This is a genomic window from Amycolatopsis sp. NPDC051372, assembly GCF_040682095.1.
Lineage (GTDB): Bacteria > Actinomycetota > Actinomycetes > Mycobacteriales > Pseudonocardiaceae > Amycolatopsis.
Window position 1 is genome coordinate 338,930 of the sequence record NZ_JBFBAF010000002.1, and the last position, 53,596, is coordinate 392,525.

The 53,596-nt window shown below is 71.2% G+C and carries 49 protein-coding genes, 4 tRNA genes and 2 pseudogenes (1 of these 55 only partly in view); 21 read left to right on the forward strand and 34 right to left on the reverse strand.

Annotated elements, in window-relative coordinates:
- Positions 1–332, forward strand: the 3' end of a protein-coding gene (locus AB0M56_RS05330) for an ABC transporter ATP-binding protein (protein WP_364171287.1). The gene continues 1,402 nt to the left of window position 1, outside the view; 332 of the gene's 1,734 nt are visible here — the last part of the coding sequence; its start codon lies off the left edge, out of view; it ends in the stop codon at positions 330–332.
- A 214-nt stretch (positions 333–546) separates the two neighbouring features.
- On the forward strand, positions 547–2,436 hold the full coding sequence (locus tag AB0M56_RS05335) for an ABC transporter ATP-binding protein (protein WP_364171388.1): 1,890 nt from the start codon (positions 547–549) through the stop codon (positions 2,434–2,436).
- An 82-nt stretch (positions 2,437–2,518) separates the two neighbouring features.
- On the opposite strand, the gene AB0M56_RS05340 is transcribed toward AB0M56_RS05335, so the two are convergent.
- Positions 2,519–4,267: a pyruvate dehydrogenase gene (locus tag AB0M56_RS05340; RefSeq protein ID WP_364171288.1), complete on the reverse strand. Its 1,749-nt coding sequence runs from the start codon at positions 4,265–4,267 to the stop codon at positions 2,519–2,521.
- A gap of 121 nt (positions 4,268–4,388) precedes the next feature.
- Here AB0M56_RS05340 and AB0M56_RS05345 point away from each other — a divergent pair, with 121 nt between their 5' ends.
- Genes AB0M56_RS05345 through AB0M56_RS05355 form a run of 3 tightly spaced genes read left to right on the forward strand, consistent with a single transcriptional unit; the run spans position 4,389 to position 6,621 of the window.
- Entirely contained in the window at positions 4,389–5,138 is a 750-nt protein-coding gene (locus tag AB0M56_RS05345) for an SRPBCC domain-containing protein (RefSeq protein ID WP_364171290.1), read from the forward strand.
- A gap of 50 nt (positions 5,139–5,188) precedes the next feature.
- Positions 5,189–5,845: a DNA polymerase ligase N-terminal domain-containing protein gene (locus AB0M56_RS05350; RefSeq protein ID WP_364171292.1), complete on the forward strand. Its 657-nt coding sequence runs from the start codon at positions 5,189–5,191 to the stop codon at positions 5,843–5,845.
- Positions 5,755–6,621: a hypothetical protein gene (locus AB0M56_RS05355; RefSeq protein WP_364171294.1), complete on the forward strand. Its 867-nt coding sequence runs from the start codon at positions 5,755–5,757 to the stop codon at positions 6,619–6,621. The genes AB0M56_RS05350 and AB0M56_RS05355 overlap by 91 nt, the downstream gene beginning before the upstream one ends.
- Here AB0M56_RS05355 and AB0M56_RS05360 read toward each other — a convergent pair.
- The 4 genes from AB0M56_RS05360 to AB0M56_RS05375 all read right to left on the reverse strand — a co-directional run bounded on the left by AB0M56_RS05360 (position 6,605) and on the right by AB0M56_RS05375 (position 10,605).
- The gene (locus AB0M56_RS05360; RefSeq protein ID WP_354875618.1) at positions 6,605–7,003 is read right to left on the reverse strand and encodes an SPW repeat protein; all 399 of its coding nucleotides are present in this window, start codon (positions 7,001–7,003) and stop codon (positions 6,605–6,607) included. The genes AB0M56_RS05355 and AB0M56_RS05360 overlap by 17 nt on opposite strands.
- A 112-nt stretch (positions 7,004–7,115) precedes the next feature.
- On the reverse strand, positions 7,116–7,469 hold the full coding sequence (locus tag AB0M56_RS05365) for an STAS domain-containing protein (protein WP_220241337.1): 354 nt from the start codon (positions 7,467–7,469) through the stop codon (positions 7,116–7,118).
- A gap of 102 nt (positions 7,470–7,571) precedes the next feature.
- On the reverse strand, positions 7,572–9,236 hold the full coding sequence (locus AB0M56_RS05370; protein WP_364171297.1) for a BTAD domain-containing putative transcriptional regulator: 1,665 nt from the start codon (positions 9,234–9,236) through the stop codon (positions 7,572–7,574).
- A gap of 667 nt (positions 9,237–9,903) precedes the next feature.
- Positions 9,904–10,605 carry a DJ-1/PfpI family protein gene (locus AB0M56_RS05375; RefSeq protein WP_364171299.1) on the reverse strand — a complete coding sequence of 234 codons (702 nt, stop codon included), beginning with the start codon at positions 10,603–10,605 and terminating at the stop codon, positions 9,904–9,906.
- Positions 10,606–10,703: 98 nt separating this feature from the next.
- Here AB0M56_RS05375 and AB0M56_RS05380 point away from each other — a divergent pair, with 98 nt between their 5' ends.
- The 3 genes from AB0M56_RS05380 (at position 10,704) to AB0M56_RS05390 (ending at position 14,195) form a co-directional block, all read left to right on the forward strand.
- Positions 10,704–11,681 carry a GlxA family transcriptional regulator gene (locus AB0M56_RS05380; protein ID WP_364171301.1) on the forward strand — a complete coding sequence of 326 codons (978 nt, stop codon included), beginning with the start codon at positions 10,704–10,706 and terminating at the stop codon, positions 11,679–11,681.
- 799 nt (positions 11,682–12,480) lie between these two features.
- Positions 12,481–13,806: a YibE/F family protein gene (locus AB0M56_RS05385; protein ID WP_364171303.1), complete on the forward strand. Its 1,326-nt coding sequence runs from the start codon at positions 12,481–12,483 to the stop codon at positions 13,804–13,806.
- 101 nt (positions 13,807–13,907) lie between these two features.
- Positions 13,908–14,195 (forward strand): hypothetical protein, encoded by a 288-nt coding sequence (locus AB0M56_RS05390; protein ID WP_364171305.1) that lies wholly within the window; start codon positions 13,908–13,910, stop codon positions 14,193–14,195.
- On the opposite strand, the gene AB0M56_RS05395 is transcribed toward AB0M56_RS05390, so the two are convergent.
- Together AB0M56_RS05395 and AB0M56_RS05400 are read right to left on the reverse strand one after the other, a co-directional pair.
- On the reverse strand, positions 14,167–14,823 hold the full coding sequence (locus tag AB0M56_RS05395) for a hypothetical protein (protein WP_364171306.1): 657 nt from the start codon (positions 14,821–14,823) through the stop codon (positions 14,167–14,169). The genes AB0M56_RS05390 and AB0M56_RS05395 overlap by 29 nt on opposite strands.
- Positions 14,824–14,828: 5 nt before the next feature.
- Entirely contained in the window at positions 14,829–15,404 is a 576-nt protein-coding gene (locus AB0M56_RS05400; RefSeq protein WP_364171308.1) for an MBL fold metallo-hydrolase, read from the reverse strand.
- 146 nt (positions 15,405–15,550) lie between these two features.
- Here AB0M56_RS05400 and AB0M56_RS05405 point away from each other — a divergent pair, with 146 nt between their 5' ends.
- Positions 15,551–16,438, forward strand: a complete 888-nt coding sequence (locus AB0M56_RS05405) for a peptidylprolyl isomerase (protein ID WP_364171310.1) — start codon at positions 15,551–15,553, stop codon at positions 16,436–16,438.
- Entirely contained in the window at positions 16,439–17,227 is a 789-nt protein-coding gene (locus AB0M56_RS05410) for an aminotransferase class IV (protein ID WP_364171312.1), read from the forward strand.
- 7 nt (positions 17,228–17,234) lie between these two features.
- On the opposite strand, the gene AB0M56_RS05415 is transcribed toward AB0M56_RS05410, so the two are convergent.
- Positions 17,235–18,014: an enoyl-CoA hydratase-related protein gene (locus AB0M56_RS05415; RefSeq protein ID WP_364171314.1), complete on the reverse strand. Its 780-nt coding sequence runs from the start codon at positions 18,012–18,014 to the stop codon at positions 17,235–17,237.
- Positions 18,015–18,087: 73 nt separating this feature from the next.
- Between AB0M56_RS05415 and AB0M56_RS05420 the strand changes: the two genes are divergently transcribed.
- Positions 18,088–18,951, forward strand: a complete 864-nt coding sequence (locus AB0M56_RS05420) for an alpha/beta fold hydrolase (protein WP_364171316.1) — start codon at positions 18,088–18,090, stop codon at positions 18,949–18,951.
- Here the strand turns inward: AB0M56_RS05420 and AB0M56_RS05425 are convergent.
- The 8 genes from AB0M56_RS05425 to ruvC all read right to left on the reverse strand — a co-directional run bounded on the left by AB0M56_RS05425 (position 18,927) and on the right by ruvC (position 28,107).
- Positions 18,927–21,290 carry a bifunctional (p)ppGpp synthetase/guanosine-3',5'-bis(diphosphate) 3'-pyrophosphohydrolase gene (locus AB0M56_RS05425; protein ID WP_364171317.1) on the reverse strand — a complete coding sequence of 788 codons (2,364 nt, stop codon included), beginning with the start codon at positions 21,288–21,290 and terminating at the stop codon, positions 18,927–18,929. The genes AB0M56_RS05420 and AB0M56_RS05425 overlap by 25 nt on opposite strands.
- A gap of 178 nt (positions 21,291–21,468) precedes the next feature.
- Complete coding sequence (locus tag AB0M56_RS05430; protein ID WP_364171319.1) at positions 21,469–21,987, reverse strand: adenine phosphoribosyltransferase; 519 nt, start codon at positions 21,985–21,987, stop codon at positions 21,469–21,471.
- Positions 21,988–21,992: 5 nt separating this feature from the next.
- On the reverse strand, positions 21,993–23,246 hold the full coding sequence (gene secF / locus AB0M56_RS05435; RefSeq protein WP_364171321.1) for a protein translocase subunit SecF: 1,254 nt from the start codon (positions 23,244–23,246) through the stop codon (positions 21,993–21,995).
- 1 nt (position 23,247) lies between these two features.
- Positions 23,248–25,014 (reverse strand): protein translocase subunit SecD, encoded by a 1,767-nt coding sequence (gene secD, locus AB0M56_RS05440; RefSeq protein WP_364171323.1) that lies wholly within the window; start codon positions 25,012–25,014, stop codon positions 23,248–23,250.
- A 205-nt stretch (positions 25,015–25,219) separates the two neighbouring features.
- Positions 25,220–25,651, reverse strand: a complete 432-nt coding sequence (gene yajC, locus AB0M56_RS05445) for a preprotein translocase subunit YajC (protein WP_364171325.1) — start codon at positions 25,649–25,651, stop codon at positions 25,220–25,222.
- A gap of 144 nt (positions 25,652–25,795) precedes the next feature.
- Positions 25,796–26,869, reverse strand: a complete 1,074-nt coding sequence (gene ruvB, locus AB0M56_RS05450; protein WP_364171327.1) for a Holliday junction branch migration DNA helicase RuvB — start codon at positions 26,867–26,869, stop codon at positions 25,796–25,798.
- A gap of 3 nt (positions 26,870–26,872) precedes the next feature.
- On the reverse strand, positions 26,873–27,469 hold the full coding sequence (ruvA, locus tag AB0M56_RS05455) for a Holliday junction branch migration protein RuvA (protein ID WP_364171329.1): 597 nt from the start codon (positions 27,467–27,469) through the stop codon (positions 26,873–26,875).
- Positions 27,466–28,107: a crossover junction endodeoxyribonuclease RuvC gene (ruvC, locus tag AB0M56_RS05460; protein ID WP_364171331.1), complete on the reverse strand. Its 642-nt coding sequence runs from the start codon at positions 28,105–28,107 to the stop codon at positions 27,466–27,468. Before ruvC ends, ruvA begins: the two co-directional genes overlap by 4 nt.
- Positions 28,108–28,181: 74 nt before the next feature.
- On the opposite strand from ruvC, the gene AB0M56_RS05465 reads away from it, so the two are divergent.
- Positions 28,182–28,628 carry a cupin domain-containing protein gene (locus AB0M56_RS05465; protein WP_364171333.1) on the forward strand — a complete coding sequence of 149 codons (447 nt, stop codon included), beginning with the start codon at positions 28,182–28,184 and terminating at the stop codon, positions 28,626–28,628.
- Positions 28,629–28,688: 60 nt separating this feature from the next.
- Here the strand turns inward: AB0M56_RS05465 and AB0M56_RS05470 are convergent, their stop codons facing one another.
- The 3 genes from AB0M56_RS05470 to pdxT all read right to left on the reverse strand — a co-directional run bounded on the left by AB0M56_RS05470 (position 28,689) and on the right by pdxT (position 30,898).
- Positions 28,689–29,210, reverse strand: a complete 522-nt coding sequence (locus tag AB0M56_RS05470) for a DUF4262 domain-containing protein (RefSeq protein ID WP_364171335.1) — start codon at positions 29,208–29,210, stop codon at positions 28,689–28,691.
- Positions 29,211–29,426: 216 nt separating this feature from the next.
- Entirely contained in the window at positions 29,427–30,182 is a 756-nt protein-coding gene (locus tag AB0M56_RS05475; protein WP_364171337.1) for a YebC/PmpR family DNA-binding transcriptional regulator, read from the reverse strand.
- A gap of 56 nt (positions 30,183–30,238) precedes the next feature.
- Positions 30,239–30,898: a pyridoxal 5'-phosphate synthase glutaminase subunit PdxT gene (gene pdxT / locus AB0M56_RS05480; protein ID WP_364171339.1), complete on the reverse strand. Its 660-nt coding sequence runs from the start codon at positions 30,896–30,898 to the stop codon at positions 30,239–30,241.
- Positions 30,899–31,351: 453 nt separating this feature from the next.
- On the opposite strand from pdxT, the gene pdxS reads away from it, so the two are divergent.
- Entirely contained in the window at positions 31,352–32,266 is a 915-nt protein-coding gene (gene pdxS, locus AB0M56_RS05485) for a pyridoxal 5'-phosphate synthase lyase subunit PdxS (RefSeq protein ID WP_364171341.1), read from the forward strand.
- Positions 32,267–32,292: 26 nt separating this feature from the next.
- Here pdxS and AB0M56_RS05490 read toward each other — a convergent pair whose 3' ends face one another.
- Complete coding sequence (locus AB0M56_RS05490; RefSeq protein ID WP_364171390.1) at positions 32,293–32,856, reverse strand: XRE family transcriptional regulator; 564 nt, start codon at positions 32,854–32,856, stop codon at positions 32,293–32,295.
- 70 nt (positions 32,857–32,926) lie between these two features.
- On the opposite strand from AB0M56_RS05490, the gene AB0M56_RS05495 reads away from it, so the two are divergent.
- Entirely contained in the window at positions 32,927–33,622 is a 696-nt protein-coding gene (locus AB0M56_RS05495) for an AzlC family ABC transporter permease (protein ID WP_364171343.1), read from the forward strand.
- Positions 33,622–33,942 (forward strand): AzlD domain-containing protein, encoded by a 321-nt coding sequence (locus AB0M56_RS05500; RefSeq protein ID WP_364171345.1) that lies wholly within the window; start codon positions 33,622–33,624, stop codon positions 33,940–33,942. The genes AB0M56_RS05495 and AB0M56_RS05500 overlap by 1 nt, the downstream gene beginning before the upstream one ends.
- 3 nt (positions 33,943–33,945) lie before the next feature.
- Here the strand turns inward: AB0M56_RS05500 and AB0M56_RS05505 are convergent, their stop codons facing one another.
- On the reverse strand, positions 33,946–34,911 hold the full coding sequence (locus AB0M56_RS05505; protein WP_364171347.1) for a DUF5937 family protein: 966 nt from the start codon (positions 34,909–34,911) through the stop codon (positions 33,946–33,948).
- Between the two features lie 57 nt (positions 34,912–34,968).
- Positions 34,969–36,420 (reverse strand): FAD-binding oxidoreductase, encoded by a 1,452-nt coding sequence (locus tag AB0M56_RS05510; protein ID WP_364171349.1) that lies wholly within the window; start codon positions 36,418–36,420, stop codon positions 34,969–34,971.
- 144 nt (positions 36,421–36,564) lie between these two features.
- On the opposite strand from AB0M56_RS05510, the gene AB0M56_RS05515 reads away from it, so the two are divergent.
- Positions 36,565–38,673, forward strand: a complete 2,109-nt coding sequence (locus tag AB0M56_RS05515; RefSeq protein ID WP_364171351.1) for an elongation factor G-like protein EF-G2 — start codon at positions 36,565–36,567, stop codon at positions 38,671–38,673.
- 18 nt (positions 38,674–38,691) lie between these two features.
- On the opposite strand, the gene AB0M56_RS05520 is transcribed toward AB0M56_RS05515, so the two are convergent.
- From AB0M56_RS05520 to AB0M56_RS05565, 10 genes and pseudogenes are all read right to left on the reverse strand, one after another.
- Positions 38,692–39,204, reverse strand: coding sequence for an XdhC family protein (locus tag AB0M56_RS05520; RefSeq protein WP_364171353.1), 513 nt, complete (start codon positions 39,202–39,204; stop codon positions 38,692–38,694).
- 35 nt (positions 39,205–39,239) lie between these two features.
- On the reverse strand, positions 39,240–39,728 hold the full coding sequence (locus AB0M56_RS05525) for an NUDIX hydrolase (RefSeq protein ID WP_364171354.1): 489 nt from the start codon (positions 39,726–39,728) through the stop codon (positions 39,240–39,242).
- Positions 39,725–40,870 carry a glycosyltransferase family 4 protein gene (locus AB0M56_RS05530; protein WP_364171392.1) on the reverse strand — a complete coding sequence of 382 codons (1,146 nt, stop codon included), beginning with the start codon at positions 40,868–40,870 and terminating at the stop codon, positions 39,725–39,727. The genes AB0M56_RS05525 and AB0M56_RS05530 overlap by 4 nt, the downstream gene beginning before the upstream one ends.
- A 16-nt stretch (positions 40,871–40,886) precedes the next feature.
- Positions 40,887–41,804 carry a phosphatidylinositol mannoside acyltransferase gene (locus tag AB0M56_RS05535; RefSeq protein ID WP_364171356.1) on the reverse strand — a complete coding sequence of 306 codons (918 nt, stop codon included), beginning with the start codon at positions 41,802–41,804 and terminating at the stop codon, positions 40,887–40,889.
- Between the two features lie 170 nt (positions 41,805–41,974).
- A pseudogene (gene pgsA / locus AB0M56_RS05540) lies at positions 41,975–42,574 on the reverse strand (phosphatidylinositol phosphate synthase); the annotation flags it as partial.
- Positions 42,575–42,674: 100 nt separating this feature from the next.
- Positions 42,675–43,205: a MarR family transcriptional regulator gene (locus AB0M56_RS05545; RefSeq protein ID WP_364171358.1), complete on the reverse strand. Its 531-nt coding sequence runs from the start codon at positions 43,203–43,205 to the stop codon at positions 42,675–42,677.
- Between the two features lie 167 nt (positions 43,206–43,372).
- A complete protein-coding gene (locus tag AB0M56_RS05550) occupies positions 43,373–43,921 on the reverse strand; it encodes an HIT domain-containing protein (protein ID WP_364171360.1) in 549 nt (182 codons plus the stop codon).
- Positions 43,918–45,945 carry a threonine--tRNA ligase gene (gene thrS, locus AB0M56_RS05555; protein WP_364171362.1) on the reverse strand — a complete coding sequence of 676 codons (2,028 nt, stop codon included), beginning with the start codon at positions 45,943–45,945 and terminating at the stop codon, positions 43,918–43,920. Before thrS ends, AB0M56_RS05550 begins: the two co-directional genes overlap by 4 nt.
- 181 nt (positions 45,946–46,126) lie before the next feature.
- Positions 46,127–47,695 carry a sugar transferase gene (locus AB0M56_RS05560; protein ID WP_364171394.1) on the reverse strand — a complete coding sequence of 523 codons (1,569 nt, stop codon included), beginning with the start codon at positions 47,693–47,695 and terminating at the stop codon, positions 46,127–46,129.
- 992 nt (positions 47,696–48,687) lie between these two features.
- Positions 48,688–48,762: transfer RNA gene (locus AB0M56_RS05565), tRNA-Val, on the reverse strand.
- Positions 48,763–49,147: 385 nt separating this feature from the next.
- Here AB0M56_RS05565 and AB0M56_RS05570 point away from each other — a divergent pair.
- The 4 genes from AB0M56_RS05570 (at position 49,148) to AB0M56_RS05585 (ending at position 49,945) form a co-directional block, all read left to right on the forward strand.
- Positions 49,148–49,573 (forward strand): SsgA family sporulation/cell division regulator, encoded by a 426-nt coding sequence (locus AB0M56_RS05570; RefSeq protein WP_005159130.1) that lies wholly within the window; start codon positions 49,148–49,150, stop codon positions 49,571–49,573.
- Between the two features lie 127 nt (positions 49,574–49,700).
- Positions 49,701–49,773: transfer RNA gene (locus tag AB0M56_RS05575), tRNA-Gly, on the forward strand.
- A gap of 25 nt (positions 49,774–49,798) precedes the next feature.
- Positions 49,799–49,869, forward strand: a tRNA-Cys gene (locus AB0M56_RS05580).
- Between the two features lies 1 nt (position 49,870).
- Positions 49,871–49,945: transfer RNA gene (locus AB0M56_RS05585), tRNA-Val, on the forward strand.
- Positions 49,946–50,047: 102 nt separating this feature from the next.
- Here the strand turns inward: AB0M56_RS05585 and AB0M56_RS05590 are convergent.
- Positions 50,048–50,765 (reverse strand): annotated as a pseudogene (locus AB0M56_RS05590) (integrase); the annotation flags it as partial.
- 243 nt (positions 50,766–51,008) lie between these two features.
- Positions 51,009–51,278: a hypothetical protein gene (locus AB0M56_RS05595; protein ID WP_364171396.1), complete on the reverse strand. Its 270-nt coding sequence runs from the start codon at positions 51,276–51,278 to the stop codon at positions 51,009–51,011.
- An 84-nt stretch (positions 51,279–51,362) separates the two neighbouring features.
- Between AB0M56_RS05595 and AB0M56_RS05600 the strand changes: the two genes are divergently transcribed.
- Positions 51,363–51,989, forward strand: coding sequence for a hypothetical protein (locus AB0M56_RS05600; protein ID WP_364171364.1), 627 nt, complete (start codon positions 51,363–51,365; stop codon positions 51,987–51,989).
- The last annotated feature ends 1,607 nt before the right edge of the window (positions 51,990–53,596 follow it).

Sequence of the window (53,596 nt, forward strand, 5' to 3'; positions counted from 1 at the left end):
GCGGCACGAACGTCTCGGGCGGGCAGCGCCAGCGGCTCGCCATCGCGCGGATGCTCGTGCACAAACCGGAGATCTACTTGTTCGACGACTCGTTCAGCGCACTGGACTACGCCACCGACGCGGCGCTTCGCCGCGCACTGACCGACGAGACGCGCGAGGCGACGGTGGTCATCGTCGCGCAGCGCGTGAGCACCATCCGGGGCGCCGACCGCATCATCGTCCTCGACGACGGGCGCGTCGTCGGCACCGGAACCCACCACGAACTGATGGACGGCAACGAAACGTATCGCGAGATCGTGCTTTCGCAGCTGACCGAGCAGGAGGCGGCATGAGGACTGCTTGCAGGTCCGAATCATCGAACACCACGCTCGCCGACGTTGTGATGCTGCCGCGCCTTGGCGCGTCCGAAGAGGAGGCGGCGTGAGCGAGGAAGCGGAAGTCGAGAGCAGCGGCAACGTCGCGACGGAGGTCGGCGAAAGGCCGACCGCGGCGCGCAACAAGAACGTCGCGCCGGCCGCCGGGCCGGGGCGGTTCATGGCCGGCGGCATGCCGCCGGAAAAGGCGATGGACTTCAAGGGCTCGCTGGCCCGGCTGCTGCGCCTGCTGCGGCCACAGCGCGCGGCGCTGATCGGCGTGCTGATCCTTGGCACGGTGAGCGTCGCGCTGACCGTGATCGGGCCGAAGATCCTCGCGCGCGCCACCGACCTGATCTTCGCGGGCGTGATCGGCAAGAACCTGCCCTCCGGCGTCACGAAGGACGCGGTGGTCGCGGGCCTGCGGGCGCAGGGCAACACCACGCTCGCGGACATCTTCGCCCGCGCCGACATCGTGCCGGGCCAGGGCATCGACTTCACCGCCGTGGGCCAGGTGCTGCTGATCGTGCTGGCGCTGTACGTGGTCGCGTCGTTCTTCGGCCTGATCCAGGCACGCCTCACCACGAGCCTCGTGCAGGGCGCGGTCTACTCGCTGCGCCGCGAAGTCGAGGAGAAGCTGGCGCGGCTGCCGCTGCGCTACTTCGACCGCCAGCCGCGCGGTGAGGTGCTCAGCCGCGTCACCAACGACATCGACAACCTCGCGCAGTCGCTGCAGCAGACGCTCTCGCAGATCGTCACGTCGGTGCTGACGGTGATCGGCGTGCTGGTGATGATGTTCCTGATCTCGCCGCTGCTCGCGGTCATCGCGCTGCTGACTGTGCCCGCGTCGGTGTTCGTCGCGGCCAAGATCGGCAAGCGCGCGCAGCCGCAGTTCATCAAGCAGTGGGCCACGACCGGGAAGCTCAACGCGCACATCGAGGAGATGTACACCGGCCACTCGCTGGTGAAGGTCTTCGGCCGGCGCGAAGAGGCCGAAGAGGTGTTCCGCGAGCAGAACGACACGCTGTACAACGCGAGCTTCCGGGCGCAGTTCATCTCCGGCACGATCCAGCCGGCGATGATGTTCATCGGCAACCTGAACTACGTGCTGGTGGCCGTGATCGGCGCGCTGCGTGTGGCGTCGGGCAGCCTGACGCTGGGCGACGTGCAGGCGTTCATCCAGTACTCGCGCCAGTTCAGCCAGCCGGTGACGCAGATCGCGAGCATGGCGAACCTGCTGCAGTCGGGTGTCGCCTCGGCCGAGCGGGTGTTCGCGCTGCTCGACGCGAAGGAGCAGGAGCCGGAGCCGGCGGACCCGCAGCGCCCGTCCGTGGTGCACGGCAAGGTCGAGTTCCACGACGTGTCCTTCCGCTACCTCGAGGACACGCCGCTGATCGAAAACCTCTCGCTCACGGTGGAACCGGGCCAGACGGTCGCGATCGTCGGTCCCACCGGCGCCGGCAAGACCACGCTGGTGAACCTGCTGATGCGGTTCTACGAGATCGACAGCGGCCGCATCACGCTCGACGGCGTGGACATCGCGAAGATGGACCGCGAGGAGCTGCGCGACAAGACCGGCATGGTCCTGCAGGACGCGTGGCTGTTCGGCGGCACGATCGAGGAGAACATCGCCTACGGCGCCGACGAGGTGACCCACGAGCAGGTCGTGGAAGCGGCCACCGCGACGTACGTCGACCGCTTCGTGCGCACGCTGCCCGACGGCTACGCCACGGTGATCGACGACGAGGGCGGCACGGTCAGCGCCGGTGAGAAGCAGCTGATCACGGTGGCACGGGCGTTCCTCGCGAAGCCGGCCATCCTCATCCTCGACGAGGCGACCAGCTCCGTGGACACGCGCACGGAGGTGCTCATCCAGCACGCGATGAACTCGCTGCGCGAGGGCCGCACGAGCTTCGTGATCGCCCACCGCCTGTCCACGATCCGCGACGCCGACGTGATCCTCGTGATGGAGTCGGGCCGCATCGTGGAGCAGGGCGACCACGAAACCCTGCTGCACGCGGGCGGCGCGTACTCCCGCCTGTACGCGGCGCAGTTCGCCGAGGCGATGGCCGAGACGGACTGATTCGCCGGGGTGTTCGATCCGGGGGCGGTGCCTTCACGGCGCCGCCCCGGATGCGTTCCCGGGCTCTGGTACTCCAGGCGTTCTACGGGCGAGGCACGTTGCGCAGGTTGGACTTCGCCAGCTGCAGCATCTTGCCCACGCCGCCGCCGAGGACGGTGCGGCTCGCGGCGAGCGCGAAGCCGCGCACCTGAGCGGCGGTGATGTTCGGCGGGATCGACAGCGCGTTGGGATCGGTCACCACGTCGAGGACCGCGGGGCCGTCTTGGTCGAGGATCTCGCGGATGCCCTCGCGCACGTCGGCCGGCTTCTCGACCCGCCGGGAGTGCAGGCCGGACGCGCGGGCGATGGCGGCGAAGTCGACGGAGTCGTGGTCGGTGCCGAACTCGGGCAGGCCGTCCACGAGCATCTCGAGCTTCACCATGCCGAGCGAGGAGTTGTTGAACACCACGGCTTTCACGGGCAGCGCGTGGGTCTTCAGCGTGAGCAGCTCCCCCATCAGCATCGCCAGCCCGCCGTCGCCGCACATCGCCACGACCTGGCGGCCCGGCGCGGCCGACTGCACGCCGATGGCGTGGGGCAGGGCGTTGGCCATGCTGCCGTGGACGAACGAGCCGATCAGCCGGCGCCGGCCATTGGGCGTGACGTAGCGGGCCGCCCAGACGTTGCCCATGCCGGTGTCCACGGTGAACACCGCGTCGTCGGCGGCCTCCTCGTCGAGGATGTCGGCGACGTACTCCGGGTGCAGCGGCACGCGCTGCGCGACGTCGCTGGTGTACGCGTCGACCACGCGCTGCAGGCTGCGTTCGTGCTTGTGCAGCATGCCGTGCAGGAACGAGCGGTCCTCGCGGCGGCGCAGCCGCGGCAGGGCGGCGCGGATGGTGGCGCCGACGTCGCCCAGCACCCCGAACTCGAGCACCGAGCGGCGGCCGATGCGGGCGGGATCGATGTCCACCTGCACGGTGTTGCGCTGCGGCAGGAACGTGTCGTACGGGAAGTCGGTGCCGAGCAGCAGCACGAGGTCGGCCTCGTGCATCGCGTCGTAGCAGGAGCCGTAGCCGAGCAGGCCGCTCATGCCGACGTCGAACGGGTTCTCGTACTGCACGAACTCCTTGCCCCGCAAGGAATGTCCTACGGGCGCGCCGATCGTGTCGGCCAGCGCGAGGAGGTCTTCGTGGGCGTCACGGCAACCCGCGCCGGCCATGATCATCACCTTCTCGGCGCGGTTGATCCGCTCCACGAGCCGGTCGACGTCGGCCGCGGCGGGCACGATGGCCGGTGGAGTGCCGAGCGGCGCCGACACCCCCGTCGGGTTCACGGCGGACTCGTGCGAGACGTCGCCGGGCAGCACCAGCACGGCCGCGCCGCGCCGGCCCACCGCGTTCTGCACCGCGATCCGCGCGAGCCGCGGCATCTGCTCGGGGCCGCTCACCAGCTCGCAGTAGTGCGAGCACTCCGCGAACAGCTGCTGCGGGTGCGTCTCCTGGAAGAACCCGGTGCCGATCTGCGTCGACGGGATGTGCGAGGCGATCGCGAGCACCGGAGCGCCCGAGCGGTGCGCGTCGTAGACCCCTTGCAGCAGGTGCAGGTTGCCAGGACCGCAGCTGCCCGCGCACACGGCCAGCTCACCGGTGAGCTGCGCCTCGGCGGCCGCGGCGAACGCGCCGGCCTCCTCGTTGCGCACGTGCACCCAGTCGATCCCGCCGCGCGCCGAGCCACCGGTGCGGCGCACGGCGTCGACCACGGGGTTGAGGCTGTCGCCGACCACACCGTAGATGCGGCGCACGCCGGACTGCACGAGAACGTCGATCAGCTGGTCGGCCACGGTCGCCATGAGCGGTCCTTTCCCTCGGTTCCCCGGCAGTCTCGCACCTCCCGGTGAACGTCGCTCGCCCTTGACAACTATTCTTGTCAATGACACCGTGGAATTCCCGTCAGGTGAGGAGGAACCGGTCATGACCCACGAGTTCGACGTAACCAAGCAGGTCCGTCTGCCCGCGCCCCCGGAGGCCGTGTGGGACGCCGTGGCCACGGGACCGGGCATCGACTCGTGGTTCATGGGCAAGCACGAGGTCGACGCCCAGGCGCGGCGCGTCCGCTTCGCCATGGGCGAGTTCACCAGCGAAGCCGAGATCACCACGTGGGAGCCGCCGCGGCGCTTCGCCTACCACGCCACGCCGGCGCCCGACGGCAGTTTCGACGCCTTCGAGTTCCTCGTGGAGGCGGCCGAGGGCGGCACGTCGGTGCTGCGCTTCATCCACCACGGCTTCACCGCGCAGGACTGGGGCGAGGAGTACCACGAGGGCTTCAGCCGCGGCTGGGACATGTACCTGCACACGCTCGGCCAGCTCCTGCAGCACTTCCCCGGCCGCCGCGCGCGGTTCGTGATCGCCGGCGGCCCGGAGTCGTCGGCGTCGCCGGAAGCCTGGCCGAAGCTGGTGCGAGCACTGGGGCTGCCGGACGCGGCCGAGGTCGGACAGCCGGTGCGGTTCGCGGTCGACGGCGCAGGGCCTGTCGACGGGATCCTCGACTACACGACCCCGCACTACGCGGGCATCCGGACTCCGGACGCGCTCTACCGTTTCCACGAGCGCTCCGGGATGGGGATGCCGATCGCGATCGGGCACCACCTGTTCGCCGGCGACGCCGACGTCGAGCAGGAAGGCAAGGCCTGGCAGGCGTGGCTGGAGCGCGTGCTGGGCTGAGCGGGCGCTAAGGTGGGCGCACCCGAAGGGACGGGGGTGCCACGCCTGCGATGGCGGACGAACTCGCCGAACGCCGGCGCCGACGCGCACTCGGCCAGGCTCCCGAACCGGCACCCGAGCATCCCGTCGAGAACCACCCTGTCGACCAGCACGCCTTTGACCAGCACCTCATCGAAAACGGTGGTGCGTTCGTCGTCCAGGAGCACCGCGCTTCGCAGCTGCACTGGGATTTCCGCCTCGAACGCGGTGGGGTGCTCACGTCGTGGACTGTCCCGCGCGGCCTGCCCCGCTCCCCCGGCCGCGGCCGGCTCGCCATCCGCATCGACGACCAGCCCGTGGCCTACGCGGACTTCGAAGGCGAGATCCCGGCCGGCGAGTACGGCGCCGGGACGGTCGAGGTGTGGGACCGGGGCCGCTACGAAACCGTGCACTGGCACGAGCACCGCATCGAGTTCGTACTCCACGGCGAACGCCTGCGGGGCCGCTACGAGCTGGACCGCGGCAGTACCGGGGCGGATGGGGCAGACGGCTGGCGGCTGCGCCGCCTCGACCCGCCGAGCCCGGCCACGAGGACACCCCGCGGTTCCTCGCGCCGATGCCCGCCCGGCCAGGACGCATGCCCTCCACCGCCGAGGACCGCGAATGGGCCTACGAGTTCGCGTGGCCGGGCCGTCGCACGCTCGTGCGCGCGGGCGGCGCGCGCGTGACGGCCGTCGACGAGACCGGCGCCGACGTGACCGCGCGCTACCCGGAGCTGCGTGGTCTCGCCGCGCAGCTCGGTTCTACGGAAGCGTTGCTGGACGGGCAGGTCGTGGTGTTCGCGGCGGGTAGGCCGGATCCGGAAGGGCTGCGCCGCCGCGCGGAAGCGGACCGCGAAACGGCGCGCCGGCTGGTAGACCGGCACCCCGCGTTCTTCTTCGTGTCCGACGTACTGCACCTCGACGGCCACTCGCGGCTCGACCTGCCGTATGTCGAACGCCGCGCGCTGCTCGACGAGCTGGGCCTCGCCGGCGACCACTGGCAGGTGCCGCCGACCCACCTCGGCGACGGCGGCGCCGTCGCGCGGGCGAGCCGCGACCACGGCCTGCCCGGCCTTCTCGCGAAGCGCCGGAGCAGCCCGTACCGGCCGGGCCGGGCGAACACGGACTGGCTGTTCGTGGAGGCCCCGGACGTGCGCCGGGTACTCATCGCCGGCTGGCGCCCCGGTGGCGGCCGGCGAGCCGGGACGTTCGGCTCGCTGCTGCTGGCCGTGCCCGATGGCGCGAGCCTGCGCTACGCGGGCAGCGTCGGAGTCGGATTCTCCCAGGAGGAACTCGGCTCGCTCGCCGCAACGCTCGCGGAGCTGGAACAACCGCGGCCGCCGTTGGCCGACGTGCCGGACCACCCCGATGCGCGCTGGGTGCGGCCCGTGCTCGCCGCGGAGGTCGTGCACGGGCCGAAGTCCGCGCCGCGCTGGCGCGGGCTGCTCAGCGAGCCCGGGTAGCCGGGCGGCGCAGGCACAGCGCGATACCGGCCAGCAGCACGACGGCACCGGCGACGATGTTGCCCGTCAACGCGCCCGCCGACGGCGCGGTTTCGTCGCCGTAGCGCAGGACCAGCGGCGACACCGCGGCCCAGACGCCGAGCACCGGCAGGACCCACGTGAGGGCCTGCGGGCGCGTGGTGCGCGCTCGCACGGCGGCGAGCACGATGATCGCCAGACCGGCCACCGTGTTGCTGATCGCGAGCTCGGCCGCGCCGCCGAACCGCGCCAGCCACGGGCCGATGATCAAGTACAGACCGGCCAGCACGGCCAGCCCCGCGGCGCCGCCGACCAGTGCGCCGACGGCACCGTTCGCGCCGGTGCGTTCGGTCGTGGTGGACATCCCGGATCACCTCGCCGTAGTCGGGTTCCCTTGATCGAGTTTACGGGTGGAGTACCCACGATCAGCGCGGCTCGCACGGGGCCCGGGTGATCTCCACCCGTTCGGCGGCCGGTCAGGCGCGGGCGGCCGCGCAGGCGTCCACGAGCCGCGGCCGCACGTCGAGGGCCTGGGCGGCGCCCGTGACGTCGAAGACCCGCAGCACGAGGCGTCCGGTCGCGACCACGGACAACGCGGGGCGCGTGCGGCTCGTCTCCTCCAGCACGCGCAGGCCGGCGCAGCTGAGAAACCCGACGCGCGAGAGGTCGACCACGAGCTTGTCCCCCACTACGCACGCCGCGGCCAGCACCGTCCGGAAGTCGCCGACCGAGGCGGCGTCGATCTCGCCCGCGGCGGTGACGAGCACGAGGTCGTCGTCGCGGACGGTGGTCAGGAGGGTGAGACCGGAATCCCCTCGGCGCTGGGGCATTGGGCTGACGGTACGCGCTCCTCCGGCCCGGTCAACCCCCGCGCGGCGCGCAGGTGGGGGACCTCACCCGTCGCCCAGAGTGACCGAAACCGCGCGGAACGGTCATCGGTGCAGCTGGGCCGGGCCGGAGACTGTGGTCGTCGGCGGCCAGGAGGTGGATGTCGGCGAGGGCTTCGAGGCGGTCGCGGGCTTCGGCGGGGCGGACGGCGAGCAGCACGGCGGCGCACCAGTCGGGCACGGGACGGCGGAACAACCCAGCAGGCGCAGGAAATCGCGGTCTTCCGCGGGGCCGTCGCGCAGTGCCGGGAGGATCGCCGCGCGGACGCTGACGTCGCCGGCGGCGAGCTCGTCGAGGGCGCGGCGGTCGTCGCCGAGGCGGGCGGCCAGGTCCGTGATCCGGAGGTGGGGCCGGGTGGCGAGCCGCAGCCCGGCGATGCGCAGGGCGAGGGGAAGCCCGGCGCAGCGGGCGACCACTTCGTCGGCGGCGGCGGGATCGGCCGCGATCCGGGCTTCGCCGGCAATGGCGGCGAGGAGCACCTTCGCGTCCACAGTGGACAGATTACCGACGGGAACCGGCCTGGCTGCCGCCAATCCTGGCAACGGCTGCCGCGCCGTCACGAGGACGCCGCAGCCGGAGCCGCTTGGCAGCAGGGGGCGGATCTGGGCTTCGGCGCGCGCGTTTTCGAGCAGGACCAGCAGCCGCCGGTCGACGGTGTGGCTGCGCCAAGCGGCGACCAGCGCCGTGAGCTCGTCGGTGAGCTCGGCCGTGGCGGCGCCGAGGGCGCGCAGGAAGGCGATGAGGACGTCGCGGGGTTCGGTGGTGGCGAGGTCGGCCACGAGCTGCCCGTCGGGGAAGCGGCGCCGCACCCGCCACGCGGCCTGCACCGCGAGCGCGCTCTTGCCCGCCCCGGCGGCGCCGTGGACCACGACCGGCGCGGGCGCGCGCAGGTGCCGCGCGACGGCGGCCAGTTCCGTTGCGCGGCCCGTGAAGTCGGGCACGGGCGCGGGCAGCTGCGCGGGCGGGCCTCCGGCCGTCCACTCGGCGCCGGCGATGCGGCGGTACAGCGCGTCGAGCTCCGGGCCGGGCGCCACGCCGGCCTCGTCCCACAGCGCGCGGCGCGTGCGGCGCAACACGTCGAGCGCGGCATCGCGACGGCCCAGCCCCTCCAGCGCCCCGGCGAGGCGGCCGGCGAGCCGTTCGTCGGCGGGCCTCGCGGCCACGACGGGGGCGAGCCGGTGCACCACGGCTTGGCCGTCGCCCTCGGCGAGCTGCAGCTCCACCAGCTGCAGCAGGACCGTCCGCCGACGGTCCTCCAGCCACACCTCGTGCGCCTCGACGAGCGGTCCCGTCGCGACGTCGCAGAACGCCCCGCCCCGCCAGCACGCAAGGGCGCGGGTCAGCAGCTCTTGCTTCGCCCGGGTGTCCTCCGCCGCCAACCCTGCCGACGCGAGCGCGACGAACTCCGCCGCGTCGAGCTCGCCTTCGGCCACGCTGAGGGCGTACCCCCGCGGCCCCGACTTGAGCCGCTGGTCCGGGTCGTCCGCGGCCAACCCGGGCGACACCGCCTTGCGCAGCTTCGACACCGTCACCTGCACGATCGCCGCCGCACTCGGCGGCGCCCCGTCGGGCCACAGCTCGTCGACGATCGTCGCCCGCCCGACGACCTCGTTGGGCCGCGCGAGCAACAACGCGAGCAACCGCCGCGGCTGCGCCGCCGACGGCAACGCGACGGTCGCCGCCAGCGGACCGAGGACCTGGAACCGCACCGCAAGCTCCCCACGGCCGCACGTCACCTGATCGAGCGACCCGAAAGTACCTGTGACACCCTCCGCTCCCGGCCGTTCGGGCGGCCCTCACCCGGATGGCTCACCCCGTTGGAAGGGTGCACGGTCCCTTCACCCCGGCCCCCGTCTGCACCCCGCCGGGCAGGCGGCCCGTGCGGCGCGCTCGGCCTGAACAACTGGACGCGAACAGTCCCGCCGCACTCGACCCTCGCTCGGCGAGCGGTCCCGTTCACCGAACGTCACGCAGCCGCCCACCCGCCATGCGCGGCTCGGCGCGAACAGTCCCGCCGCGTCCACTCCTCGCGCGCCCGGCACCGCCGGAGCGAGCCGACGCCGTCAGAGCGAGCACCCACCCGCCAACACAGTGCGACGCAGCGGTCCGTTCGCGCCGGCCTCCCGGCTCTAGCCTGAGCGAGCAGGTTCGCCCTCGAATCCGGCCGGTCGGCCAGGACGTCGCCGCCCAAGGCGTGCTCCAGCAAGAGCTGCAGGGCGCTCGACCATCGCTCAGCACCGCACCGGTCGCCGAGCGCAACGCAGCGCCCACCAGACCATGCGCCGCCCGGCGCGAACAATCCCGCCGTGCACCGGAACGCCACCCACACGAGCGGTGGACCCAGCGTGACCGGTCCGTTCGCACCAGTGTCCCGGCTCAGGCGCGTGCGAGCAGCTTCGCCTTCAAATCCGGACGGTCGGCCAGGACATGGTCGCCCAGGGCGTGTTCCAGCAACGGCTTCAGAGCACCATGCGGGGCGCTCGCCCAATCGAGCGGGCCCAGCGGCGGCTCCGGGTCGTATTCGATGCCGAACTGGACGGTGCGGGCGACGTCGGGGCCGGCGAGCCGGTCGACGAGGTGCAGGGCCAGGTCGATGCCCGCCGAAACGCCCGCGGCAGTGATCACGGGACCGGCGTCGACCCAGCGCCGGGCGACCGGGGTGGCGCCGAAGGCGCGCAGCAGGTCGCGGAACATCCAGTGGGTGGTGGCCTCGCGGCCGTCGAGGAGGCCGGCCTCGCCGAGGAGCAGGGCGCCGGTGCAGACGGACGTCATCAGCTCTGCCGTGCGCGCGGTCGTGGCCAGGTAGTCGATCAGCGGCCGGTTCGCGAGCGCCTCCAGGGTCGGCTCGGAGCCGCCCGGGACGAGGACGCCGTAGGGCTCGCGGACGTCGGCGAAGGTGTGGCTGGGCGCGATCCGCAGGGGCGTGTCGGTGCCGATCGGGTCGAGGGTCTCGCCCACGACCACCACGCGGAAGTCCTGATCCGCCATGGCGAACGCGCTCAGCACCTGGAGCGGGCCCACGAGGTCGAGCACCGTGAGGCCGGGGTAGAGGACAAAGGCGAACGTCTTCTCGGTCATGCGTCCCACCGTGCCCCCGCGGGCGCGCGGACGGGAGGGCGATGTCCGTAATCCTGCGAACCATGTCGATCGGCCTGCTGACCTGCTAACGTTCGATCATGCCGGGGCCAGAACGGCAGGTCGTGATCGTCGGGTATCCCGACGCCGAACTGCTGGACATCGCGTGCGTCTCCGACGCGCTCGACGCCGCCAACCGGCTCGGCGCGCGCCCGGGCTACGCCCTGCGTCTGGCCACTGTGGACGGATACCCGTTCCGCTGCCAGTCCGGCATCACGCTGACGCCCCACGTGCGGCTCGACCAGGTTTCGGGGCCGCTGCACACGATCGTCGTCTCCGGCGGCCTCGGCCACCGCACGGCGGCGGGCGATGAGCGCCTCCTCGAACACGTCCGCCGACTCTCCCACGACAGCACGCGCACGGCGTCGGTCTGCACGGGCTCCACCGTGCTCGCGGCGGCCGGCCTGCTGAGTGGCCGCCGCGCGACCACGCACTGGGCGTACGCGGCGCAGCTCGCCGCGAAGTACCCGTCGGTGACCGTGGATCCGGTGCCCCTGTTCATCCGTCACGGCGACGTCTACACCTCCGCCGGCGTCACCAGCGGGCTGGACCTCGCCTTGGCGTTCGTCGAGGAGGACCACGGCCCAACGCTCGCCCGCGAAGCCGCCCGCGCCCTCGTGACCTACCTGCAGCGGCCCGGCAACCAGGCGCAGGTGAGCATGTTCCTGTCCGGCTCGCCGCCCGAGCACCGCCAGGTGCGCGACCTCACCGCGTTCGTCGCCGAACACCTGGGCGAAGACCTCGGCACGCCGGTGCTGGCCCGGCAGGCGGGCATCAGCACCCGTCAGCTCACCCGCCTGTTCGACGCACACCTCGGCACCACACCCGGCAAGTACGTGCGCACCGTCCGCGCCGAGCACGCCGCCCGCCTGCTCGCGGGCACCGACCTGCCCCTGGCCGCCATCGCCCGCCGCTGCGGCTTCGGCTCCACCGAGACGTTGCGCCAGGCCTTCCTCGACCACTTCGACACCCCGCCGTCCGCCTACCGCCGCGTGCACCTGCGCCAGGCGCTGGGCTGAGCGAAACGCCGGATACGACCGGGTCGTCCCCACCCGGTACGGGTGACGGCCACGGCCGGAGTGCAGGATGTGCGCCGTGGCACCGCCCGACTACCCCGACGACGCCGACGACACCGGTCCCATCCGCCGCGTCGCCGGCGACTCCTCCGCGCCCCCGGCCCGGCCCCGCCGATCCCACGCGGGCGACGAGCCGGCCTGGCCCGGAGCCGAAGAGCCCGTGCGCCGAGCCGCGCCCCGTTCCGGTGACAACCCCGCCGGCCGCCGCGCAGGCGAAACCGCGCTGCCACCACGCCGCTCCGGCGACACTCCCCCGCCGGCCGGCCGCCGCAACGGAGACACACCACCCCCGGCGAGTGGCCGCACCGCCGAAACCCCGCGGGCCGGCCGAACCGGGCAGGCTCCGCTGCCGTCGCGCCACGCCGACGGAACCCCGGCACCCGCCGGCCGCCACACGGGCGAAACCCCGCTCCCCCCACGCCGCCGCGGCGAAACTCCGCCGCCGACCGGCCGCCGTGCCGGCCAAACAGCGCGGCGCACGGGCGAAACTCCGCTGCCGCCCTCACACCGGACCGAGGGACAAGGTCGCCAGACCGGCGAATCCCCGCTCCCGACCTCCCGCCGCGCCCAGGGGCCGGCACGCCGCGACGGCGAAACCTCGCGCACCACAAGCGAACCCTCGGCACCGGACGTAGACGGCGCCTGGCCGACCGCCGGCCGTCGCACCGGCGAAACGTCTCCCCCAGCGTCTTCCCGCTCCGGCGACACTCCTCCCCCCTCCGGCCGCCGCCCCCGCACCGCCGTGAGCCCGGACGAAGCGCCGGAACCCACCGACGCTCCCGAACCCACCCCCCGCAAGGGCCTCCGCGCCGCCCTCACCGCGCAAGCACACGGCCACGGTCATGGGCACGGCCACGGCCACGGCCACGGCCCCGCCGCCCCCGCCTCCACCCGCGTCCGCAAGCTCCTCATCTGGTTGCTCGTCCCGCTCGCCCTCGCGACGGTCGTCGGCATGGTCGTGCTGTACCCGTGGGGCAAAGCGTCGCCGACGAGTGTGGTGCCGCAGGGCACGCCGGTGCAGGCGTCGATCACGGCAACCGCCACGGGGCCGTGTCTCGCGAACGGCCAGGTGCAGGTCGGCGCCGATACCGACCCCGACCAGAAGCCGTGCCTGACCGTCGACCTGACGATGACCGACGGCCCGGGCAACGGGAAACCGCTGCGCCTCATCGTTCCGATCGAGCCGAGCACGCCGCGTTTCTCCACCGGCGACAAGGTGGTCCTCGCCTACAACGGCGGCAACGCAACCGACCCGGCGTCGTTCCAGCTCGTCGACTTCCAGCGGGGCACGCCGCTCGTGCTGCTGGCCGCGCTGTTCGCCCTCGCCGTGCTCGTGCTCGGCCGCTGGCAGGGGCTCGCGGCGCTCGTCGCGCTGGTGCTGAGCTTCGTGGTGATCGTGCTGTTCGTGCTCCCCTCGATCCTCGCCGGCGAGAACCCGCTGGTGGTCGCGATCGCGGGCGCCGGCGCGATCATGTTCGTGGCGCTGTATCTGACCCACGGGCTGTCGGCGAGAACGTCGGTCGCGGTGCTCGGCACGCTGGCCAGCCTCGCACTGATCGGTGTCCTCTCGGCGATCTTCTCCGTCGGCGCCTCGCTCACCGGCCTCGACGACAGCACGTCCACGCTCATCGGCTCTCTCGGCCACGGCATCGACGCGCGCGGCCTGCTGCTCGCCGGCATCGTGATCGGCGCGCTCGGTGTGCTCGACGACGTGACGGTGACGCAGACCAGCGCCGTCTGGGAGCTGCGGCGCGCGAACCCGTCGCTGGGCTGGCGGGAGCTCTACCGCTCGGGCCTGCGCATCGGACGGGACCACGTCGGCTCGGCCGTGAACACCCTCGTGATGGCCTACGCCGGCGCCGCGCTGCCGGTGCTGCTGTACTCGTCGATCTCCGGCGTCGGGCTCGGCGCGCTGCTCGGCAGCGAGGACATCGCGTCGGAGATCATCCGCACGCTCGCGGGGTCCGTGGGCATCGTCGCGGCGGTCCCGGTGACGACGATCCTGGCGGCGCTGATCGCGGCGCGCGAGCCCGTCGTCCACCTCGTGAGCACCACGAATACGCCGTAGTCACACCAGTAACACGAGCGAACCCCGGCCGGAAGCGGACCCGGTGGCTGCGGTACGAAGTCCGCGACCGAGGCGAGTACATCCGTACCCGAGGAGGGGTCGTGTTCTCAGCCGTACTGGCGGGACCGCGGGTCACCGTGCACCTGGTCCGGCGGTTGTTCGCGGCGCTGCTGGAGGCGGCCGAGGCCGTCCCGCGGATCGCGAGCGCGCTCGACGACGTGCGGGCGACACTGCGCCACCTCGAGCGCCTGCTCGCCTACGTCGCCGAGGAGCTGCCCGACCTGGCCGACCAGGTGGAGCAGATCCGCGCCCGCGTCGACGGCATGGAGGAAGCGTTGAAGGGCAGCGTCCCTCCAGCAGTCACTCCAGCGTCGCGACGAAGCGGCTGACGGCCTCCATCGGGAACCGCTGGATGTAGCGCCCGGCCGGGGCCGCCGACGCGAGCCGGTACAACGGCCGCTCGGCCACGGCGTCGCCGCGTGCCTCTGACCGCAGCTCGGCGACCAGCAGCTCGGAGAACACCAGCCCGTTGGCCTCGGTGTTGTTCAGCAGTGCGTCGGCGACGCGGCGCAACTGCAACGCACCCAGCTCACGCCCTCCGGTGCCGGCGAACACGGCGAGGTCGACCTTCACGGTCTTGCGCCGCTTGCCCGCGTTCACGAGCAGGCTCACGGTGCGGGTGCCGCGCACGTCGCCGATCACGATGTCGAGCCGCTCCGCCTCGACGAGCCCGATGCGCCGGATGCCCCAAGTGCGCACGACCAGCGTCGTGCCTTCGAGCCAGATCCGGCGGCGCAGCGTGTAGAGCACGATGTACAGCAAGGGAAGCGCCACGACCACCGCGACGATCAGCCCTGCCGGCTGCCCGCCGATCAGCCCGGCGATGCCACCGAACGCCGCGGCCACGATCACCGCGCCGACGAAGCCGGACCACGCGCGCCGGCGGGTGAGCTTCGCGTCCTCGGCGAACAGCGGCAGCCGTTCCGGTGCGCCCTTGACGCCGTCCTGCTCGGTCATGCCCGTCACGCCTCCGCCGCCGTGAGCGCGGGATTGGTCGCGCGCTCGCGCCCGATGGTCGTGGCGGGCCCGTGGCCCGGCAGCACCACGGTGTCGTCGGGCAGGGTCAGCAGCTTCGTGCGCAACGATCTCTCCAGTTCGGCGCCGGAGCCGTCGGAGCGCCCGATCGACCCGGCGAACAGCGTGTCCCCCGTGAGCACCAGCCTGCCACCTTCGCTCGCCCTCACGGCGAAAGCCACCGACCCCGGCGTGTGGCCGGGCACGGCCACGACCTCGAGCGCCAGACCCGCCACTTTGTGCGGGCCTTCGGCCAGCGGCACCGACGGTCGGTCGAACCACTCGCGGTCGGCGGGGTGCAGGTGCAGCGGGAGGTCGTGGCCGGCGGCGCCGGCGACGTGGTCGGGGTGACCGTGGGTGGCGAGCAGCGCGACCGGCGTGAGCCCGTGCTCGGCCAGCGCGGCCGCGAGCGGTTCCGCGGCGTCCTGCCCGGGGTCCACCACCACGCACTCGCCGCCGGGCGCAGGGGCGAGCAGGTAGCAGTTCGCGCGCAGCGGCCCCGCGGCGAACCCGACGACGAGCACCAAACCCCTCCTGTCCCGGCGTTGGCGAAGCGGCGCCGATCACGATCGGATCGAGACTAGCGGCCCCTGTACAGAGTCCTCACAGGCTGTGCCCATACACTGCCGCTACCTCAGACGTGTGACATCGAGCCTGAACTGGAGGGCGGGTGGCGACCAACCAGCAGCGCCGTGAAGCCGCTAAGCGGAAACTCGAGCGGCAGATCGAGCGCCGGCGGGACCGGGCCAAGCGACGCAAGATCGTGGGCGCTGGAGTGGTCGGCGGTGTCGTCCTCATCGTGGCCGGCGTAGTCGTGTGGGTGGTGAACAGCGGCGGTGGCGACGACGCCACCGCGGCCGCCACCCCGCCGCCGTCGAGCTCCGCCCCGCCGGTGCCGACCGTCGGCCAGATCCCGACGCAGCGCACCGCGCTGCCGACGCGGCCGAAGGCCCTGCCGAACCCGACCACGTGCGCGTACCCGGCCGACACGAAGAGCGCGCCGCCGCCGAAGAAGACCACGGCGCCGGACGGCAAGAACGTGTCCTCGCAGGGCAAGGTCGACATCACGATGAAGACCACCGTCGGCGATATCCCGATCACGCTCGACCGCGCGCTGGCGCCGTGCACCGTCGAAGCCTTCGTGAGCCTGGCGAAGCAAGGCTTCTACACCGACACGATCTGCCACCGCCTCGGCGTCACCGACCTGCAGATGCTGCAGTGCGGTGACCCGAACGCGAAGGGCGACGTGGACGCCGACGGCACCGGCGGCCCCGGCTTCACCATCCCGGACGAGTTCATCGACGGCGAGAAGTACGGCCGCGGCATCCTCGCCATGGCCAACACGGGCCAGCCCAACTCGGGCGGCAGCCAGTTCTTCATGGTCTACGGCACCGCCGAGCTGCCGCCGAACTACACCATCTTCGGCAGCATCTCCGACGACGGCCTCAAGGTCCTCGACGCGATCGCCAAGACGGGCATCGGCACCGTCGGCCAGGACGGCGCGACCGGTGAACCGAAGCAGCAGGTCAAGTTCACGGCCGTCAACGTCGCGGCCTGAGTGTCTTTCCCGTTCGAGCTGAACGGCGCTGAACCCGGCGCCGTTCAGCTCGCTCGCGTTCTGGGCGGCTACGGCCACTTCACCGCGATGCAGGTTCGCGACGGCCGGGTCCGCGGCCTCGAGCTGCACCTCACGCGGCTGGTCACGAGCACCCGGCTGCTGTTCGGCAGCGAACTCGACGTCTCCCTGGTCCGCGGCTACGTCCGCAAGCTCGTTGCCGGGCAAGGCGCGCTGTCCGTGCGCGTGCTCATCTCTTCTCAATCCAGCACCGACGACGCCGTGATGACGCCCGAAATCCTCGTCCGCACCGGTCCCCCGCACGAGCACGTCGCCGACCCGATCCGGCTGAAGTCGGTACGGTACCAGCGCGATCTGCCCGAGGTGAAGCACACCGGCACGTTCGGCCTGATCCACCACTCGCGCCAGGCCGTGCTCGCGGGCTACGACGACGCGGTGTTCGTCGACCACAGTGGACATCTCAGCGAAGCGTCCATTTGGAACCTCGGGTTCCTCGAGGGCGACACCGTGGTGTGGCCGGAAGCCGCGGTGCTGCCGGGCATCACCTCCTTGCTGCTGAAGGAACGGCTGCAGCAGCAGGGAGCGGTCGCGCAGGTGACCCGCCCGGTCCACCCCCGCGAGCTGCCCGGCTTCGACGCCGTGTTCCTCACCAACTCCGAGACCGTCGGCCGGCCCGTCGCGTCCGTCGACGGGGTGGCGCTGCGCAACGATCCCGCGGCCGCGCAGCTGCTCGCCGAGGCGTACGAAAGCGTGCCCTGGGACGAGATCTGAGCGCGCTTCAGCGGTGCGTGAACTTCGGCGGCCTGCGGTTCAGGAACGCGTCGACGCCCTCCGCGTAGTCCTCGCCGTGCAGTGCGGCGAGGCGGATGGCGTCCACCTCGTCATCGGGCGTCTGCCGGCCCGCGACGATCTTCTCGATAATGCGGTTCATGCCACGGATCGAGGCCTGCGAGCGGGAGCAGAGGGTGTCCACGAAGGCCGCGGTGGCCGCGGCGAGGCCTTCGGCGGCGTGGAGATCGTTGACGAGGCCGATCTCGCGGGCGCGCACGGCGTCGATGAGCTCGCCGGACAGCAGGAGGTACCTGGCGTTCGCGGGGCCGACGAGGGAAACCAGCAGGCGCGTCGAGTCGAAGTGGAAGACGATGCCCAACTTGGCGGGTGTGATGCCGAAGCGCGCGTCTTCCGAGGCGAAGCGGAAGTCGCACGCCACGGACAGCTGGCAGCCGCCGCCGATGCAGTTGCCCTGGATCATGGCGACGGACGGTTTGCGCATCGAAGTCAGGGCGGCCACGGCGCCGTCGACGGCCTTGTCGTAGGTGGCTGCGCCGTCGGCGGTGGAACGCAGGTCGCGGAACTCGCTGATGTCGGCACCGGCCGAGAAGTGCTTGCCCGCGCCCGTGAGCACGAGGACCTTGAGCGCCGGGTCGGCCTCGACCTCAGCCACGACGTCCGGGATCGCCGACCACATGCCGTAGGTGATGGCGTTCATCTTCTCCGGCCGGGCGAACGTCAGCCGCGCGACTTCGCCGTCGCGCGTGAACTCGAATCCGTCGGTCATGCCAGCACCCTAGCGGGATCGCCCTGCGCGAAACCCGCGCCTGTGACCAGCTCCCCGCGCTAGCGTGGCGCCCATGGGGATGATCGAGGTCGACGGCGTGCGGTTCGGCTACGACGAGGCCGGAGAGGGCCCGCCCGTAGTGCTCCTGCACGCCGGGCTCGCCGACCGGCGCATGTGGGACCACCAGTTCGCGGCCTTGGCCGACCACCACCGCGTGATCCGCTACGACCGCCGCGGCCACGGCGACTCGCAGGCGGCCGAAGGCACCGTCTCCCACCACCGCGACCTGCTCGCGCTCATGTCCGCGCTCGGCATCGACCAGGCCGCGCTCGCCGGCTCGTCGATGGGCGGCGCGTACGCGCTCGACGCCGCGCTGGCTGCGCCCGAACGCGTCACTCGTGTCGCGCTCATCGGCGCCGGGTTGTCCGGGCACGAGTGGCCCGAGCCGATGGCGTCGGACAGCCGCGAAGCCATGCTCGCCGCGGTGCCGCTGGAGAAGCTCAAGCGCTACCTGGACCACACCGCCGAACGCATCGACGAGGCGGACGTCCGTGCCATCGCCGAGGCCAACGTCCGCTACCTCGTCGTCGGTCCACATCGGACACGATCAGACGTCGACCAAGGCTTCTACGCCCGGACCCTCGAAATGTGCGAGGGCGTCTACCGCCGCGAGTGGACCGATCCGAAGTGGACGGAGGACGTTCCCGACACCCGGCACCGCCTCGGCGAGATCACCGCACCCACGCTGGTGGTCATCGGCCGGGAAGACGGCTCAGGCCTGCTGGAGCTGGCCGACAAGTTCGAGCGGGAAATCCCCGGCGCAACCCGGCTCGACCTGGCCGACACCGGCCACCTGCCCCCGATGGAGCGCCCCGCCGAAATGACCGAGGCGCTCCGCTCGTGGTTCGAGGATCAGGAAGCCGATGTGACCCGGTAGACGTCGTACACGCCCTCGACACCCCGGACCACCTTCAGCACATGGCCGAGGTGCTTCGGGTCGCCCATCTCGAACGAGAACCGGCTCACGGCCACGCGGTCGCGCGAGGTCGTGACCGACGCCGAGAGGATGTTGACCTTCTCGTCGGCCAGCACCTTGGTCACGTCCGACAGCAGCCGGTGCCGGTCGAGCGCCTCGACCTGGATGGCGACCAGGAACACCGACGAGGACGACGGCGCCCACTCCACCTCGACCAGCCGCTCGGGCTGGGTACGCAGGTCGTCGGCGTTGGTGCAGTCGGTGCGGTGCACGCTCACGCCACCGCCGCGCGTGACGAACCCGAGGATCTCGTCGCCCGGCACCGGGGTGCAGCAACGGGCGAGCTTGGCCCACACGTCGCTGGCGCCCTTCACGATCACGCCGACGTCGTTGGACCCGCGCCGCCGCGTGACGGTGGACGGCGTGGCCCGCTCGGCGAGCTCCTCCTCCGCCTCGTCGACGCCGCCGATGAGCGCCACCAGCCGCTGCACCACGTGCTTCGCGCTGGTGTGGCCCTCCCCCACCGCCGCGTACAGCGAGGAGATGTCGCCATGGCGCAGCTCCTTGGCGACCGAGCCCATGGACTCCGCCGAGACGAGCCGCTGGATGGGCAGCCCGACCTTGCGGATCTCCTTGGTGATCGCCTCCTTGCCCGCGTCGATCGCCTCGTCGCGGCGCTCCTTCGCGAACCACTGGCGGATCTTCGCGCGCGCCTTCGGCGACCCGGCGAACTGCAGCCAGTCGCGGCTCGGGCCGGCGTTCTCCGCCTTCGAGGTGAAGATCTCGACGTTCTCGCCGTTCTCCAGCTTGCGCTCGAGAGCCACGAGACGGCCGTTCACGCGGGCGCCGATGCAGCGGTGGCCCACCTCGGTGTGCACGGCGTAGGCGAAGTCGACCGGCGTCGAGTCCGCCGGCAGCGTGATCACGTCGCCCTTCGGCGTGAACACGAAGATCTCGCGCGCGGCCAGCTCGTACCGCAGCGACTCGAGGAAGTCACCCGGGTCTGCGGCCTCGCGCTGCCAGTCGAGCAGCTGGCGCATCCACGCGATCTCGTCGACGTCCATCGAGTTGCCGCTGTGGGTGCCCTTGGTTTCCTTGTACCGCCAGTGCGCCGCGATGCCGTACTCGGCGGTCCGGTGCATCTCGTAGGTGCGGATCTGCACCTCGAGCGGCTTGCCGTCCGGCCCGATCACGGTGGTGTGCAGCGACTGGTACACGCCGAAGCGCGGCTGGGCGATGTAGTCCTTGAACCGCCCGGGCACCGGCTGCCACAGCGCGTGGACGACACCCATGGCGGCGTAGCAGTCGCGCACGTCCTCCACGAGGATCCGCACGCCCACCAGGTCGTGGATGTCGTCGAGGTCGCGCCCGCGCACGATCATCTTCTGGTGGATCGAGTAGTAGTGCTTCGGCCGGCCCTCGACCTTGGCGGTGATCCGCGACGACACGAGGTTGCTCGTGAGGTCGGCGATCACCTTGCGCAGGTACGTGTCGCGCGAGGGCGCGCGGTCGGCGACCAGGCGCACGATCTCGTCGTACTTCTTCGGCTGCAGGATCGCGAACGCGAGGTCTTCGAGCTCCCACTTGACCGTCGCCATGCCGAGGCGGTGGGCCAGCGGGGCGAGCACCTCCAGCGTCTCGCGGGCCTTGCGGGCCTGCTTCTCCGGCGGGAGGAAGCGCATGGTGCGCATGTTGTGCAGCCGGTCGGCCAGCTTGATGACCAGCACCCGCGGGTCCTTCGCCATGGCGATGACCATCTTGCGGATCGTCTCGGCCTCGGCCGACATGCCGAGCTTGACCTTGTCCAGCTTGGTGACGCCGTCGACGAGCTCGCCGACCTTGTCGCCGAAGTCGGCCTTCAGCTGGTCGAGCGAGAAGCCCGTGTCCTCCACGGTGTCGTGCAGCAGCGCCGCGACGAGCGTGGTGGTGTCCATGCCGAGCTCGGCGAGGATCGTGGCCACCGCGAGCGGGTGCGTGATGTACGGGTCGCCGGACTTGCGCCGCTGTTCGCGGTGCAGCTCCTCGGCGACGTCGTAGGCGCGCTGCAGCAGCGCGAGGTCCGCGTTGGGGTGCAGCTCACGGTGGATGACGGCGAGCGGTTCGAGCACCTGCTTCACGGGCGCGGCCCGCTGGGCCGTGATCCGGCGGGCCAGACGGGCCCGCACCCGGCGGGTCGCCGACGGGTTGGGCGCGGCCCCGTTCGCCTTCGGCGCCGGCACCGACTGCGCGCTACGCGCACCGGAGCCATCCTTCGCGGGCACCGGCTTGGCGGGCACCGCGGCGTCGAGCTCTTGGCTCACCCGCACCTCCTGCTGCTCGTGCGGCCTTCGAACCCTCAGGGTAGCCGTTCGACCGCGTGGCCACGCCGCCTACGTCCGATCGGCAGGCGGCGCGCCGCCGGGTACCGGCGGAGCCACAGCCTTTTCAACGCCGCGCGAGGACTCCGGCTTCCCGGCCGTTCGCGCTGGTGACGCGGGGTCAGACGACCTGCAGCGCCTCGACCCGGCGACCCGCCAGCACGCCACGCCCACCCAGCGCCGCGAGCTCCAGCACCACCGACACGCCGTCGACCACGGCGCCGGCGTTCTCGAGCAGCTTGGCCGTCGCGGCGACCGTGCCACCGGTGGCGAGGACGTCGTCGATCACGCCGACGCGCCGGCCGGGGTGCACAACGTCGGCCGGCAGTTCCACGCCGGCGGTGCCGTATTCGAGCGCGTAGTCGACCCGGCCGGCCACCGACGGCAGCTTGCCGGGCTTGCGGATGAGCACCACGCCGAGGCCGCGGGCGTACCCGACGGCCGCCGCGAGGAGGAACCCGCGGGCCTCGACGCCGGCCAGCAGCTCAACCCCGGGGCTGAGCGTGCCGGCCAGGGCGTCGACGACCGTGGCGAACCCGGGGCCGTCCGCGAAGAGCGGGCTCAGGTCGCGGAACAGCACGCCGGGCTCGGGAAAGTCCGGCACCTCGGCGATCAGGCCGAGGGCCTTCTCCAGCTCCATCCGGCTCAGCGCTTCCGCTTCGCCGACGACACGCCGCCACCGGTGCGGCGCGGCTTGTTCTGCGGGCGCGCCTTCGGGGTGCGGGCCGGAACGCCGGCCGCCGCGGCCATCGCCTTCTCCTTGCGGAGCTCGGCGGCCAGGGCGTCGTCGTCCGCCGCGTCGAAGTCCTCGCCCGCGGCTTCGCGAGCGGCAGCCTTGGCCCGGCGGGCCGCGACGCGCTGTGCCTGCTGCTGGTACTTCGGCTCACGCATCTTGAGGTCGACCAGCAGCGGCGTCGCGAGCGCGACCGACGACAGCACGCCGACCAGGGTGCCTGTGAGCTGCACGAGCGCCAGGTCCTGCAGCGTGCCCGAGCCGAGCAGGATGTACCCGACGATGAGCAGGCCGAGGATCGGCAGCAGCGCGATGAACGCCGTGTTGAACGACCGCATCAGCGTCTGGTTCAGCGCCAGGTTGGCTGCCTCGGCGTACGTGCGGCGGGTGAGGCCGAGCAGGCCGCGCGTGTTCTCGCGGACCTTGTCGAACACCACCACCGTGTCGTACAGCGAGAACCCGAGGATCGTGAGCAGGCCGATCACCGTCGCCGGCGTGACCTCGAAGCCGACGAGCGAGTACACGCCCGCCGTGACCACGATGTCGTGGATCAGCGAGATCAGCGCGGCCGCGGCCATCCGGGTGTCGAAGTAGATCGCCAGGAAGATCACCACGGCCACGAGGAAGACCGCGAGCGCGATCAGCGCCTGCCGCGAGATCTCGCCGCCCCACGACGCGCTCACCGCGCTGTCGCTGATGGCCTGCACACTCGGCTGGCCGTTGGTGCCCTCCGGCGCCAGGTCGGTGAACAGCTGCTGCTTCACCTTTGCGACCTGGTCGACCGGCAGCGCCTCCGAGCGGATCTGGATCGTCTTCGCGTTGCCGGTGCCGACGCTCTGCGTCTCCGCCGGCTGCTGGCCCAGCGCCTTGGTGAACGACTCGGTCACCTGCGACGTGGTGATCTCGCCGTGCGCACCGCGGGCCGGCAGCTGGATCTGCGTGCCGCCCTCGAACTCGATGCCGAAGTTGAAGCTGCGGATGAACATCGAGAGGATGCAGACGAGCACCAGCGCCGCGAAGAAGATGTACCAGCGCTTGCGCGCGCCGACGATGTCGAACGCGCCCGTGCCGACGTAGAGCCGGTGGAAGACGCTTTCCTTCTTGCCGGACGGGGTGGCCTTGCGGGCGCCCGACTCGGCGTCCGTGCCCAGGTCTTCGACGCCCACGTCAGGCCTCCTTCACGTTCGTGCGACCGACGGCGGTGCGGCCGGCCCGGCGTTCCGAGGCCAGCTGCTGGACGGCACCGAGGCCGAGGTTCCGGGGGTTGGACAGGAACGGGGACTTCGACGTGGACACCATCGCCACCACAGGGTGCGTGACGAGGTAGACCACCACGAGGTCCAGCACCGTCGACATGCCGAGGGTGAACGCGAAGCCCTGCACGTCGCCGACCGCGATCACGTACAGGATCGCCGCGGCGAGGAAGCTCACCGCGTCGGACGCCAGGATCGTGCGCCGGGCCCGGGCCCAGCCGCGCGGCACCGCCGAACGGAACGTGCGTCCTTCCCGGATCTCGTCCTTGAGCCGTTCGAAGTAGATGACGAACGAGTCCGCCGTGATGCCGATGGCGATGATCAACCCGGCGATGCCGGCGAGGTCGAGCGTGTACCCGATCCACCGGCCGAGCAGCACCAGCACCGCGTAGACCAGCAGGCCGGACAGCGCCAGCGACAGGATCGTGAGGATGCCGAGCAGGCGGTAGTAGATCAGGCAGTAGATGAAGACCACGATCAGGCCGATCGCGCCGGCCAGCAGGCCCGCCTGGAGCGAGGCCGAGCCGAGCGTCGCCGACACCGTGGTGGCGTCGGAGGAGTCGAACGACAGCGGCAGCGAGCCGTACTTCAGGACGTCGGCGAGGTTCTTCGCGGTCGCCTGCGTGAACTGCCCGGTGATCTGCGTGTTGCCGCCGAGGATGGCGCCCTGGATGGTCGGCGCCGACACGACCTGGGTGTCGAGCACGAACGCGGCCTGCTGGCCGACGTTGGCCGCGGTGAAGTCACCCCAGGTCTTGCTGCCGGTGCCGTTGAACGTCAGGTCGACGATCCACTGGCCGCGCTGCTGGTCGTAGCCCGAGTTCGCGCCGGAGATCTCGGTGCCGGGCAGGAACTGCGGGCCGAGCACGTACTTCGTCGCGTCCTGGTCACCACAGGCGACCAGCGGCTTGTCCGAGAGGTCGTTGCCCTCGAGCGGGTCGGCGACGTTCGGCGCGCAGGTGAGCGAAGCCAGCGCGGCTTGCTGTGCGGCCTGCGCCTTCGCCTGGTCGGTCGAGGCCAGGTCCGGGTTCTGCCGGATCGCCTGCGCCTGCTGGATCGGCGTCTTCGCCTGGTCGCCCGCGGCCGGCGGGGTGTTCGAGGCCGGCGGGGCCGACGGCGTGGTGCTCGGCGGCTGCTGGGCCGGGGCACCGGCCGCGCCACCGCCGCCGTTCGGCGTGCTCGAGGGCGCGCCCGTGGCGGAAGGCGGGGCCGAGGGGGCGCCGGAGGACGGCGGCGCCGACGGGGTGCCCGAAGCCGGCGGAGCCGCCGGGTTGCCCGAAGCGGGCGGCGCGGCCGGGGTGTTCGGCTGCGAGGTGATCACCTTGCGGAAGCCGAGCTTCGCGGTCTGGCCGAGGGACTTCGCCTGGTCACCCTGCGCGCCCGGGACCGTGATGACGACGTTGTTGCCGTCGAGCACGACCTCCGTGCCGGCGACACCGATGCCGTTCACACGGGTTTCGATGATCTGGCGCGCCTGGTTCAGCGAGTCTCGCGTGGGCTGGCCGCCGTCCGGCGTCCGCGCGGTGAGCGTGACCCGGGTGCCGCCCTGCAGGTCGATGCCGAGCTTCGGTGTGGGCTTGCCGCTGCCGGTGAAGAACACCAGGGCGTAGAGCACGACCACGATCAGGGCGAAGAAGGCGAGATAGCGTCCCGGGCGGAGATGCCCGGCCGATGGTGCCACGGTGCTTCGGTCTCCTCGGACTGGGTGGACCCCAACTGGTTCGGTGAGCGAGCCGGGACGGTGCTCCCGGCACGCTGCTGGGCATGACTATGGCGGCGGACACGCACGCAGCACCGAGACACTACTCGGTGCTGCGTGAGCCCTGCGTTCGCCCGTACCGACTTTCGTCGGCTACGCGCGTGTCACTGCCCGGGGAAGAAGCAGGTTACTTCTTGCCGTGCTCCAGCGGGGGCGCGATCTGCGCACCGGACTTCTGGCCGTCGTCCTCGATGGACTCCTGGGCGGGCGCCTCGGTGGTGGTGGAAGCGACGCCACCGGAGGTCTCCTCGACCTCGGCCGAGTCGGCTTCGACGTCGGTCTCGTCGGTCTCCACGGCCGGGTTGACCTTCTCGCGGACCGCGATGCGCAGCCACGTGGTGACGACGCCCGGGGCGATCTCGATGTCGATCGTGTCGTCGCCGGAAGCGTCGGCGACGGTGCCGTAGAGGCCCGAGGTGGTCATCACGCGGTCGCCGGGGGCGATGCTCTTCTGCAGGTCCTGCTGGGCTGCCTGCTGCTTCTTCTGCTTGCGGGTACCGAGGACGAGCGGCACGGCCACCACGACCAGCAGCAGCAACGGCAGCAGTAAGTTGTTCATGACTCTCCATTCGACGGACGTCACGTCGTCGGTGCTTACGTCCGGTTTTGACGGATGTGCTGTCTTCGAGTGTGCCAGGTGCTCGCGAATTCGCCAGCACCCACCGTCCGTTGCGCTCCCGCCGGCCGGTGTCCGACGTCCCCGTCAGCCCTGGTCGAACAACGAGGGACCGCCCTGGTCCGGCCGCCCTGCCTCAGGCGGCGGCACCAGGCCGAGGTGCTCCCACGCGGCCGCGGTCGCGACCCGGCCACGCGGAGTGCGGGCGAGCATACCCGCGCGGACCAGGTAGGGCTCGCACACCTCTTCCACCGTGGTCGCCTCCTCACCGACGGCGACGGCGAGCGTCGAGACGCCGACCGGTCCCCCGCCGAACGAGCGGGTCAGCGCACTGAGCACGGCCCGGTCCAGCCGGTCGAGGCCCAGTTCGTCCACGTCGTAGACCTTCAGCGCCGCACGGGCGACGTCCCTGGTCACGTTGCCGTCGGCGCGGACTTCGGCGTAGTCGCGGACTCGGCGCAGCAGGCGGTTCGCGATCCGGGGCGTACCGCGCGAGCGGCGGGCGATCTCCGAACAGCCGTCACGGTCGATGGGGATGTCGAGGATCGTCGCGGCGCGGCGCACGACGAGTTCCAATTCGGCGTCGGTGTAGAACTCCATCTGGCCGGTGAAGCCGAAGCGGTCACGCAGCGGCCCGGTGAGCGAGCCGGAGCGCGTGGTGGCCCCGACCAGCGTGAACGGCGCGATTTCGAGCGGGATGCTCGTGGCGCCGGGCCCCTTGCCGACCACGACGTCGACGCGGAAGTCCTCCATCGCGAGGTACAGCATCTCCTCGGCGGGCCGGGCGATGCGGTGGATCTCGTCGATGAACAGCACGTCGCCGGGCGCGAGGTTGGACAGCATCGCGGCCAGGTCGCCCGCGCGTTCCAGCGCCGGACCGGACGTGATGCGGATGGCCGCGCCGAGCTCGGCGGCCACGATCATCGCCATGCTCGTCTTGCCGAGGCCGGGCGGGCCGGACAGCAGCACGTGGTCGGGCGGCACCCCACGGCGGCGGGCGCTCTCGAGCACCAGCTCCAGCTGCTCGCGCACGCGGGGCTGGCCCACGAACTCGTCGAGCTTGCGCGGCCGCAAGGTCGTCTCGACCTCGCGCTCGCCGTTCTGTGAGAGAGCGGAGAGTGTCTCGTCGTCCGCTTCGAACTCCGTCACTTCGTGGTCCATCGGCTACCGCTTGCGCCCGAGGGTGGCCAGCGCCGAACGCAGCACCGTCGCGGTGGTGTGCCCGTCGCCTTCGGCCAGCACGCGGTCCACGGCCTGCTCGGCCTGCTTGGCCGGGAAACCCAGCCCTGCCAACGCTTCCACGACCTCGGCGCGCAGCGCGCCGGGCGCGGACACCGCCGGCACCTCGCCGGTGCCGGCGAGTGCGGTGACCTTGTCGCGCAGTTCGAGGCTGAGCCGTTCGGCGCCCTTGCGGCCGATGCCGGGCACCTGCGTGAGGACGGTGATGTTGCCTTCCACGAGCGCGGCGCGCAGCTTGTCGGGCTCCAGCACGGCGAGCGTGGCGAGCGCGAGCCGCGGGCCGATGCCCGACACGGTCTGCAGCAGGCCGAACAGCTCGCGCGCGTCTTCGTCGGCGAACCCGAACAGGGTCAGCGAGTCCTCGCGCACGACCAGCGCGGTGTGCAGCCGCACCTGCTCGCCGCGGCGCAGCGTCGCGAGCGTCGCCGGGGTGGCCTGCACGGCGAAGCCCACGCCGCCGACCTCGACCACGACGTGGTCCAGGCCGACGGACAGCACTTCACCGCGTACGGAGGAGATCATCGGGGTGCTCCAGTGTCGTCCAGCTTGCTCGGGATCCGGCGGGCCGTGCGCCGCACCGGGGTGCGGGTGGCGGCGCCCGCCTGTTTCGCGGCTGCCGCCAGCTTGGCCTTGTGCGCACGGGCCAGCTCGGCCGCGCGCGCCTCGGCCTCGGCGAGGCGAACGCGCATCGGCTCGCGCCAGAGGTGGCAGATGGCCAGCGCCAGCGCGTCGGCCGCGTCGGCGGGGTGCGGCTTCACCTCGAGGTTGAGCAAGCGCATCACCATACCGGTGACCTGCGCCTTGTCCGCGCGGCCCGACCCGGTGACCGCGGCCTTGACCTCGCTCGGGGTGTGGAACACGACCGGCAGCCCGCGCCGGGCCGCAGCCAGCGCGACGACGCCGCCCGCCTGCGCGGTGCCCATGGCCGTGCGGACGTTGTGCTGCGCGAACACGCGCTCGACGGCGATCGCCTCGGGCTTGTAGCGGTCCAGCCAGACCTCGACCTCGTCGGCGATGCCGAGGAGCCGGTGGGCGAGATCGTCCTCCGGTGGGGTGCGCACGACGCCGACGGCCACCGCGCGGACGACCCGGCCCTTGCCACCGTCGACCACGCCGAGACCGCACCTGGTCAGACCGGGGTCGACCCCGAGCACCCGCACACCTTCTCCTTCGCCCGCGCGAACATCCGTTCGAGATGCAGGCTACTGGGCGGGGGCCCGGCAGGATGGTCGCCATGCCGCAGCCACCGGAATTCATCCGCCACCTGGGTCTTTCGCCGCTGCCCGTCGAAGGCGGCCTCTTCGCGGAGAGCTGGCGTTCCGAAGAGGGGTCCGCGATCTACTACCTGCTGGTGGCGCCGCGGTTCTCGGCGCCGCACCGGCTGGATCGCGTCGAAATCTTCGTGCACCACGCCGGGGCGCCCGCGCGAATGCTGCTCCTGCATTCGGACGGCACGGTGACGCGGCCGGTGCTGGGCACCGACGTCGCCGCGGGTGAACGGCCGCAGGTCGTGGTGCCCGCCGGGACGTGGCAGGCGACGGTACCGCTGGGCGAGTGGTCGCTGCTCGGCACCGTGGTGGTGCCGCCCTACACCGACGACTGCGTGGAGTTCGCCGACGTCGAGACGCTCGCCGCCCGGTTTCCCGCCGCAGGGGCGGATCTCAGGGCCTTGCCGCGGTGATCAGCGCCCGTCGAGGCAGCTCCCGTCGAGGATCAGCAGCCGGTGATCAGGGGCCGGTGATCAGGGGCCGTCGACGCCCGGAGTCCAGCTCTCGGGCACACCGCTTTCGGTGAGCACCGGCTGCCACTCGGCGAAGCCTTCGGGAGCCGTGTCCTGCCAGGGGAAGTGCCCGTCGGCCGTGGCGACGACGACCTGCAGCGCCGGGAAGTCGCCGTCGGGGTAGACGAGGAACGCCGAGCCGAAGTACTCCGGGTAGTGGCCCTTGGCGACGCGTTCGAAAACGACGGCGCTGCCCTGGAAGAAGTCGTCGTAGCGTTTGCCGACCTCGAAGATCTCGCCGTTGGCCGCGCGGTCGACGTACGCGTCGAGCAGGATCGGGCCCAGGTCGCCCGGCAGGCCGACGACCACGACCTCCGGCACGTTGTGCAGCGCCCACGCGCAGGCGGTGAAGCAGAAGCCGGCGCCCTGATCGTCCTGCGGGACCGCGATGACCGCGTTGCCCCGTTCTTTCGCCTGGGACTCGATCCAGTCGATCAGGCGCTGCTCTTCGGCGGTGAGGGCTGAGGTCGTCACGGCGGCCATTGTGCCGGAAGCACGCGGCTGAGCCCAGTACCGGCACGGGGCAATTTCCGACCGTTTTCCCGGACGCCGCAAGGGATCCGGCTACTCGCGAGTTCGCCGGTGATCAGTCGGCCCCGGCCGGGCGCGGGTGGTCCGTGCCCGACCGGGGCCGGTCGAGAAGTGATCAAGCCGCTCTCCGCGACGCCGGAAACGGCGTCACAGCGGCGAAATCGACCGTCAGTCGACCGACGCCATGACCTCGTCGGACACATCGAAGTTGGCGTAGACGTTCTGCACGTCGTCGCAGTCCTCGAGCGCGTCGATCAGCTTGAAGACCTTCTTCGCGCCGTCGACGTCCAGCGGCACCGAGACCGTCGGGAGGAACGTGAGCTCCGCCGACTCGTACTCGAACCCGGCCTCCTGCAGCGCCTTGCGCACCGGCACCAGGTCGCCGCCCTCGGAGACGATCTCGAAGCTCTCGTCGAGGTCGTTGACCTCTTCGGCGCCCGCGTCGAGCACGGCCATGAGCACGTCGTCCTCGTTCACCTCGCCCTTGGGCATGATCACGACGCCCTTGCGGTTGAACATGTAGGCGACGGAGCCCGGGTCGGCCAGCGAGCCGTTGTTGCGCGTGAGCGCGGTCCGGACCTCCATGGCGGCGCGGTTCTTGTTGTCGGTGAGGCACTCGATCAGCACCGCCACGCCGTTGGGCCCGTAGCCCTCGTACGTGATGTTCTGCCAGTCGGCGCCACCGGCCTCTTCACCGGCGCCGCGCTTGCGCGCGCGCTCGATGTTGTCCTGCGGGACCGAGTTCTTCTTCGCCTTCTGGATGGCGTCGTAGAGGGTGGGGTTGCCGTCGGGGTCCCCACCGCCGGTGCCGGTCCGGGCGGCCACCTCGATGTTCTTGATCAGCCGGGCGAAGAGCTTGCCACGCTTCGCGTCGAGGTTGGCCTTCTTGTGCTTCGTCGTGGCCCACTTGGAGTGGCCGCTCATCTTTCCTCCATTTGTTCCGCGTACCCCCGACTCGCGTCGCGCGCCGCAATCCCTGCTCAGGCTTCTCGCACGAGCTCGACGAACAACCGGTGCACCCGCTCGTCCCCGGTGATCTCCGGGTGGAACGCCGTGGCCAGCACCGACCCCTGCCGGACGGCGACGATCCTAGCCCCGGGCTCACCGACCACGGGGTCTTCGGGCACCGAGTCTCCCGGCACGAGCGCTGCCGGCACGGTGGCCAGCACCTCGACGCCGGCCCCCGCCTTCTCGACCCACGGGGCCCGGATGAAGACCGCGTGCACAGGCCCGCCTTCGACACGCGCGAAGTCGAGGTCCACCTCGAACGAGTTGACCTGCCTGCCGAACGCGTTGCGCCGGACGACCACGTCGAGCCCGCCGAGCTGCTGCTGGTCCGGGCGCCCGTCGAGCGCCTGGCGCGCCAGCAGGATCAACCCGGCGCACGAGCCGAAGGCGGGCATCCCGTCCGCGATCCGCGCCCGCAGCGGCTCGAGCAGCTCGAAGCTCTCCAGCAGCCGCGACATGGTGGTGGACTCCCCGCCGGGGAGCACCAGGCCGTCCACTTCGGACAGTTCGGCCTCGCGGCGCACGGGCACGGCGTGCGCGCCCGCGCGCTCCAGCATCGCGACGTGCTCGCGCACGGCGCCTTGCAGGGCGAGCACGCCGACCGTCGGCCGTGCTCCCGAAGCTGTCGCCACCCGACCTCCCGAAAGACGTTCTGCTCAGCTTAGGGGGACGCCTCGCGGGCCTTCCGGCCAGGTCAGCGGGCGGTCGACCGGCTGTCACCCACCCGAGGGACCGGGCCGGCCGCCGGACTCCGGCGCCGGCGAGTGGCCTTCCCGAAACGTCGCCGAGTGGCCACCTCGAGGGGGATCTTGCCGGAGCTCACGACGCCCACTGGCCGGACAGCACCGGGAATCCGCGAAGCGACCCCCATCCGTACCGCCAGGATACCCCGTCGACACCGGCGCAGGTCAGCGTCGATCCGGCCGCACGTGACGCGGCCGACACCACCCCGTGGCGACCGGATCCGCAGGTGGTGGCCCCTCGAAAAGTGGACTGCCGAGATAGCCGCGCACTGGCCTGGTTCACCGGTCCACCACGCCCCTACGCTCGAAGGCGCAGGAGTCCGTCCCGAGAAAGGCCCCGAGGTGTCCGAGCAGCAGACCACCCCCGAACCCCAGTCCGTCACCGGCACCGCCAAGGTCAAGCGCGGCATGGCGGAGATGCTCAAGGGCGGCGTGATCATGGATGTGGTCACCGCCGAGCAGGCGAAGATCGCCGAGGACGCCGGCGCGGTCGCGGTCATGGCGCTCGAGCGCGTGCCCGCCGACATCCGCGCCCAGGGCGGCGTCGCGCGCATGAGCGACCCGGACCTGATCGACGGCATCATCGAGACAGTCTCGATCCCGGTCATGGCGAAGGCCCGCATCGGCCACTTCGTCGAGGCGCAGGTGCTGCAGTCGCTCGGCGTCGACTACGTCGACGAGTCCGAGGTGCTCACGCCCGCCGACTACGCCAACCACATCGACAAGTGGGCCTTCACCGTCCCCTTCGTCTGTGGCGCGACCAACCTGGGCGAGGCGCTGCGCCGGATCACCGAGGGCGCGGCAATGATCCGGTCCAAGGGCGAGGCCGGCACCGGTGACGTCTCCAACGCCACGACCCACATGCGCCAGATCCGCGCCGAGATCCGCAAGCTGTCGTCGCTGCCCGAGGACGAGCTGTTCGTGGCGGCGAAGGAGCTGCAGGCACCGTACGAGCTGGTCAAGGAGGTCGCGCAGAACGGCAAGCTGCCGGTGGTGCTCTTCACCGCGGGCGGCATCGCGACCCCGGCCGACGCGGCGATGATGATGCAGCTCGGCGCCGAGGGTGTGTTCGTGGGCTCGGGCATCTTCAAGTCCGGCAACCCCGCGCAGCGCGCCGAGGCCATCGTCAAGGCGACGACGTTCTACGACGACCCCGACGTGCTGGCCAAGGTCTCGCGCGGCCTCGGCGAGGCGATGGTGGGCATCAACGTCGAGGAGCTGCCGGAGCCGCACCGGCTCGCCGAGCGCGGCTGGTAAGCCCCGCGTTTTTCACCGCCGGTTTTTCACGAGTACTCCGAGATCTCCACCCCGAACGTGCCGGGCTCCAGCGCCTCGAAGATGTGCGGCACGTCCCCGGGGTAGCAGATGTAGTCGCCGGGCAGCAGCTCGACCGGGTCGTCGCGCACGCCGACGCGGGCCCGTCCGGCGCAGATCACGATGTGCTCGACCACGCCGTTCATGTGCGGGTCCGACCTGCGCGGAGTGCCCGGCTCCGCGCGGATCACATACAGGTCCCGGCGCGCCGAGGGCGGGCACGCGGACAGCAGCGTGCACGCGTAGTCGGCGTGCTCGGCGAACACCGTCGGCCCCTTGCCCGCGCGGATCACGCGGACCTGGGGCCGTTCGGGTTCCACGAGCCGGGAGAACGGCACGTCGAGGGCCACGCCGAGGGCCCACAGCGTCTCCACGCTCGGGTTGCCCGAGCCGGATTCCAGTTGCGACAACGTCGACTTCGCCAGGCCGGCGCGGCGCGCGACCTCGGTGAGCGACAGGCCCGCACGGGTGCGCTCGCGGCGCAGCGACGCGGCGATGATCTCCAGCGGCGCGCCGGTGGTCTCCTGCGACATCTGTGTTCGCTCCATCAGTCTTTCCGTTCGCCTTGACGAACACCCGGTCTTGTGTTCAGCATAAAGCACTATGCGTTCGATTTGGCGAACACTCGACCGGGAGCTGACCCGGGACATCGCGCTCGTCTGCGTGGCCGACGGCCTCGTGGGCGTCTCCTACGGCGCCATCGCGGTGAGCTCGGGCTTCCCGCTGTGGGCTCCGATGCTGCTGTCGCTGCTGGTCTTCGCGGGCGCGTCGCAGTTCATGCTGGTGGGCATCATCGCCGGTGGCGGCAACCCGCTGGCCGCCGTGGTCGCGGGCCTCCTGGTGAACGCGCGGCACCTGCCGTTCGGCTTCGCGATCGGCGACGTCTTCGGCTCGAAGTGGGCCGCCCGCATCGCCGGCAGCCACCTGATGATCGACGAGTCGGTGGCCTTCGCCCTGGCCCAGCACGATTCCGCGCGCCGCCGCGCCGCCTACTGGGCTTGCGGCGCGGGCCTGTTCGTCGCGTGGAACGCCGGCTGCGTCGCGGGCGCCTTCGCCGGTACCGGGATCAGCGACACCGCCGCGTTCGGCCTGGACGCCGCGTTCCCGGCCGTGCTGCTGGCCCTCGTGCTGCCGTCGTTGCGCGACCGCGCAACCCGGCTGCCCGTCGCCGTGGGCGTGGTGGTCGCCCTGGTGGCGACCCCGTTCCTGCCCGCGGGTCTCCCGGTGCTGCTGGCGCTGGCCGGCGTGCTCGTCGGCGTCGCGGCCAAGGAACCGAAGACGCTGGAAGGAGCCCACTGATGGACGGCGTCGAGCTCCTGATCGCCACCGTGGTCCTCGCGGCAGGCACGTTCACCTTCCGCTTCGCGGGGCCGGTGCTGCGCACGCGCGTGCGCCTCTCCCCTCGCGCCCAGCGGCTCATGGCTCTGTCGGCGGTCGTCCTGCTGGCCGCATTGGTCGCGACAAGCGCACTGACGGAGGGGCATGCGTTCGCCGGCATCGCCCGGCCGGCGGGGGTGCTGGTCGGCGGTGTGTTGGCGTGGCGCAAAGCCCCGTTCGTGGCCGTGGTCGTGGCCGCCGCGGCGACGGCGGCGCTGCTGCGGCTGGCCGGAGTCCCCTGACACTCAGTCGTCGGCCGCGGTCACCACGGCGTCGGCGGCGACCGTACGGGAGTGGACGCCGTCGGGGGCCGTGGCGACCAGGCCGGCGGTGCGCAGGAGCTGGAGGTGTTTCGCGACAACGCCCTGCTTCAGACCCGCGCGGCGCGCCAGCTCGCCGACGTCCGCCGGCGTGGTCAGAGAAGTGAGGAGCGAGCTGCGGCTGCGGCCGAGCACCCCGCGCAGGGCCGCCGACGACGAGGTACCGCCGGTTTCCCACAGGCCGGCGACGCCGCGGGCCGGGTAGCGCAGCACGGGCTGCCGGCCCGCGTGGGTCCGGGAGATCACGCGCGGCCAGACGAACACCGACGGCGCCAGCACGAGCCCGTGGCCGTGCGGCGCCCCCGTGCCGGGGACGTGGCGCTGCGCGACGATCAGCGCGCCCTCGGCCCAGTGGACGGCGGGCGCCAGGTCGCGGAACAGGTCCTCCGCCACACCGGCGGCGAGCAGGCGCGAACGGTGCAGCACGTCGCCTTCCAGCAGCGCCCGCATGCGCGGCCACGCCGGCGCCAGCGCCACCGCCCAGTACCGCTCCATCAGCCCCGCGAGCCGGTCGAGCCCCGCCTCCGGATCGCGGTGCAAGCGGGTCAGCGCGGCCGAGCGCGGCGGGTCCATCGCCTCCAGCTCGCGCCGCACCGCGCGCGGGGCGACGTCGCGCAGGTCCGCGAGCTCGTCGGCCAGCTGCGGCACGGGCGAAGCCGGCGTGGGCGTGAGGAACCGCGGCACCGAGCGGCCGGCGACGAGATCGGCGAGCGGCGTGACGTCGATCCCCGCGTCGGCCAGCGCGCCGGACGCCTTGCGCACCCACGGCAGGTGCAGCGCGTGCTCCCCCGGACCGGCCAGCACCCGGACGCTCGCCACGATTTCCCACAACGGGGAGAACGCGAGCCTCGTTCGCGCCAATTCGTCCGCCGACCACGCCAGCTCCAGCACTTTCCTCCTCCTCGAAAACGGGAATCGGAGAAGTGTAAAATAATCCGTTGTGGACAGTTAGGCCGGGGTTACCCCTTGCGGGAAGGCGAACACGCGGTCCGGGTCGTAGCGGCGCGCGAGGGCGCGCAGCCGGGGCAGGTTTCCGCCGTAATAGGCCTGACCCCAGTCGGGCATTTCCGGATCGAGGTAGTTGACGTAGCCGGTTGTGCCGAATTCCGGCCCGAGCCCGTCGCGAATTCGCCCGATCGCGCGCCTTGCCGCGGTTTCGGTCGCGTGCTCCAGCCCGTGGGTGAACTGGAAGCTCGCAAGCGCCCGGCGGTACGGGAAAGCCGAGTCGCCGCGCGCGATCGCGCCGCCGCCACCGTCCACGATCGTGTAAGAATCCGGGTCCTCGCTCAGCAGCTCGAGCACCGCAGCCGGATCCTTCGCCGGGCGCATCAGCATCCGCGAGGTCGCCACGTACGCCGCGGTCCCGATCTTGCCGGTACCGCCGCCCCAGCCGGGGCCGCACGCCGAACCCGCGAGGTCCGTGCAGCCGGCGAAGTACCGCATCGCGCCGAGGAAATCGGTCTCCGGCTTCTCACGCTTCAGCGGCGCCGCGCCCACCCGGCGGACGAAGTCGTCGAGGATCGGCTTCAGCCGGCTGCGCGGACCTGCGAAGCAGCCGCCGAAGTTCGCCGCCGTGGCGCCGAGCCCGAGGTCGGACCAGAGCTCGTCGGGCATCCGCGGCTGCCAGTCCTGCCACTCGGCGAACAGCGTCGCGGCCGCCTCGGGCGGGAACTGCAGGCCGAACGACGTGAGGTCCGGCGCCTCGACGGTCCGGAAGGTGAACGACGTGACGATGCCGAAGTTGCCGCCCCCGCCGCCGCGCAACGCCCAGAACAAGTCCGCGTGCTGGTGCGCCGACACCGTGCGCGCCACGCCGTCCGCCGTCACGACCCGCGCCGACTCGAGCTGGTCGCACGTGAGCCCGAGCTTGCGGCCCAGCACGCCGACTCCCCCGCCGAGCGTCAGCCCGGCGATGCCGACGGTCGGGCACGTGCCCGCCGCCAGCGCCCGCCCGGCGGAACCGAGCGCCTGGTACACCGGCCCCAGCCGCGCGCCCGCACCCACCACGGCCCGTCCGTGGTCGAGGACCCGGATCCCGTCGAGCCGCCCCACGTCCACCACCAGGCCACCGTCCACAGTGGAGTACCCGACGTAGCTGTGCCCGCCCGAGCGCGCGGCCACCGGGATGCCGTGCCGGGCGGCGAAGTCCACGCACGCCTGCACGTCGGCCTCGCTCACACAGCCGGCGATCGCCGCCGGGTGGTGGTCGTACATCGTGAAATAGCCGTGGCGAGCGGCCTCGTACCCCGCGTCGCCGAGCACCAACAACGCCCCCGAAAGCCGCCGCCGAAGGACCGCCCACCGGTCCGGCGCCGTGTCCGGAGTGGTGGCCCCCAGGCCCGCCGCCACCGGTACCGCCGCCCCGGACACCCACAGGAACGTGCGCCTGCTGATCGTCATCCCGCTCCCCCTAACCCGGCCCGAGGCGGGAACCCAGCGGGGAGCAAACGCGTGGTCCCCCCGGCCCTGCCTTGCCCTGCCCAGGGTAGCGGGTGTGTGATCGAGGACACATCGCGTACACCAGCCGTTCGCCGAGGAGTCGCCATGGCCGACAAACAGAGCAGGAGTACCGACACCGGGGCCGCCGTCGCTGTGGCCGACCCCGCCCGGGTGCGCAACGTGGTGCTGGTGGGGCCCTCGGGCTCCGGGAAGACCACGCTCACCGAGGCGTTGCTCGCGGCGTCGGGCACCGTCTCGCGCGCCGGTTCGGTCGTCGAGGGCACGACGGTGTGCGACCACGACCCGGCCGCCGTGCGCCAGCAGCGTTCCGTCGGGCTGTCGGTGGCGCCGGTGCTGCACCAGGGCCACAAGATCAACCTGATCGACACGCCGGGGTACGCCGATTTCGTCGGCGAGCTGCGGGCCGGGCTGCGCGCCGCCGACGCCGCACTGTTCGTGGTGTGCGCGGCCGAAGGCGTAGACGCCGCGACGGTCGCCGTATGGGAGGAGTGCGCATCGGTCGGGATGCCCCGGGCCGTGATCGTCTCCCGTCTGGACCACCACCGGGCCGACGCGCTCGCGGAGATCGCCGCCTGCCAGGCCGCGTTCGGCGCGGGCGTGCTGCCGCTCTACCTGCCGGCCCGCGACGGGCTGGTCGGCCTCATCACCCAGCGCTACTTCGACTACTCGGCCGGCTACCCGCCGCGGATCGGCGAGCCCGACCCGGCCGACCTCGCCGGGCTTGAAGACGCCCGCAACGCGCTCATCGAGGGCATCATCGCCGAGAGCGAGGACGAGACCCTCATGGAGCGCTACCTCGGCGGCGAGGAGATCTCCGAGGACACGCTCATCGCCGATCTCGAGACGGCGGTGGCGCGCGGGTCGTTCCACCCCGTCATCCCCGTGTGCGCCACCAGCGGCATCGGGCTCGCTGAGGTGCTCGACGGGATCGTGCGCGCGTTCCCGTCACCGCTGGAGCACGTCGTGCCGGGCGTCACGACCCCCGACGGCGGCCCGCACGGCGACCTGACGGCCGACCCCGCCGGACCGCTCGCCGCGGAGGTCGTGCGCACGGCCGTGGACTCTTACGTCGGACGCGTGTCGCTCGTCCGGGTGTTCTCGGGGACGCTGCGGCCGGAGAACGCGGTGCACGTGTCCGGCCACGGCCTCGCCGAGCGCGGGCACGAGGACCACGACGCCGACGAACGCGTGGCACACCTGTACTCGCCGCTCGGCTCCGCGCTGCGCGAAGTCCCCTACTGCGTGGCGGGCGATCTGTGCGCGCTGACCAAGGTGGGCTCGGCGGAAACGGGCGACACCGTCTCGTCGCCGAACGACCCGCTGGTGATGAAACCCTGGCGCATGCCCGAGCCACTCCTGCCGGTCGCCATCATCGCGAAGACCCGCAGCGACGAGGACACGCTCTCGCGCAACCTGTCGCGCCTCGTGGCCGGCGACCCGACGCTGCGGCTCGACCGCAACGCCGAGACCGGTCAGCTCGTGCTCTGGTGCATGGGCGAGGCGCACGCCGACGTCGTCCTGTCCCGGCTGCGCGCCGGCGGAGCCGACGTGGACACCGAGCCGGTGCGCATCAGCCTGCGCGCCACGTTCGGCAAACCCGCCCGCGGCCACGGCCGCCACGTGAAGCAGTCCGGCGGCCACGGCCAGTTCGCCGTGTGTGACCTCGAAGTGGAACCGTTGCCGCGCGGCAGCGGGTTCGAGTTCGTGGACAAGGTCGTCGGCGGCTCGGTGCCGCACCAGTTCATCCCGAGCGTGGAGAAGGGCGTCCGCGCGCAGCTCAAGCGCGGGCTCGTGGACCGGCACCCGGTCGTCGACGTGCGCGTGACGCTCGTCGACGGCAAAGCCCACAGCGTCGACTCCTCGGACGCGGCGTTCCAGACCGCCGGCGCGCTCGCCCTGCGGGAAGCCGCGGCCGCCAGCCGGATCACGTTGCTGGAACCCCTGGACAGCGTCGCCGTCACGCTCCCGGACGAACACCTGGGCACCGTCCTCGGCGACCTGTCGTCCCGCCGCGGGCGGGTCCTCGGCACCGAGTCGGGCGAGGGCGGCCGGACGGTCATCAACGCCGAGGTGCCCGCCGCGGAACTCCTGCGGTACGCGATCGACCTGCGCTCGCTGACGTCGGGCACGGCCACGTTCACCCGCGTCCACGCCCGGTTCGAGCCGCTGCCGGAGGGGGCGATGCCTCTGTGAGCCCGGTGCTCGCGCAGGTCAGAACTCGAAGCCGCCCGGCTTGTCGTTGCGGTCGGCGATGAGGCCGGCGAGCACGGCGATGGCGATCTCGGCCGGCTTGCGCGAGCCGATGTTCAGCCCCACCGGGCGGTGCACCCGCGCGATGTCCGGCGCCGGCACGCCCAGAGCCGTGAGCGCGGACACGTGCGGCCCTTCGTGACGCGGGTTGCCCAGCACGCCGACCCAGCGGGCGTCCTCCGCGAGCGCGTCGCGCAACACCGGGCCCAGCTCGGTGCGGTGGTGGTCGGTCACCACGACGTCAGCGGTCTTGTCGAGCGCCGGCATCGCGGTGCGGATGTCGCACGCGGACCGCACATCGGTGGCGCGCGCGGCGTCCGGCTCGAACAGCACGGTGTGGTAGCCCAGGTCGGCGGCGTAGCTCAGCAGGTACCGGGCCACCGGCGACGCGAACACGGCGACCAGGGTCCGCGCGTCGGGGTTCGCTTCGGGAGCGCCGTGGGCGACGGCGCAGGCATCCGGTTCGGCGGTCATGCGCCTCAGTGTGCCACCGTCGCCCGCAATTCCGGTCACACGTCGGGTTCGGCGAACTCGAAGTACTCCGGCAGCGGCGCCGTCCCGGCGAGCTTGAAGTACCGCACTTTCCGCCGGCGCCGCAGGGCGAGCGTGTCGCGCACGGCGTCGTTGTGCACGCGGCGCGCGATGACCACGCGGTGCTCGGCGTCGGTGAGCTCCTCGGCCAGCACCGGCGGCAGCGCCGTCCGGTCGATGGCTCCGAGGCGCAGGGTCAGCTCGTTTTCGTCGGCCTCGCGTTCGGCGCGGGACGCGCGTTCGGCCCGCTCGGCCGCGGCGTGCAGACCGGGGCCGGTGCCGTCCAGCAGGGCCGCGACGGCCCGGGCGACCACCGCGCGCCGCGCCAGCGCCGCGTCGAGCGCGGCCCAGCCGGCGTCCGTGCGCACATGGAGGCGGTCGAGGCGATTGGCCGTCGCGACGAGGAAAAGCCCGCCCAGCACCACGATCGCGGCCAGCACGGGGATCAGCCACGCGAGCCAGGTCACCGCGCGAACTCCCGCTCCCCCGCGACGACCAGCCTCGGGTCGGCGGCGATCGCGGTCTCGTACACGCGCAGCACCTGGGTGACGACGACCGACCAGTCGTACGCCGTCACGCGCTCCCCCGCCGCGGCGGCCAGGGACGCGCGCCGGGCCGGGTCGCCGAGCAGCTCGCGCAGGCCGTCGGCGAGCGCGCCGGCGTCGCCGGTCGTCGCGAGCTGCCCGGCCTTGCCGTCGTCGAGCACGCGGCGGAACGAGTCGAGCCCGCTGGCCAGCACGGGCGTGCCCGAGGCCATGGCCTCGGTGAGGATCATGCCGAAGCTCTCGCCGCCGGTGTTCGGCGCGCAGTACACGTCGACGCTGCGCAGCGCCCGCGCCTTCGTGGCGTCGTCGACCTGGCCGAGCAGCTCGACGTGCGGCCACAGCTCGGGGCCGGCCATGCGCCGGAGCTGGTCCGGGTCGCCGCGGCCGACCACGAGCAGCCGCAGGTCCTCGAACTCCGGCAGCAGCCGGCGCGACGCCTCCAGCAGCACGTCCATGCCCTTGCGCGGCTCGGTGAACCGGCCGACGAACCCGACCGTGCCGCCCGCGCGCGGGTAGCCGTCGAGCGGCGTGGCGCGGCCGAAGAACTCGGCGTCGACGCCATTGGGGATCTCGACCGCGTCGCCTCCGGCGTGCTCGACCTGCACCCGGCGGGCGAGCGCCGACACCGCGATACGTGCGGTGATCTTCTCCAGCAACGGCCGGAGCACGGGCTGGAACGCCGCCAGCGTGCGCGAGCGCGTGGTCGCCGTGTGGAAGGTGGCGACGATCGGCCCGTCGGCCACCTTCAGGGCGAGCAGCGACAGGCTGGGCGCAGCCGGTTCGTGCAGGTGCAGCACGTCGAACCCGTTGTCGCGAATCCAGCGCCGCACCCGCGAGTAGGAGACCGGCCCGAACTGCAGCCGCGCGACCGAGCCGTTGTACGGGATGCCGAGCGCCTTGCCCGCGGGGTGCACGAAGTCCGGCAGCACGGCGTCCTCGTCGGCGGGCGCCAGCACGGACACCTGGTGCCCCCGCGCGATGAGCGCCCGCGCGAGGTCGATCACGTGCCCCTGCACCCCGCCCGGTACGTCGAACGAGTAGGGGCACACGATCCCGATCTTCAGCCCGCCCGCCATCGCGTCAGCCCACTTCTTCGAGGCTGGCGCGCTCGGCGGCCTGGAGGTCGGCGAGCCAGATCTTCTGCAGCATGTGCCAGTCGGCCGGGTGCGCCGCGATGTCGCCGGCGAACGCGTCGGCCAGCGCCTGCGTGGCCGCGGGCACCTCGGCGCGGGCGGTCACGCGGATGCGCGGGTGCACGCGTACCTGCCAGCCGTCTTCGCTGAACCACGAGCCGGCGGGCAACAGCGCGGCCCCGGTGGTGGCCGCGAGCCGCGCCGGGCCCGCGGGCATGTGCGTGCGCTCCCCGAAGAACCGCACCGGGACACCGCTCGTGGTGAGGTCGCGGTCGCCGACCAGGCACACGACCTTGTTCTCCCGCAGGCGTTTCAGCAACAAGCGCATCGCCGCGCTGTCGCCGGTGAGCGGCACGATCTCGAACCCGAGCGACTCGCGGTAGGCCACGAACCGGTTGAACAGCGACTCGGGCTTGAGCCGTTCGACGACCGTGGTGAACCCGCCGAGCCGATCGGCCAGCCACACCCCGATCGCGTCCCAGTTTCCGCTGTGCGGCAGCGCGATCACCGCGCCGTTGCCCTCGGCGAGGGCGGCGTCGATGTTCTCGACACCCGTGATCGCGGCGCCGACCTTGGAGATCACCTCGGCGCGGTCCATCGACGGCAGCCGGAACGTCTCGTACCAGTACCGCGCGTACGACCGCATGGCCCGGCGGACGAGCTCGTCGAGCTCCGTCTCGTCGGCCTGCGGCACGACCCGCGCGAGGTTGGCGCGCAGCTGGCGCACGCCCCCGCCGCCGCGGCGGGTGGCGAGGTCGGCGCCGAGGGCGAACACCGTCGTCCCCATCGGCTCGGGCATCCGGCGGGCGAGCTGCCAGCCCGCCGTGTAGCCGAACTCGCCGAGCCGCTGGGACAGCGCGCTCACGGCTGCGCCCCACCTTTCTGCACTTCTCCGGTCGTGGCCTGCTCGGCAGCGGTAGCGGCTTGCTCGGCCGACCTGGCTTGCTCGGCTTTCGCGGTTTGCTGGGCTCCCGCGGCTTGCCGGGCTTGCTCGGCTCTCGTGGCTTCCGCGGCCTGCTGGGCTTGCGCGGCCACGGCTCGCGCGGCCTTCGCGACGGCGGCACCGCGCTGCAGCAGCGTGATCACCGACAGCACGGCGAGCAGCCAGAGCGTGATCTCCACGGTGTAGGGCACACCGAGGCCGTGCAGGCCGGTGCCGACGAGCGCGATGATCAGCCGCTCGGCTCGCTCGACGAGGCCGCCGTCGGCTTCGAGGCCCGACGCGTCGGCGCGGGCCTTCACGTAGGAGATGACCTGGGCGAGCACCAGGCAGATCAGGGCGGCCGCGGCCGCGCGGTTGTTGTGGTCGACCACGAAGCACCACCACGCGATGGCGGCGAACAGCGCGCCGTCCACCAAGCGGTCGCACGTCGCGTCGAGGACGGCTCCGAACGGGGTGCCGTAACCGCGGGCCCTGGCCATCGCGCCGTCGAGGAGGTCCAGCATGGCGAACCCCCACACGGTGAAGGTTCCCCACAGCAGGAGCCCCTGCGGGAAGAAGACCAGCGCGCACGCCACGGCACCCGCGGTGCCGATCACGGTCATCGCGTTCGGAGTCAATCCGGCACGGACCAGCGTCCGACCGATCGGATCGGTGACGCGGGAGACTGAGGCACGGGCGAAAATGTTGAGCATCTCGTCGTCTGGTGCACCTGGCTCGAGGGTGGGTGGGCCACGAAAGCCTATCGACCCGCCGGCACGGGGCCGACGTCCCGCCCCGCGACCCGCCGGGCGATCAGCCTGATTTCGGCAGTTCGACGACCGGGGCCACGAATCCGCCCGCCTCCTCGGCCGCGATCGCGGCCGCGCACCGGGGCCGCAGACCGCCGAGGATCGCCGAGCTGATCTCGCCCAGCTGCTGCGCCTGCTCCGGCGTCAGCCGGTCGAAGAGGCTCTCGCGCACGGCCTCGACGTGGCCGGGGGCCGCCGTCTCGAGCGCCGCGAACCCGGCGTCGGTGAGCACCGCCCACGCGCCGCGCTTGTCGGTGGGGCACGACTCGCGCCGCACCCAGCCCTTGCCCTCCAGCCGCGCCACGGCGTGGGACAGACGGCTGCGCGAGGAGCCGCGGGCTTCGGCGAGCTCGCTCATCCGCAGCCGACGCCCGTCGGCTTCCGACAGCGCCACCAGGACCTCGTAGTAGGTGTGCGGCATGCCCGAGTCGTGTTGCAGCTGGCCTTCGAGGTGCGCTTGCAACAGCGCGGCGGCCTGGGAAAAGTCGCGCCAGACGCGTTGCTCGTCTTCGGAAAGCCAGCGAGGTTCGGACATACGTCCACGGTACCCCTGATTGAGGGCTCAATTACTAATCCGGCCAAAAGTAGGCCGACCCCCGAGCGGCACGTAACCGTTGCTACGAAGACATTCGGCCGTGACTGTGGTCGGATTAGTAATGATCGGCACAGACCGCGTCGGTACACTCCCGCGCCCCGTGGTCTTCACCACGCGTCCGCCAGGAGTTTCCTCGTCTCTCCGAGCAGCTGCGGCAGCACCTTGGTGTGCCCGATCACCGGCATGAAGTTGGCGTCCCCGCCCCAGCGCGGCACCAGGTGCTGGTGCAGGTGCGCCGCGATGCCCGCGCCGGCGATCACGCCCTGGTTCATCCCGATGTTGAACCCGTGGGCCGCCGACACCGCCCGCACGACGCCCATGGCGTGCTGGGTGAACTCGGCCAGCTCGCGCGTCTCGGCCTCGGTCAGGTCGGTGTAGTCGGCCACGTGGCGGTACGGCACCACCATGAGGTGACCGGGGTTGTACGGGTACAGGTTCAGCACCGCGTATACCGTCTCGCCGCGCGCCAGGATCAGCGCCGTCTCGTCGTCGAGGCCCGGGATGCGGCAGAACGGGCAGCCGTCGGACTCGTCGTCGTCCGGCTTCTCCTGCCCCTTGATGTAGGCCATCCGGTGCGGGGTCCACAGCCGCTGCAGCGCGTCCGGGACCCCCACTCCGTCCTGCTCGACGATCTCGGGACCGTCCGCGTCGCTCACCGCAGGATCTTCTCCACGGCCTCCGCGCTCGGCGAAGCGTTCTCGCGGCCGGCCACCCACTCGGCGATGGCGTCGACGGCGGTGGCCACGGACACGCCGTTGATCTGGCCGCCGTCGCGGAAGCGGAACGACACCGCGCCCGCCTCGGCGTCCTTCGCGCCCGCCAGGAGCAGGAAGGGCACCTTCTGCGTGGTGTGGGTACGGATCTTCTTCTGCATGCGGTCGTCACTCGCGTCGACCTCGGCCCGGATTCCCTTGGCGCGCAACGCCTTTTGCACGCCGTCGAGGAACTCGACCTGGTCGGCGGTGATCGGGATGCCGACGACCTGCACCGGCGAGAGCCATGCGGGGAACGCACCGGCGTAGTGCTCGGTCAGCACGCCGAAGAACCGCTCGATCGAGCCGAACAGTGCGCGGTGGATCATCACCGGGCGCTGGCGCGAACCGTCGGACGCGGTGTACTCGAGGTTGAAGCGCTTGTTCTGGTTGAAGTCCAGCTGGATCGTGGACATCTGCCAGGTGCGGCCGATGGCGTCCCTGGCCTGCACGGAGATCTTCGGGCCGTAGAACGCGGCGCCGCCCGGGTCGGGCACGAGCTCGAGGCCGGAGTCGATCGCGGCCTGCCGCAGCGTCTCCGTGGCCTCCTCCCACTCCCAGTCCTCGCCGATGAACTTCTCGGAGTCACCGCGGGTGGACAGCTCGAGGTAGAAGTCCGACAGCCCGTAGTCGGCCAGCAGGTCGAGCACGAACTTCAGCAGCGAGCGCAGCTCGCCCGGCATCTGCTCCTTGGTGCAGTAGATGTGCGAGTCGTCCATCGTCAGGCCGCGCACACGGGTGAGGCCGTGGACCACACCGGACTTCTCGTAGCGGTACACCGTGCCGAACTCGAACAGCCGCAGCGGCAGCTCCCGGTACGATCGCCCGCGCGAGCGGTAGACCAGGTTGTGCATCGGGCAGTTCATGGCCTTGAGGTAGTAGTCCTCGTCGTCGAACTTGACCGGCGGGAACATCGTGTCGGCGTAGTAGGGCAGGTGGCCGGAGGTGTGGAACAGCTCGCCCTTGGAGATGTGCGGCGTGTTCACGAACTCGTAGCCGGCCTCCTCGTGGCGGCGGCGCGAGTAGTTCTCCAGCTCGCGGCGGATGATGCCGCCCTTCGGGTGGAACACCGGCAGGCCGGAGCCGATCTCCTCCGGAAAGGAGAACAGGTCGAGCTCGGCGCCGAGGCGGCGGTGGTCGCGGCGCTCGGCCTCGGCGATGCGCTCGAGGTAGGCGTCCTGCGCCTCGCCCGACTCCCACGCCGTGCCGTAGATCCGCTGCAGCTGCGGGTTCTTCTCACTGCCGCGCCAGTACGCGGCGGCCACGCGGGTGAGCTTGAACGCGGGGATGAACTTCGTGGTGGGCACGTGCGGGCCGCGGCAGAGATCGCTCCACACGCGCTCCTTGGTGCGCGGGTCGAGGTTGTCGTAGATCGTCAGCTCGCCGCCACCGACCTCCATCACCTCGTCGGTGTCCACTTCGGACTTGAGGTCGACCAGCTCGAGCTTGAACGGCTCGTTCGCCAGCTCCTTCTTCGCCTCGTCCACGGAGTCGAACACGCGGCGGGAGAACTGCTGGGCACCCTTCACGATCTGCTTCATGCGCTTCTCGAGCGCCTGCAGGTCTTCCGGGGTGAAGGGCTTGTCGACGGCGAAGTCGTAGTAGAAGCCGTCCTTGACCGGCGGCCCGATGCCGAGCTTCGCGTCGGGGAACTCCTGCTGCACGGCCTGTGCGAGCACGTGGGCGGCCGAGTGGCGAATCACGCTGCGGCCGTCCTCGGTGTTCGCCGCGACGGGCTCCACCTCGGCGTCGGCTTCGGGCGCCCAGGCGAGGTCGCGCAGCTTTCCCTCGGCGTCGCGCACGACGACGATCGTGTCCGGGCCCTTGGTCGGCAGCCCGGCCTCGCGGACCGCGGCTCCCGCCGTAGTGCCCGCCGGAACCACCACGCGCTCGGCGGGGACGGCGGCGGCTGACGGCGGATGCGACACGATCGGCTCCTTCTGGGGCAAGTGACGAGGATGACTCCGGTTGATGCTAGTCGGCGGCCCGCGGGCGTCTCACGCGTGTCGGCGCTAACCGGGGCGGCTCCCCCGGGCTCGTCTTCCCGCACCACGCAAGCGGCCGCCGACCGGGTGGTCGGCGGCCGCTTCGACGGACCTCGTCCGGCGCTCAGTAGGCGCCGTCCCCGCCGACGACGGCCCGGAAGGTTTTCCACAGGATCACCAGGTCCAGCGCGAGCGACCAGTCCTCGACGTAGCGCAGATCGAGCCGGATGCTGTCGGCCCAGGAGAGGTCGCTGCGGCCGCTGACCTGCCACAGGCCGGTGAGGCCCGGCTTCACGAGCAGCCGGCGGCGGGCGTCGGGCGCGTACTGGCGCGTCTCCTCCGGCAGCGGCGGGCGCGGGCCGACGAGCGACATGCGTCCCGCGAGCACGTTGAACAGCTGGGGCAGCTCGTCGAGCGAGTAGCGGCGCAGCAGCCCGCCGACACGGGTCACGCGCGGGTCGCGCTTCATCTTGAACAGCGGCCCGGCGCCTTCGTTGTCGCCTTCGAGGTTCTGGCGGATCTTGTCGGCGTTGGGGACCATCGTGCGGAACTTCAGCATCGTGAAGTTCTCGCCGTCCTTGCCGACGCGGCGCTGCCGGTAGATCACCGGGCCGCGGTCGCCGAGCTTCACGGCGAGCGCGATCGCCAGCAGCAGCGGGGAGAACAGCGTCAGGAGGAACGCCGCGCCACAGCGGTCGACGACCTCCTTGACGAGCCGCCGGCCACCGGTGAACCGCGGCGCGGTGACCCGCAGCAGCGGCATCCCGAGCACCCCCGAGACGTTGAGCCGGGGTCCCCCGACCTCCATCAGCACCGGCGCCACGACCAGCTCCGCGGCGGTGCCTTCGAGGTCCCATGCGAGGCGCTGCAACCGCTTCGGCGTCCAGTACTGGTCCGCGGTGATGGCGACGACGCGGTAGCCGCCGCGGCGCACGTGCCGGGAGAGCTCCTCGAGCCGGCCCACCACGGGCACGCCGTCGATCTCGCCGCTGCCGCGGTCCGTGCCGCCGTCGACCGTGCAGACCGCTTCCACGCGCCAGCCGACGTGCGCCTCGGTCTTCGTGCGGGCGATGAGGTCGGCCACCGTCGCGGGGCTGCCGGCCGCCATCACGGGCAGCAGGCACAGGCCGCGGCGGCGCTTGCGGTGCAGGACCTGGCGCAGCAGGTAGCGCTGGGGAAAGGCGAACAGCGCGATCACGGGCACCACGATGAACACCCACGGCTGCACGTCGAGCGCGCGGAAGAGCAGGCCGCCGAGCGCCACCAGCACGGCGGCGGCGATGAGGCCGCGGCCGAGCGTCCGGTACTCCTCGGGTCCTTCGCCGAGCACGCGCGGGCTCCACGCGCGGCTGACCGGCAGCGCGCACAGCACCGCCAGGGCCGTGCCGAACGCGTGCATGTCCTGCGGTGCCACGCGGTCGATCACGAAGGCGCTGACGCCGATCACCACGAAGGCGGCGACGATGTCACTGGCGATGACCCAGGCGCGGTAACGCTTCTCCCACGAAGCGGGATGCGATTTGGCCGTGGTCGACTCGACGGGCGCGGGCCGGGTCGCGTTCGAGGCCTGCGCGGCCGTCGCGGTCTTCACGCTCCCCGCGCCGGCGGGTGCGGGGATCTCCGGCATCGCCTGGAGGTCGATGTGCCGCGGCGGTTCGCTGACCGTGAATGTGGGCCGCACCGACTCTTCCATCAGACCTCCCAGGAGCATGGTTCGAAGGTCTCCGCCGGCACGCTGCGTGAACAAGTTTGATCTCGGAGCGTGATCATGACCCGTACCCGATTCAGCCACCAAAGGAGCGACACACGCCAAGGTATCGGCGGCTATCCGGGACTCGTTACAAGGATTTCCGGCCACATCCTGCGGCTCCATCACGCAAATGAATGGCTTGAAGATAACGGGATGATGACGATGAGTAATAAGTGGCAACCCACCGATAACTACGGAATGTAGTCAATCTTCCACCACCGTCCGCGGCGGGCCCGGGGCGTCCCGGCCACCGAAATGTTCCACTGTGGACACTCCGGTCCGGACGCGTCCACACTGGATTTCCCCGGAGGTCCAGTGAATCGGGCCGCGCCGGGGGTGACATTCTGCCTCGCGGTGTCACGGCGTCGGGTTTTCGTCACACGCGAAGTCCCCGCCGGGCCCCATACTCCCCGGGGTGCGCGCGCCGGCGCGTCGATCACGCCGTGCTCCCACCGCGGGATCGCCTCGTTCACCCGTCATGCCGAACCGGGCCCGCTGATGCGCGAGGCCGTTGGGGCGCCTCGGAAGCGCGCCAGATTCACCGGAATGGCCGCGCCTCGGACGGAAACCTTCGAACGTCGGCGGACCGCGCCGCCGGCCCGGGCCGGAGCGCGGGCGAAATGCATGCGGCCGTTCGGGTGGTCCGAACCCCAACGTGATCGAGAAAGTGCTCAGGATCACATTCTCGGCACCAGTTCGAGTCCGCATGCCAAAAAACCACGCGAGTCGTACGGCGAAGGTCATTTGTCCGCGTGCGACCTGCAAATTGCAGGTCAGGAACCCGTGCCGAGACCGTTGCGGAGCTGTGATCGACCGGATCGGGCCGGGTCCCGCGACCGCCGGGCCGGGTTGCGCCACCGCAAGGTGCTGACCTGCGAAGATTCTTGCGCGGAAAACAGTCGAGGCCCCGGATCGTGGGATCCAGGGCCTCGATGTGGTGGGCGATACTGGGATCGAACCAGTGACCTCTTCGGTGTGAACGAAGCGCTCTCCCCCTGAGCTAATCGCCCGCTCATGGAGTGAAGACAACTCTACAACACGACTTTCGAGGGCCTGCAAACGGGTGGTTGGCGGCGAACACCCTGCGTCTACCAGCGAATACGGAGCGAACAACCCCGAGCTAGCCGGGGTTGTGCCGCGATGGGGCCGCTCGCGCCCGGCTTCGACATCCGTGCGACGGTGCTATCGCGCGACGGTCGAACCGCGCAGTATGTACGTGTGGTTGCCCAGCGGGCGCCCGCGGAGGGCTGCGCGGCGCGGGCGACGAAGGATGGAACGGTACTGCCGACCACGGACGGGTGATCTCCGGCGAACCCGCGACGGAATCGGCTTTCCGGAGCGTCTCATCGTCGTCCTCGGTCGTCCGGGCCGGGAAGGGAGACGAAGGGTAGGACGATGCGCAACGATCACGTGACGCTCCGCTCGACGGCGGTCTTCGACCTGCTGGCGCCGCGGACCCCGGCGGTTCCGGTCAAGGTTGAACTGCGCTACGACACTCGCGACCCCTACGCGGTCGTCGCCGCCTTCCGCACCGGCCGCGCGGGCTGGGTCGAGTGGGTCTACGCCCGCGACCTCCTCGCCGACGGCCTCCTCGCCGACGCCGGCGACGGCGACGTGCGGATCCGCCCCTCCGTCGAAGACCCCGAGTCCGTGCTCATCGAGCTCAACTCACCCTCCGGGCACGCCATGTTCGAGGCCTCCGCCCAGGAGCTCGCCGACTTCCTCGACCGCACGTACGACGTGGTGCTCCCCGGCAACGAACACCTGTGGGTCGACGTCGACGACGCCCTGACCCACCTCATCCCCAACGATCTCGCCTGATCACAGACCCGCAACCGGGAGATGGCGCCCCGGTGACGGGGCGGTTTTCGGGGTCCGATATGGTTCTCCCACACCACGGCGACGGGGTGCCGGGCCACAAACCGGGCATTCGGGACCCGAGGAGAGTGCGGACGTAGCGCAGCTGGTAGCGCATCACCTTGCCAAGGTGAGGGTCGCGGGTTCGAATCCCGTCGTCCGCTCGAAAGGCTCTTCGAGGCCTTGCACGGTGGAGTGGCCGAGAGGCGAGGCAACGGCCTGCAAAGCCGTGTACACGGGTTCGAATCCCGTCTCCACCTCGCGCGATTAGCTCAGCGGGAGAGCGCTTCCCTGACACGGAAGAGGTCACTGGTTCAATCCCAGTATCGCGCACCAGCTGAAACCGCAGGTCAGAAGCCCTGCTCCTCTTCGGAGGGGCGGGGCTTCAGCCGTCAGATGGCGTGAAATGGCGATGGGCCCCGAACCGGTGTCGAGCGCCCGGCGGGACCGCAGGTGCGGGAACCACGACACCAGCTTCGCCCGCTCGCCCGGATACAACGACGCCAGCGACCGCAGCCACCGCTCCTCCAGCGCGTCCAGATTCTGGTTGACCATCGCCGGGGTCACGTGGTCGTTGACCCGTGCGATCCCCTTCATCTTCTGACCCAGCCGTGCGCGTCGTCGGCGTCGTACTCGTGCTGCTGCTGTCCGGCGAGTTCACCCCAACGGGCGCCGGTGTAGAAGTCCGTCAGGCACAACACGAACCCCGACTTCTCCAGACCCGTCTCGTAGAGCCGCATGGCAGCCCGCAGGGCCTGAGCCGGACTGGCGACCAGCCGCTCAGTCTCGAACTCGCCACTGGTCACGCGGACCCCGCTGCAGGGGTTGGCCGGGATCATCCGAGTACGCACAGCGCCGTTGAGGATGGTCGAGAACAACGCGAAGTACGACGACGCCGACAACTCTGCGTAGTCTTCGTGCAGCTCCGAGAGCCACGCTCGATCTCGACGTAACCGTTGAAGATCGCGATCAAGGGCCACACCTTCCACTGCAGGAGGAGCTGATTGTCCGGGAACGATCGGTATTTCGCGGCCTTGTTCAGCTCCAGCCGCGGAGACACAGCCTCCAGCCACTCCTCGGCGAAGTCCTGAAACCGGGTTTCGCCATCACGCGGATCCAGCCACAAGTTCCGCCGGATCAACGCCTCCTGCTCCAGCCCCCGCAGATCACCGGCGCGGCAGCCTGGTCCTACAAGGTCCTTGGGGACAGCTGAATGGTCACCACTCAAAGCCTTTTGAGGGAAGTGTCGCCGCAGCACACAATTATCCATGTCGAAGAACCAACAAGCCGTCAATAGGACTTCGAAGAAAATCAAAAACCTCGCCATAGCACATACCGGCGACCGTAACGGAATTTCTGGACGCTACTATTCAACAAACCCGTCACGTGATCCGACAACTCAACCAAGTCGACACAGATAGCCAAGAAAATCACGATCGAGATTAGCGTGCGCCGCGACAGCAGGCAGCATCTTCGCCGGGTGCGCGGTCGACTCCGGCACGTATCGGCCCTTGCGCTGTGCGGCCGGTGACGTCTGGGCGGTCGCCCACACCGACACCGGTCCCGCCGCTCGTCCGCCAACCAGGTTGAGCTGCCCGTCGCAGAAAAGTTCGAGGCATGAACTTCGTGTTCCGGGGAAGCCTTCAGGCGACAAGAAGGAGGTTTCCATGGCGGAGAACGACGAGGACGTCCTCGAGCTGCTGCAGCGGGAGCACTGGGAATCCACGAGCGGTTCGCTGGGAGGTGAGCGGCAATGAAGCACGGAGAACCGCACGACGGCGACGGCGAGGCCGATCCGCAGGAGTTCGCGGAAGAAACCAGGACGGACCCGGTGCCCCGGGAGGTGCAGGAGTACCAGGAGCCGAATCAGTCGGCGGCTCCGGTCTCCGGCCGCCGCCGGCTGGCCGGCGTGCTGCGGATCCTGTTCGGGGTGGTGTGGGCGATCGACGCCTCGCTCAAGTGGCGCCCCGATTTCCTGCGCGGCCAGGTGTTCGCCCACCAGTTCGGCATCCACGACCAGATCACCACTCCCGTCATCCGCCAGTGGATCGACCTGTGGCAGCACATCGCGGCGCTGGCGCCCACCGGCATGGGCGTCGCGACGGCCATTGTCGAAACGCTCATCGCGGTCGGCCTGCTCACCGGCACGCTGTGCAATGTGGTGTATGTCGGGAGCGCCGTGTACTCGTTCGGGATCTGGTCCGCGGCGGAGGCGTTCGGCCTCCCGTGGTCCGCGGCCGGCGCCACCGACATCGGCCCGTCGATCGGGTACATCATCGCCGCCCTGGCCCTGCTGGCCGCTCCGGGCAACGCCATGTGGAGCGTCGACCGCGTACTCCGGCCACGACTCGGCAAATACGGCTGGATGTGCGGCGATTGAGTCCTGCCAGGCTTCGCGAATACCAGTGAGTGCACCGCCCGTCGCGCTGGGTGACTTCCTCGTGGGACGCGGGAGGAAACCGACCGTCGAGTGCGGCGGCAGGCACGCAGTAACGTTCGGACGATCGCCGTACACAGCCGAACCGACGCCGCTCAACTGGCCGACAGCCACGGCCGGATCTGCGGCATCAGCACCACCGACGCCCGCTTCGGCCTCGGACTGACCGCCGAAAGCACCGGGAGCCAGTGACGACCGCCCACGCCGCCCGTTGAGCAATCCGGCGCTGGCGCAACATTCGCGAACGTAGGCAACGTTGCTCGATGACGTCGCCTACGCGGTGCCCTGGGCAGCCGCGCTCGTGAGACTCGCTTGGCGACTCGGCTTCGCCGAGTGAGCTGCTCGCGAACTACCTGCCACGGGCGAGGCGCCCGCACTCCGCCGCAGAGAGAGCAGCACTGAACTCACCGCACAAGAGACTCGAATCGCTCACTTCGCCCAGCGGCCTCACCAACCCGGATCTTCGGCAAGCTCGGCATCAGCTCTCGCCAGCAATACCGCGCCGCCGCGCACGAACGCCCGCTCTGCGGAGCCCTGACGACAGGGTTCGCCTGATCGATGACTCCAGCAACGAGCGGACCGGTCCATCGCCGGGCGGTGGAACTCCAGCCGCGAGCGGGTGAGGCTCCGGATGTCGCAACGCCGGCACCGTGCACGCTGATCAACTGAAGCCCTTGATGTGGTCGTCTTTCAAGCCAGACAGCGATTCGAGCAACGTTGGTTACAGCGCTTCCTATTTCCCATGTGTCAAGGATGCGCGAGCCAAGCCGGGCCCATGAAGATGTCAAGATCGGCGGCAGTTTGGCTCCAATCCGACGTGGGCGCAGGAGTTGATCTATGGGTCGCGCGCAATGTGTGGCTTTCATCGGTTGGCGTCACTTTTGCGCACTCTGCGCAGATATGGTCCATGGTCGGAAAACGCCTTTACTTACGCATTTTTCACAGCCTATGCGACGTGTTCGACGACACTTCTCTAACCAAGTCTGCAAGTCGATTTCCGGGGTACCGTCGTTGATGTCGGGGCGCGCCGACGGAACAGATTCACACTGTATTGAGGAGGAGATCACGATGGGTTCTTTCAAGCCGGTTCACCGCGACCGTTACGACTCGCGGCGCAACGACCACGGGGGATCGTACGACCACTCCCGGCGGCACAACCGCAACCGTCGCTACGGTCGCTGATCCTGTTCTGACGGTCAGGACCAGCAAGTCCTGATCCCGAAAGAGGGGGGAGGGGCCGGCGCGTCGAAAGCGCCGGCCCTCACTCTTTCCCCAACCCGGCCGGCCAAGCCGCAGTCCATGGAACGACTCGAAACGAGGTGCGCGTGACCGCCATTATTCCCGCGGCGAGCGACGGCGGCACCTACACGAGCGACGCGGACAGCCCCGCGAAGCCGGCGTCGGTACGTCAGGCATTCCGGAGGTTCTGGCCCTATGTCCGCGCCGAACGCCGTCTGATGCGCCCCGGGTCTGGTGCAGGTCTCGTTGTCTGTCACCGAGCCCGGGCAGGCTCGAAGGGTTGATCGTAGCGTGACGCTTGGTGGCCGGCT

What these genes read in the sequence shown, in the direction of transcription:
- AB0M56_RS05335 (WP_364171388.1), top strand. Translation starts at nt 547, where the DNA reads ATGCCGCCGGAAAAGGCGATGGACTTCAAGGGCTCGCTGGCCCGGCTG.
- AB0M56_RS05340 (WP_364171288.1), bottom strand. Translation starts at nt 4,267, where the DNA reads ATGGCGACCGTGGCCGACCAGCTGATCGACGTTCTCGTGCAGTCCGGC.
- AB0M56_RS05345 (WP_364171290.1), top strand. Translation starts at nt 4,389, where the DNA reads ATGACCCACGAGTTCGACGTAACCAAGCAGGTCCGTCTGCCCGCGCCC.
- AB0M56_RS05350 (WP_364171292.1), top strand. Translation starts at nt 5,189, where the DNA reads ATGGCGGACGAACTCGCCGAACGCCGGCGCCGACGCGCACTCGGCCAG.
- AB0M56_RS05355 (WP_364171294.1), top strand. Translation starts at nt 5,755, where the DNA reads ATGCCCTCCACCGCCGAGGACCGCGAATGGGCCTACGAGTTCGCGTGG.
- AB0M56_RS05360 (WP_354875618.1), bottom strand. Translation starts at nt 7,003, where the DNA reads ATGTCCACCACGACCGAACGCACCGGCGCGAACGGTGCCGTCGGCGCA.
- AB0M56_RS05365 (WP_220241337.1), bottom strand. Translation starts at nt 7,469, where the DNA reads ATGCCCCAGCGCCGAGGGGATTCCGGTCTCACCCTCCTGACCACCGTC.
- AB0M56_RS05375 (WP_364171299.1), bottom strand. Translation starts at nt 10,605, where the DNA reads ATGACCGAGAAGACGTTCGCCTTTGTCCTCTACCCCGGCCTCACGGTG.
- AB0M56_RS05380 (WP_364171301.1), top strand. Translation starts at nt 10,704, where the DNA reads ATGCCGGGGCCAGAACGGCAGGTCGTGATCGTCGGGTATCCCGACGCC.
- AB0M56_RS05395 (WP_364171306.1), bottom strand. Translation starts at nt 14,823, where the DNA reads ATGACCGAGCAGGACGGCGTCAAGGGCGCACCGGAACGGCTGCCGCTG.
- AB0M56_RS05415 (WP_364171314.1), bottom strand. Translation starts at nt 18,014, where the DNA reads ATGACCGACGGATTCGAGTTCACGCGCGACGGCGAAGTCGCGCGGCTG.
- AB0M56_RS05420 (WP_364171316.1), top strand. Translation starts at nt 18,088, where the DNA reads ATGGGGATGATCGAGGTCGACGGCGTGCGGTTCGGCTACGACGAGGCC.
- AB0M56_RS05430 (WP_364171319.1), bottom strand. Translation starts at nt 21,987, where the DNA reads ATGGAGCTGGAGAAGGCCCTCGGCCTGATCGCCGAGGTGCCGGACTTT.
- yajC (WP_364171325.1), bottom strand. Translation starts at nt 25,651, where the DNA reads ATGAACAACTTACTGCTGCCGTTGCTGCTGCTGGTCGTGGTGGCCGTG.
- ruvB (WP_364171327.1), bottom strand. Translation starts at nt 26,869, where the DNA reads ATGGACCACGAAGTGACGGAGTTCGAAGCGGACGACGAGACACTCTCC.
- ruvA (WP_364171329.1), bottom strand. Translation starts at nt 27,469, where the DNA reads ATGATCTCCTCCGTACGCGGTGAAGTGCTGTCCGTCGGCCTGGACCAC.
- AB0M56_RS05465 (WP_364171333.1), top strand. Translation starts at nt 28,182, where the DNA reads ATGCCGCAGCCACCGGAATTCATCCGCCACCTGGGTCTTTCGCCGCTG.
- AB0M56_RS05470 (WP_364171335.1), bottom strand. Translation starts at nt 29,210, where the DNA reads ATGGCCGCCGTGACGACCTCAGCCCTCACCGCCGAAGAGCAGCGCCTG.
- AB0M56_RS05475 (WP_364171337.1), bottom strand. Translation starts at nt 30,182, where the DNA reads ATGAGCGGCCACTCCAAGTGGGCCACGACGAAGCACAAGAAGGCCAAC.
- AB0M56_RS05490 (WP_364171390.1), bottom strand. Translation starts at nt 32,856, where the DNA reads ATGTCGCAGGAGACCACCGGCGCGCCGCTGGAGATCATCGCCGCGTCG.
- AB0M56_RS05495 (WP_364171343.1), top strand. Translation starts at nt 32,927, where the DNA reads ATGCGTTCGATTTGGCGAACACTCGACCGGGAGCTGACCCGGGACATC.
- AB0M56_RS05500 (WP_364171345.1), top strand. Translation starts at nt 33,622, where the DNA reads ATGGACGGCGTCGAGCTCCTGATCGCCACCGTGGTCCTCGCGGCAGGC.
- AB0M56_RS05510 (WP_364171349.1), bottom strand. Translation starts at nt 36,420, where the DNA reads ATGACGATCAGCAGGCGCACGTTCCTGTGGGTGTCCGGGGCGGCGGTA.
- AB0M56_RS05515 (WP_364171351.1), top strand. Translation starts at nt 36,565, where the DNA reads ATGGCCGACAAACAGAGCAGGAGTACCGACACCGGGGCCGCCGTCGCT.
- AB0M56_RS05520 (WP_364171353.1), bottom strand. Translation starts at nt 39,204, where the DNA reads ATGACCGCCGAACCGGATGCCTGCGCCGTCGCCCACGGCGCTCCCGAA.
- AB0M56_RS05545 (WP_364171358.1), bottom strand. Translation starts at nt 43,205, where the DNA reads ATGTCCGAACCTCGCTGGCTTTCCGAAGACGAGCAACGCGTCTGGCGC.
- AB0M56_RS05560 (WP_364171394.1), bottom strand. Translation starts at nt 47,695, where the DNA reads ATGGAAGAGTCGGTGCGGCCCACATTCACGGTCAGCGAACCGCCGCGG.
- AB0M56_RS05570 (WP_005159130.1), top strand. Translation starts at nt 49,148, where the DNA reads ATGCGCAACGATCACGTGACGCTCCGCTCGACGGCGGTCTTCGACCTG.
- AB0M56_RS05595 (WP_364171396.1), bottom strand. Translation starts at nt 51,278, where the DNA reads ATGGAAACCTCCTTCTTGTCGCCTGAAGGCTTCCCCGGAACACGAAGT.
- AB0M56_RS05600 (WP_364171364.1), top strand. Translation starts at nt 51,363, where the DNA reads ATGAAGCACGGAGAACCGCACGACGGCGACGGCGAGGCCGATCCGCAG.